This window comes from Rhizobium sp. BR 314, assembly GCF_047445805.1.
GTDB classification, from domain to species: domain Bacteria; phylum Pseudomonadota; class Alphaproteobacteria; order Rhizobiales; family Rhizobiaceae; genus Rhizobium; species Rhizobium lusitanum_B.
The window spans coordinates 55,735-112,948 of the sequence record NZ_JARWLA010000010.1 but is presented as its reverse complement, the minus strand read 5'-3'; the positions used below and the strand labels follow the sequence as shown (position 1 = coordinate 112,948).

The following is a 57,214-nucleotide window of genomic DNA, read 5'->3' as shown; positions in this document are numbered from 1 at the left end:
GAAGCGATGCGCGCCTTCGACACCGGCTTCGGACCAGATGACATCGCGGTCGGGCGGCGAATCGGAGAGTACGAAGAAGCGGGCAGTGTCGGCGCCGTAAGAGGCGATGATATCGTCGGGATCGACGACGTTCTTCTTCGACTTCGACATCTTTTCGATGGCGCCGATGGTGATATCTTCACCGGTCGAAAGCAGCGTGGCGCGGCGTTGGCCGTCCAGTTCCTCGATGTTGATATCTGCGGGTGACACCCATTCGCGCGTCAGGCCATTGCCACGGCTGTAGGTCTCGTGCACGACCATGCCCTGGGTGAACAGGCCCTTGAAGGGTTCCTTCACGTCGAGATGGCCGGTTTCACGCATGGCGCGGGTGAAGAAGCGCGAATAAAGCAAGTGCAGGATCGCGTGCTCGATGCCGCCGATGTACTGATCGACGGGCAGCCAATGGTTGGCCGCCTTCTGATCCGTCGGCTGATTTTCCCAAGGAGCGGTGAAGCGTGCGAAATACCAGCTCGAATCGACGAAGGTATCCATCGTATCTGTTTCGCGACGCGCATCCTTGCCGCATTGCGGGCATGCGACATGTCGCCATGTGGCATGTCGATCGAGCGGGTTGCCGGGCTGATCGAAGGTGACGTCGTCGGGCAGCCTGACCGGCAGGTCCTGCTTCGGCACAGGCAGTACGCCGCAGTCATCACAATGGATGACCGGGATCGGGCAGCCCCAATAACGCTGACGGGAAATACCCCAGTCGCGCAGGCGGAAGTTCACCTTGCGCTCTGCCTGCGGCGCATTGCCGATGCTCGTTTCGGAGAGCTTCGTCGCCACGGTTTCAAAGGCTTGGTCGGTGCTCATGCCGTCCAGGAAGCGTGAGTTGATCATCACGCCGCCACCGTCATAGGCGACATCGCCGACGTTGAAGCTTGCGGCATCGCCGTCTGCGGGCATAACCACAGGCACAACGGGCAGGCCATATTTGCGGGCGAAATCCAGGTCGCGCTGATCGCCCGAGGGGCAGCCGAAGATGGCGCCAGTACCGTAGTCCATCAGCACGAAGTTGGCGATGTAGACGGGCAGTTCCCAGGATGGATCGAAGGGATGACGGACCCGGATACCGGTGTCCATGCCCTTCTTTTCGGCGGTTTCCAGTGCGGCCAGCGAGGTGCCGGCGCGGCGGCACTCTTCGCAGAAGGCTTCGATCGCCGCGTCCTTGGCTGCAGCTTCCTTGGCCAGCGGATGATCAGCTGAGATTGCCAGGAAGGAAGCGCCGAACAGCGTATCCGGGCGGGTCGTGTAAACCGTGATCTCGCGATCGCTATTGGGTGCGGTCTCCGGGACGATCTCCCAGCGAATGGCCAGGCCTTCGGAGCGGCCGATCCAGTTCTTCTGCATCAGACGCACTTTTTCCGGCCAATGGTCGAGCGTATCCAGTGCATCCAGGAGATCCTGGCTGAATTCGGTGATCTTGAAGAACCACTGTGTCAGCTCGCGCTGCTCGACGAGAGCGCCCGAACGCCAACCGCGGCCATCGATAACCTGTTCATTGGCGAGAACGGTGTTGTCGACCGGGTCCCAATTGACCTTGGACTTCTTACGGTAGACGAGGCCCTTCTCCATCATGTCGATGAAGAGCATCTGCTGGCGATGATAATAATCGACGTCACAAGTCGCGAATTCACGGCTCCAGTCCAGCGACAGGCCCATGGCCTTCAGCTGGGTGCGCATCGAGGCGATGTTCTGGTAAGTCCATTCCTTCGGATGCACCTTGTTGTCGCGTGCGGCGTTTTCCGCCGGCATGCCAAAGGCGTCCCAGCCCATCGGATGCAGCACGTTGTAGCCGCGGGCGCGCTTGTAGCGAGCAACGACATCACCCATGGCGTAGTTGCGCACATGGCCCATATGGATCCGGCCCGACGGATACGGGAACATTTCTAGAACGTAGTACTTCTCGCGCGGATCGGCGTTGTCGGTAACGAAGACTTCTTCTTCGTTCCATTTCTGCTGCCAGCGGGGCTCGGCGTCGCGCGGATTATAACGTTCGATAGACATCTGTTCTTGTATTCCGAAAAATCATGGGGAGTAAGGCGAGACCTTCACCACGAAACCACCCAAGCGTCAAGTTTAGCAGGTGCAGCAAGTGCCTTATCTTGCAAAGCAAAGCCGGATTCGGGCGCTTTCGCCCTTGGCAAAGCCTGCCTGCCTCATTACTGCAGGGATTGAGAAGCAGGCGAAATATCGAGGCGAAAAGATGGAACTTCAAGAGCGTCTGAACGAAGTCCGTTCCCATATTACAGTGGCTGAACGCCAGGCTGGACGAAAAGCCGGTTCCGTGCAGCTCGTTGCCGTTTCCAAGACGTTCGACGCCGATCAGATCCGCCCAGCGATTGCGGCCGGCCAGCGAGTCTTCGGTGAGAATCGTGTGCAGGAAAGCCAAGGCAAGTGGCCAGAGTTGAAGACCAAAACTCCAGGGATCGAGCTGCACTTGATCGGGCCGCTGCAATCGAACAAGGCCGCGGATGCTGTCGCACTATTCGACGTTATCGAAACCGTCGACCGCGAAAAGATCGCGCGCGCTCTCGCCGACGAAATGAAACGGCAGGGCAAGGCTGTAAAGCTATTTGTCCAGGTCAATACCGGGCTGGAGCCGCAGAAAGCAGGGATTGCGCCTGACGATACGGTCGCGTTCGTCGATTTGTGCCGCAAGGAGCTTGGTCTGTCGATCGAGGGCCTGATGTGCATTCCGCCGGCGGAGGAAAATCCGGGACCGCATTTTGCCCTGCTCGCAAAGCTTGCCAAGCAGGCCGGCGTTGAAAGGCTCTCCATGGGGATGTCGAGCGATTATGAAATCGCCGTCGCCTTCGGCGCAACAAGCGTTCGCGTTGGTTCGGCGATCTTCGGGGCGCGATAACGCCGGCTTGCACCCTTCAAAGGGTCATGTAGGCGATGGCGGCACAACACGAGCTGCCCAACTTCCCCACCCGTAACCGAATACATTTCCTATTGTCGCGCCAATGAACGACAAGGCGATGATACCGGTAACTTCCTCCCAGGAGATGGTGAAGGCGTAAGCTAGAAACGCGAATGCCAAAACGAGGAATGGCGCAAAAACCATCAGCATGACCAGCGTCAGTGCTGAGAATATGATGATGATGCCCATGACGATAAGTTTGTCGACTTCGACAAGCGAGTAGATGGTGATGCCGACGATTACGAAGACGATCGGCAGCATGATATGCTCGAATATCGCGAATTTCCCAAAAGGCCCCCGAAGTACTCGCCGCCGCGTCCGCAGTGCTGAAACCACGGCAAAGATCAATCCGCACGCATAACTGTAATATCCGATGGCCAGGACCGACATGGCTGATGCAACTCTCGCAGGGTCGTTTCGCTAAAAGCTACACAATATCCTTATGATTGTCCTGCTGCATATTGACACAACAAGAGGTTACACCCATCAAGGATGAGACGCCAAAAAAACCCCGGTCGAGGACCGGGGCTTTGCAAAACGTCGGGTATGTCTGATCTTAGAACTGATCGTCGTCTTCTTCGTCGCGGCTCGTCGACTTGAGCGACTTGAGCTTGGCGAAAACGGCGTCGGCGTCGATTTCCTTTTCCTTCTCGTCATCGCGGTCATAGCTGAAGCCGAGCTTCTCGGTCTCCTGGGCGGGCTGCAGCGTTGCGCCGAGTTCGGCGGCGGTCGGCAGCGGTCGACCCTTGGCGGCCTTTTCAACTTCCATATCGAGGTCGATCTGGCTGCAGAGGCCGAGTGTGACCGGGTCCATCGGTGCCAGGTTGGCCGAGTTCCAGTGCGTACGATCGCGGATCTGCTCGATAGTCGACTTCGTGGTGCCGACGAGGCGGGAAATCTGCGCATCCTTCAGTTCCGGATGGTTGCGCACCAGCCACAGGATGGCGTTCGGACGATCCTGGCGCTTGGAAACCGGGGTGTAGCGCGGGCCTCGGCGCTTCGATTCCGGCACGCGAACCTTCGGCTCGGAGAGTTTCAGCTTGTGGTTCGGGTTGCTCTCGGCGCGGGCGATTTCGTCGCGCGTCAGCTGGCCGGTCGAGATCGGGTCGAGGCCCTTGATGCCCTGTGCGGCTTCGCCATCGGCAATCGCCTTTACTTCGAGCGGATGCAGCTTGCAGAATTGCGCGATCTGGTCGAATGACAAGGCCGTATTGTCGACAAGCCAGATGGCAGTTGCCTTCGGCATGAGCAATTGTTGAGCCATGGATATAGTCCTTCTGTCAGTCCGCGCCGGTGTCGCGGTCCGGGGTGTAACACCACAATGTCCGGGAAATACGGCCCTATATAGCGATAGTGTCGCGTAATTGCAATTCTTTGCGGATGAAATGCACTTTGTCCAATTGCTGTCGTAGTTTGACCTGCTATTGATTGCACGCAAAGCGCCCCTTAATTGCAGGTCGGGGTGTCAGGGTTCAAGGAGGAGACTATGTCGGAAAAGATTCATCCGGTGACGAAATCGGTCAAGGAACACGCTTTGATCGATGAAGCGAAGTACCAGAAATGGTATCAGCAGAGCGTCGAGGATCCCGACAAATTTTGGGGCAAGCACGGCAAGCGTATCGACTGGTTCAAGCCCTATACGAAGGTGAAGAACACGTCGTTTACCGGCAAGGTTTCGATTAAATGGTTCGAGGACGGCGTCACCAACGTCTCCTACAATTGCATCGACCGTCATCTGAAGAAGCACGGCGATCGTGTTGCCTTCATCTGGGAAGGCGACAATCCCTATATCGATAGGAAAGTCACCTATAACGAACTTTACGATCAGGTTTGCCGGCTGGCGAATGTCCTGAAGAAGCACGGCGTCAAGAAGGGCGACCGCGTCACCATCTACATGCCGATGATCCCCGAGGCGGCCTATGCCATGCTCGCCTGCGCCCGTATCGGCGCCGTGCATTCCGTCGTCTTCGGCGGCTTCTCGCCTGAAGCGCTTGGTGGCCGCATCGTCGATTGCGAGTCCACCTTCGTCATCACCTGCGATGAAGGCGTTCGCGGCGGCAAGTCCATTCCACTGAAGGACAATACCGATACGGCGATCCAGATCGCCGCCAAGCAGAACGTCGCCGTCAAGAATGTTCTGGTCGTGCGCCGTACCGGCGGCAAGATCGCCTGGCAAGCGGGCCGCGACCTCTGGTACCACGAGGAAACCGCCAAGGCGAAGCCGGATTGTCCGCCGGCGAAGATGAAGGCCGAAGATCCGCTCTTCATCCTCTACACCTCGGGTTCCACCGGCAAGCCGAAGGGTGTTCTGCACACGACGGGCGGCTATCTCGTCTATGCGGCGATGACGCATGAATATACGTTCGACTATCATCCCGGTGATATCTACTGGTGCACGGCCGATGTCGGCTGGGTGACCGGCCATTCCTACATCGTCTATGGGCCGCTCGCCAATGCCGCGACCTCGCTGATGTTCGAAGGCGTGCCGAACTATCCGGATCAGGGCCGCTTCTGGGATGTTATCGACAAGCACAAGGTCAATATCTTCTACACGGCACCGACGGCGATCCGTTCGCTGATGGGTGCCGGCGATCACTTCGTCAAGCGTGCCTCGCGCTCCAGCCTGCGTCTGCTCGGCACGGTCGGCGAGCCGATCAATCCTGAGGCATGGGAATGGTATTACAAGGTTGTCGGCGATAGCCGTTGCCCGATCGTCGATACCTGGTGGCAGACGGAGACAGGCGGTCACATGATCACGCCGCTCCCAGGGGCGACCGACCTGAAGCCCGGCTCGGCCACCCTGCCCTTCTTCGGCGTCCAACCGCAGCTGGTGGACGGCGAAGGCAACGTGCTGGAAGGCGCCACGGACGGCAATCTCGTCATCGCCGATAGCTGGCCGGGCCAGATGCGCACGGTCTACGGCGACCACGAGCGCTTCATCCAGACCTACTTCTCCACCTACAAGGGCAAGTATTTCACGGGTGACGGTTGCCGCCGCGACGAGGACGGCTATTACTGGATCACCGGTCGCGTCGACGACGTTCTGAACGTCTCGGGCCATCGTCTCGGTACGGCGGAAGTGGAATCGGCGCTGGTGTCGCACAGCCACGTGTCGGAAGCCGCTGTCGTCGGCTACCCACACTCGATCAAGGGTCAGGGTATCTATTGCTACGTGACGCTGATGGTCGGCCTGGAAGGCTCTGATGCGCTGCGGCAGGAACTGGTGAAGCACGTTCGCACCGAAATCGGCCCGATCGCCTCGCCGGATAAGATCCAGTTCACGCCTGGCCTGCCGAAGACCCGCTCCGGCAAAATCATGCGGCGCATCCTGCGCAAGATCGCCGAAGATGATTTCGGCGCGCTTGGCGATACTTCGACGCTTGCCGATCCGGCCGTCGTCGACGACCTGATCGCAAACCGCCAGAACAAGGCGGATGCTGCTTAAGGCCTGAATTTAAAGGCGCTGTACCGAAGGGTACGGCGCCTTTTCAAAAGGTACTTCGAAAGTTTGAGCGCTTGTCGCTTGCTCTGAAGAGCTCCGGGCTTGAGCTATCTCAGCCGCTATCCCTTAAAAATCGATCGCCCGACCGTTGATTTCCCAGTCGCCGAAGCGCGCGGGGTCGGAGCCGCCGCGGCCGCCGATTTCCGGGGGCGGCTCAGCGCTGGCCTGCGCCTGGCGGCGCTCCTCGGCTTCGGCAAGGGCGCGCTTGGCGGCGGGTGAGAGCGGCTTGCGTATGGTTTCACCGGCTTCAATGTCGATTTTATTGTCGTTATCTGCGGATTGCATGGTCTCGAGCGACCTCCGAAATATTGAAATGAGGGGAGGAATAGCCAAATCATAGAGCATGATGCCGAAAAGTGTGAACGGTTTTCGGGTGACATCATGCTCTGTTTTTTATTTCGGAGCGGATTCAGATGTCAGGCCGAAGAGACCTGAAATCATCCGTCTCCAATGCGTCCGGCCGCAAAGAAAAAGGTTTGGGCGTCAGATCTGTTGGAGACTTTTTGATGAATCTCATGCGTACCGCCATGCTGCTTGCCTTCATGACCGCCCTTTTCATGGGCGTTGGCTATCTCATCGGCGGTCAATCGGGCATGTTGATCGCATTTGTCGTCGCTGCCGGCATGAATTTCTTTTCCTACTGGAATTCGGACCGTATGGTGCTTTCTACCTACGGTGCGCAGGAAGTGGATGAGCGCAGCGCGCCGGAATTCTACCGCATCGTTCGCGATCTCGCTCGCAATGCCGGCCTGCCGATGCCTAGGGTTTATCTCTACGACAGCCCGCAGCCGAACGCCTTTGCCACGGGCCGCAACCCCGAGAACGCCGCCGTTGCCGCCTCAACAGGCTTGCTGCACGCGTTGACGCCGGAGGAAGTGGCTGGCGTGATGGCGCATGAGCTGGCGCATGTGCAGAATCGCGACACGCTGACCATGACGATTACGGCGACGCTTGCCGGCGCCATTTCCATGCTCGGCAACTTTGCCTTCTTCTTCGGCGGCCGCCGCGACAACAACAATCCGCTCGGCATGGTCGGCGTTCTCGCCGCGATGATCGTTGCGCCTCTGGCCGCAATGTTGGTGCAGATGGCGATCAGCCGCACGCGCGAATATTCCGCCGACCGCCGCGGCGCGGAGATCTGCGGCAATCCGCTCTGGCTTGCCTCGGCGCTCGGCAAGATCGCCCGCGGTGCCTCGCATATTCCGAATGAGGAAGCCGAAGGACATCCGGCAACGGCGCATATGTTCATCATCAACCCGCTGTCGGGCGAACGCATGGACAATCTGTTCTCGACCCATCCGAATACGGAAAACCGCATCGCGGCACTGCACGAAATGGCGCGCTATGGCGGCGGCGGTGCCTCGCCGATGGCGTCGTCTTCAGGCCCATCTGCGGGCTTTGGCTCGACGGGACCTGTCTTGACTGCTAATCCGGAGCGGAAATCGCGCTCCGTGCCGAATACGGGTCGCGGTGGTTCACAACCGCCAAAGGGTCCCTGGTCTTGAGTTCTGACACGAAAAACAAAGCTTTCAACAAAGACGGAAGAAGATCCGGCAAGGGCTCGGACAAGACCAAGCCACATGATTCGGCGCCGGCGAAGCCCGGCTTTGCAGCGCGTGCCGCGGCAACGAAGATCCTGGCCGCCGTCATCGATCGCAAGACACCGCTTGACGGAATGCTGGATGCCGAGGGCGGCAATCCCGCCTATAAGGCACTCGGCGAAAGCGACCGGGCGTTGGTGCGCGCCATCCTGAACAGTGCGCTGCGGCATCTGCCGCGCATCGAGGCGACGATTTCTTCGCTGCTCGATTCACCGCTGCCGGAAGGCGCCCGCGCTCTGCACCACGTCCTCGTGGTTGGTGCGACGCAGATGCTCTATCTGGATGTGCCGGATCATTCAGCCGTCGACCTTGCCGTCGAACAGGCCAACCGTGACCCGCGCAATCGCCGCTTTGCCAAGCTGGTCAACGCCATTCTTCGCCGCATCGGCCGGGAAAAGCAGGACATTCTCGAAAATGTCGCAGGCGTGCCCGCCATGCCGGCCTGGTTCCTCTCCCGCCTGGAAGCGGCTTACGGGGTAGCGGCAGCACTCAGAATTTCCGAAACCCAGCTCGAGCCGGCCGCCATCGATCTCACGGTCAAATCCGATGCCGAAGGCTGGGCGAAACGTCTCAACGGCGTGGTCCTGCCGACCGGTGGCGTGCGTCTCGCTGCTTTCGAGGGATCCATTCCCTCGCTTGAAGGCTTCAATGAGGGCGAATGGTGGGTTCAGGACGCCGCCGCCAGCATTCCGGCGAAGCTGTTCGGCCCGCTCGCCGGCAAGCGGGTCGTCGATCTCTGCGCGGCTCCTGGCGGCAAGACGGCGCAGCTTATACTCGCAGGTGCCAAGGTCACGGCTCTCGATCAGTCCGCCAATCGGCTGAAGAGATTGTCGGGCAATCTCGCGCGTCTCGGTTTTGAGGCCGAAACCGTCGGTGCCGATATGAGCAAATATCAGCCCGACGAACTTTTCGATGCGGCCCTTCTCGACGCGCCCTGCTCTTCGACCGGAACGACACGCCGCCATCCCGATGTGCTCTGGACCAAGGGACCGGAGGATATCGCCAAGCTCGCTGCGCTGCAGGAACGTCTGCTGCGTCATGCCTTGACGCTGGTCAAACCCGGCGGCATCGTCGTTTTCTCCAATTGCTCGCTCGATCCCGAAGAGGGCGAAGATCTCGTCGCACGCCTTCTCGCCGATAGCGGCAATGTCGAGCGGGTTGCGATTGCAGCAAGCGACTGGCCGGGCCTCGAAGCGGCGATTTCTCCGCTCGGTGCCTTCCGCACGACGCCAGACATGTTGCCGCTTACCGATGGTTTCGCCTCCGGCCTCGATGGCTTCTATGCGGCCGTGCTTCGGCGCGTGCGATAGAGCATGACGCCGATAAGTGTGAGCGGTTTTCGGTCGACATCATGCTCTACGTCTTTGATTCTGGAGCGGAATCAGACTTCAGGTCGAGCGGACCTAAAATCATCCGGCTCTGGGCGTGGTTTCCACAGGCTTTCGAAAGTGGTTCAAAAGTCAGTAACCTGTTCTTAATTGGTATATTTGTAACCTCTTTTTAACCACGGGTAATGAGAGTAAGCAGAAGCAAATATGCAGGTCTGCGGCAGGGTTTTGTGAGTTCATACGTGCGGGAAGCATGGCGGCGGATGTCTCGCCGCGCGGCGTTGACGCGATTGCGTCTCACCCGCCACACGATGCGTGTGCCGGAACGCCTCATCGTGGCTCCGACGGATCTGCGCAGCGTCGATCCTTTTTTCGTCGAGGAGCTTCTGAACGGCCGCATCCTGCTGGCCGGCAGGGTTCTCGAAACACAAGGCGCTTCCCCTTTCTCGCTGGAGCTACCGTCCAAGGCTTTTGCAGCGCGGTTGCATAATTTCCGCTGGCTGCGGCATTTGCGGGCCGAGAAGAGCGACCAGTCCTCGGCCATGGCGCGCTCCATTCTCACCGACTGGATTGCCGTTCACGGCCGCCGTCTGCATGGGCTTGCCTGGGCGCCCGATATCGCCGCACAACGACTCATCGCGCTCCTGTCGCACTCCCCGGTGCTTCTGCACGGCACGGATAGCGGCTTTTATCGCCGCTTCATGCGCGTGCTTGTGCTGCATGTTCGCTTTTTGCGCCGCATGGCGCCATCGGCGCGGGATGGAACGACCCGTTTTCGCGTGCGCATTGCGCTTGCCATGTCGTCCGTCGCCATGCCCAACGGCGCGCTGGCGGTAAAGCGGGCGGGCCAGGCGCTCGATCGCGAAATCGACCGACAGATCCTGGCAGACGGCGGCCATATCTCCCGCAATCCGCGGGTGTCGCTGGAGCTTCTGCTCGATCTGCTGCCCTTGCGGCAGACCTATGTCAATCTCGGCCATGACGTGCCCATCCGGCTCATTCCCGGCATCGATCGCATGTATCCCGCGCTGCGCTTCTTCCGCCATCAGGATGGCGATCTGGCGCTGTTCAATGGTGCGACCTCGACGCTTGCCAACGAGCTCATGTCGGTGCTGCGTTACGACGAGACGGCGGGACAGGCCTTCAAGGCGTTGCCGCATACGAAATATCACCGCTTGGCCGCCGGCCAGGCCGTCGTCATCATCGATGCAGGCGCTCCCGCTTCGACCGATCTCAGCCGCACGGCGCATGCCGGCTGCCTCTCCTTTGAGATGTCATCGGGCAAGACACGCTTCATCATTAATTCCGGATCGCCGGAATTTGCCGGCGACCGCTATATTCAGGCCGCACGGGTGACGGCCGCGCATTCGGCCGTCACGCTCAACGACACCTCGTCGTCGCAGTTCTCCAAGTCGAAATCCCTTGGACCGATCATGGTCGGAGGCGTGAAGAAGGTCATCGTCGAGCGATCCGAGACGGAGGATGGGCGCGACTACGTCCGCGCCGCACATGACGGCTATCTCTCGCCTTTCGGCTATGTTCACGAGCGCGAGCTGAGCCTTAATGCCAAAGGCACGATCCTGGCCGGCCGGGATCGCTTTTTCGTGCCGGAGGGCAGGAAAAAGCCGCCGAAAGGCGAAGGCATCGCCTCGGCGCGTTTCCATGTCCACCCGTCGATCAGCCTGCTGCAGACCGAGACGGACTCCGCCTTGCTGATCGCGCCCGACGGCGAGACCTGGGTCTTCTCTTCGCCCGGCAACGACGTGCTTGTCGCGGAGGACATTTTTTTCGCAGATCCCTCTGGCATGCGCTCTTCCGACCAGCTCGAGATCGTCTTCAGGATCACTGAAAAGCCGGAAATCCGCTGGTTTTTATCCCATCGGCCATAGGCTAACCGCGTCAGCTATGCTAACGGGGCGGCATTGTCGTCCCGCGCCTTTCCGCCGGACATCTCCTCATGCCAGAGCGTTTTTCGCTCTGTTTTTGTAATCTCGCAATTCCAGACGGAAAACCGCCCTGCTCTTTTCCTGGAATTGCTTCAGACCGGAGAAAGCCCATGGCCGTCGTTTCCAAGAAAATTCCTGCTCCCGACAAGGTGAAGGTGAAAACCGCGCTTCTGTCCGTCTTCGACAAGACCGGCATCGTCGAGCTGGCGCGTGCGCTCAGCGAACAGGGCGTGCGTCTGTTGTCGACCGGCGGTACACACAAGGCGATTGCCGCGGCCGGCCTTGCCGTCACCGACGTGTCCGAAGTGACGGATTTTCCCGAGATCATGGACGGCCGCGTCAAGACGCTGCATCCGAAGGTGCATGGCGGCCTGCTCGCCATCCGTGACGATGCCGAGCATCAGGCTGCAATGAAGCAACACGGCATCGAAGGCATCGATCTTGCCGTCATCAACCTCTACCCCTTCGAAGACGTTCGCAAGGCGGGCGGCGACTATCCGACGACGGTGGAAAATATCGACATCGGCGGCCCGGCGATGATCCGCGCTTCAGCCAAGAACCATGCCTATGTGACGACGCTGACCGATCCCGCCGATTATTCCGAGCTGCTGGCCCAGCTCTCCGCCGATGCCGGCCAGACGACCTATGATTTCCGCAAGCGCATGGCTGCCAAGGCCTTTGCCCGCACCGCGGCCTATGACGCGATGATCTCCAACTGGTTTGCCGAAGCGCTGGATATCGCGACGCCACGCCACCGGGTCATCGGCGGCGTTCTGCGCGAGGAGATGCGCTATGGCGAAAACCCGCACCAGAAGGCAGCTTTCTATCTGACCGGCGAAAACCGCCCCGGCGTTTCCACGGCAACGCTCATTCAGGGCAAGCAGCTTTCCTACAACAACATCAACGATACCGACGCAGCCTATGAACTCGTTGCCGAGTTCCTGCCGGAAAACGGCCCGGCCTGCGCGATCATCAAGCATGCCAACCCCTGCGGCGTCGCCACCGGCCCGAGCCTCGTGGAAGCCTACAAGCGCGCGCTGGCCTGCGATTCCACCTCGGCCTTCGGCGGTATCATCGCACTGAACAGCCTGCTCGACGCCGAAACAGCCGAAGAGATCGTCAAGCTCTTCACCGAAGTCATCATCGCGCCTGACGTCACTGAGGAAGCCAAGGCGATCATCGCCCGCAAACCGAACCTCCGCCTGCTCTCGGTTGGCGCTCTGCCCGATCCGCGTGCTGCCGGCCTGACCGCAAAAACCGTCTCCGGCGGATTGCTGGTGCAAAACCGTGACAACGCGTTGGTCGAGGATATGGAGCTTAAGGTCGTCACCAAGCGTGCGCCGACGGCTCAGGAGCTTGAGGACATGAAGTTCGCCTTCCGCGTCGCCAAGCATGTGAAGTCGAATGCCGTCGTTTACGCCAAGGATGGCCAGACAGCCGGTATCGGCGCCGGGCAGATGAGCCGCGTCGATTCCGCCCGCATCGCAGCCATCAAGGCCGAGGAAGCCGCCAAGGCCATGGGTCTGGCCGAGCCGCTGACGCGCGGCTCTGCGGTCGCCTCCGAAGCCTTCCTGCCGTTTGCGGACGGCCTGTTGTCGGCGATCGCGGCGGGCGCCACGGCCCTCATCCAGCCCGGCGGTTCGATGCGCGACCAGGAAGTGATCGACGCGGCCAACGAGCACAATGTCGCGATGGTCTTCACCGGCGTGCGCCATTTTCGCCATTGATCAGCGGATATACCTGATTACAAAAAGTTATATCCCGGCTGGTTCGCCAGTCGGGATTTTCTTTGCCTACTTCGCTGTCTTGTCGGCCGGATAGGGCGTTGGCAGCAAAAGCAGCAACCCGCCGGCGAGGAAGATGACGAGAGTCGCCATGCCGAGGCGGGCAGAACCACTGAAATGGGTTACCAGCGAAAAGAACAACGTTGCCATGAAGCTGGTGGCGCGGCCTGACAGCGCATAGATGCCGAAATAGCGACCGGCTTCCGAGAGGCTGACGCTGCGAGCAAGATAGGAGCGTGAGGAGGCCTGCACGGGGCCAAAGGCAATGCCGATCAACAGGCCGTAACCGATATAAGCCTTTTCCGCTGCCGTGCCGAACAGGCTGCCGGTGCTGACCGTGGAGAGCGGAATGAGGCCGAAAAGCGTGAAGCCGGGGCCTGTGGAGATGATGCCGAAGGTGGCGACCAGGAGCAGCGTCAGACTGATGACGACAGTCGTTTTCGAGCCCAGCCAGCGGTCGACATAGCCGGCCGCAAAGCAGCCGAAGATGGCGATGACGTTGAGGATGATGCCGTAGATACCGATCTCGATCGTCGCCCAGCCGAACATGCCGGCTGCGAAGGTGCCGCCAAGAATGAGCAGGCCGTTGACGCCGTCCTGATAGACCATACGGGCAAGAAGAAACAGGCTGATGCCGCGCCGCCGCTTCAATTCGCCCAGGGTTGCGGATAGCTCGTGCAAGCCCGTGCGAACGGCCGCGCGAAGCGGCAGGCCGCGAGCAGCATCCGGCGTGAAGAGAAACATCGGCAGGATGAAGACGAGATACCAGACGGCGGAAATCGGCCCGGTGATGCGTGCATCCTCGCCGAGCGTGGCGTCGAGGCCGAAGAGCGGCGTCAGGCCGAGAATGGTCTTGCCGGTCTGCGGGTTACCGGCGAGCAGCGCGACGACAGTGATCAGCACGATCATGCCGCCGAGATAGCCAAGCCCCCAGGCAGCGTTCGACAGCCTGCCGACATCGTCCTTGGCGACCAGCCGGGGCATCATCGAATCGTTGAAGACGATCGAGAATTCGGCCGAGATCGAAGCCAGGATCATGAAAATGACGGGATAGATGACAGGCGATCCTGGCGCTGCGCCCCAGAGGCACGCAAGGCTAACGATCTTGATGACGGCGAAGAAGGCGATCCACGGTTTGCGGGCGCCGGATTGATCGGCGATCGAGCCGAGCACCGGGGAGAGAATGGCGATGATCACCGAGGAGATCGTCGCCATGTTGCTCCATGTCGTCTGGGCGGAGACGGGATCGGCGGTCAGCCGCGCCACGAAATAGGGGCCGAAAATGAAGGTGGTGACGACGGTGAAGAACGGCTGAGCCGCCCAGTCGAAGAACATCCAGCCCCAAATGCCTCGTGCCGGCACTTTTGCCGGCACGTCGTTGTCAATCTCGGTCGTCACCAAATCCAGCCCCTTGCTCCCTCACCCGTTACCGGGTCGGGGCGGACTGTGTCACCTTGCCCGGCCGTTCGCAAGGTCGCTGAGCAGGCCAGCGGCAACGGTAATCCGGGCGAGATTGGGATCGCCGCTTTCGCTGAGGCCGCCGAGCTCTTCGGCGATGCGATTGATGCGGATACGGTCTTCCGCATGCCATGCCTGGACCGGCTGCTTGTCCTTCGGATGGTTGGACAAGGCGGAAATCACGATATCGCGGCGGGCACCGGCGATCTGGTCGAGGCTGCGCGCAAGCGCGAGGCTCTCATAGTGATCGCCGGTGACGATCCGGTTGCCGGCTAGCAGCAGGCGGCCGACGCGGAAGGTCTGCGAAACGGTGAAGTAGCTTTCCGCCGCCCGGTTCAGCGTATCGCCGGTGCGCTCGGCGATCTGCATGATTTCCGGAACGAGGACGAGCGCGTAGATCGTGGCGATCTCCGAAGCCAGCTTCTCGGGCAGGCCCGCTGCCAGATATTCCGCTTCGCGTGCTGTGATCTCTGCTGCGAAATCCGTCGGGATGTGGGTGAGGAAGACGGGCCGCAGCTTCTTCAGCGCTGCTCGAAGCCGGCTAACCGTCTCTTCGATATCACCCTTGGCTGCACCGGTTTTCAGGAGCAGGCGAGTCAGCACCGTGTAGACCTCGGTAATCTCGCCATAGACGCGGTTCTGCATCTGGCCGCCGACTTTGCCGTCAAGCGCATCCGTCTCGTTCCAGAGCCGGTCGAGATCGAAGCCGTCGCGGGCGACCACAGCCGCCTTGACCACCTCGGCAGCCGATGCCGCCGTCGCGTCCATCATGCTGACCGCAAATCCCGGACCGCCGCGATTGATCGCTTCGTTGGCAAGCCCCGTTGCGATAATCTCGCGACGCAGGCGATGCGTCTCGATATCGGCGGCGTTCGAACGCTGCATCTTGGCCGGGAAATAACGACTGAGCGTTGCGGCGAAGTAGGGATCGTCGGGCAGGTCGCTGGCGACCAGCGCGTCGAAGAGGACGATCTTGGCGTAGGAGAGCAGAACGCCGATTTCCGGGCGCGTCAACGGCCGGCCGTTGGCGTAGCGTTCGGCGAAGGTCTGGTCGTCGGGCAGGGTCTCGACCTTGCGGTTGAGCTGCTTTGCCGCTTCCAGCACGCTCATGAAGCGGCTGAGTTCCAGGCCGTTGCCGGTGCCCTTGCGCTCCGTCAGCGAGATTGCCAGAGATTGCAGGTAGTTGTTGCGCAAGACAAGCACGGCCACTTCGTCGGTCATGGAGGCGAGCAGCGTGTCGCGCTTGGCGCGCGTCAGCCGGTCGTCGAACATGGCGGAAGCCAGCGCGATCTTGATGTTGACCTCGACGTCCGAGGTGTTGACGCCGGCGGAATTGTCGATGGCGTCAGAGTTGCAGCGACCGCCCTTGAGACCATAAGCGATACGGCCCTTCTGCGTGACACCGAGGTTGGCGCCTTCGCCGATCACCTTGGCGCGAACTTCGTCGGCCGCGACGCGGATCGGATCGTTGGCACGATCGCCGACTTCCGAATCCGTTTCGGACGGCGCCTTGACATAGGTGCCGATGCCGCCGAACCACAGCAGATCGACCGGAGCCTTGAGGATCGCCGTCATGATCTCGAAGGGCGTTGCGACCGATTTGTCGATGCCGATGGCGGCAACCGCTTCCGGCGTTAGCGTCACAGACTTCGCCGAGCGGGAAATGATCATCGCGCCCTTCGACAGGACGGACTTGTCGAAATCCTGCCAGCTCGAGCGCGGCAGGTTGAAGAGGCGCTGCCGTTCGGCCAGCGTCTTTTCCATATCCGGATCGGGATCGATGAAGATGTCGCGATGGTCGAAGGCAGCGAGCAGACGGATCTTCGGAGACAGCAGCATACCGTTGCCGAAGACGTCGCCGGACATGTCGCCAACGCCGACGACGTTGAATGGCGTCGTCTGGATGTCGATGTCCATTTCGCGGAAATGTCGCTTGACCGTTTCCCAGGCACCGCGAGCGGTGATGCCCATCCTCTTGTGGTCGTAGCCGGCCGAGCCGCCCGAGGCGAAGGCATCGTCCAGCCAGAAGCCGGCTTCCTGCGCCAGTGCGTTGGCGGTGTCGGAGAAGGTAGCGGTGCCCTTGTCGGCTGCGACGACGAAGTAGGGGTCGTCACCGTCAAGCCGCACGGTGTCGGCCGGCGGGATGATGTCGGCGCCGGAGATGTTGTCGGTGATCGACAGCAGCGTGCGGATATAGGTCTTGTAGGCCTCGCGGCCGGTGTTGAAGATCTCGTCGCGGCTGCCGCCAACCGGAAGCTTCTTCGGATAGAAGCCGCCCTTGGCGCCGACCGGCACGATGACGGCATTCTTGACCTGCTGCGCCTTCACCAGGCCAAGCACTTCGGTACGATAATCCTCGGCACGGTCCGACCAGCGCAGACCGCCGCGCGCCACCTTGCCGAAGCGCAGGTGCACGCCCTCGACCTCGACGCCGTAGACGAAGACTTCGCGGAAGGGCCGCGGCTCGGGCAGGCCGTCCAGCAGCTTCGGATCGAGCTTGAAGGCAAGCATAGCCTTCGGCATGCCGTCCGAGTTCCTCTGGAAATAGTTGGTGCGCAGTGTCGCGTCGATGGCGTTGACGTAGCGCCGCAGGATGCGGTCGTCGTCCAGGCTCGGCACGTTCGCAAGCTCGCTTTCGATAGCCTCATGCAGCTCGGAAAGCTTCTTCGTGCGGTTCTTGTCGCTGAGCTTCGGGTCGAGCGTGTCGCTGAACAGGCGGAAGAGCGAGGCAGCGATGCGTGGATATTTGTCGAGCGTCGCAGCGATGTAATCCTGCGAATAGGCGATGCCGGCCTGGCGCAGATAACGGGCATAGGCGCGCAGGACGTTGGTTTCGCGGGCGGAGAGATCGGCGGAGACGATCAGCCTGTTGAACGCATCGTTGTCGATCGTGCCGCCAAAGGCGGCGAGGAAGGCTTCTTCCAATGCTGCGCCGTGACGGGCGAGATCGATCGTCAGGCCGCTGCGGGCTTCGAGTTCCATGTCGTGAAGCACGACATGACCGGTCGAACCGTCCTTGGCCGTGACGTAGATATCGAAGGTGCGCTCGCTGATGACGTTGAAGCCGAGGTTTTCCAGGAGCGGCACGCGGCGCGACAGCGCCAGGTTGCCCTGTCCATGGAATATCTTCAGCGAGAGAATGTCGCCGGCCTCGTCCTTGCGGATATAGAAGCCGATGCGGATCGGTTCGTCGCCGGCCGTGGCAATGATGTCGGGAAGATCGGCAAAGGCATCTTCCGGCGAGAAGGCTTCCTGGAAGGCCTGGCTGACGGAGACGCCCGGCGCTTTCGGGCCTGCCAGCATGACGAAGCGCTCGTCCCAGCGGGCGGTAATGGCGCGGATCGCCTCTTCGAGATCGGCCTGCGAAACATGCGGCGTCTTGCCGGCACTGCGGCCGATGATGAAATGCACGCGCGCCACACCGCCTTCCGGGAAAGCCGGGTAATAGGCGGAGACGCGGCCGTCATAGACCGTTTTCAGATAGTTGCCAATTTTCTCGCGGACGACGGAATCGTATTCCTCACGCGGGACATAGACGATCACCGAAACGAAGCGGTCGAAATGGTCGATGCGCGGCAGCGCACGCACGCGCGGCCGGTCGGTCAGATCGTTGATCTGTTCGGCAAAGTTTGCGAGCAGCGTCGTATCGATCTGGAAGAGATCGTCGCGCGGGTAGGATTCCAGCGTGTTGTCGAGCATGCGGCCGGAATGGCTTGTCGGGTCGAAGCCGAAGTGATCCTTGACCTTCTGCACCTTCGAGCGCAGCAGCGGCACTTCTGCGGCGGCGCTGGTGTATGCGGTCGAGGTGAAGAGGCCGACGATGCGCAGCTCGCCGGTGACGTTGCCTTCCGAATCGAAGCGCTTGATGCCGACATAATCCATATAGGCGCGGCGATGCACGATCGACTTGACGTTAGCCTTGGTGACGATCAGGAAATCCGGACCGTTGAGGAAGGCGAGGATTTCCGGCGTCGTGGTGACGGCGTCCTTGCCCTGCCGCAGCACGCGGACATCGGGATTGGAGAGAATGCCGAGGCCGGCGCCGCGGTCGCGCTCGATCGTGGCGTTGGCGCCTTTGCCCGAATAGACATATTCGCGCATGCCGAGGAAGGTGAAGTTGCCATCGCGCAACCAGGCAAGGAAGGCAAGCGCCTCGTCGCGGTCGCTCTTGCGGCGTCCTGCTGCCTCATAGGTGGAAAGCTCGGAAATGACGGCATCGAGGCGCGACAGCATCGGCTTCCAGCCGGAAACGACGAGATGCGTCTGATCGAGGACCGTTTGTACCCGCTTGACCAGGTCTGTCGCCTGCGCTGCCGTCAGCGGCGACAGGTGAAGCTGGATGTGGCTGACCCGATGGGCCGGATCGCTCGCCTGATCGGCGGAATAGAGGCTTGCCGGTTTGCTGTCTTCCATGACGAGGATCGGATGCACGGCCATATAGAGATCGCGGTAGCTGCTGCTGACCTCTCCCATGACTGATTCGTAGAGGAAGGGCATGTTGTGGTCGGTGATCGAGAGGATCGATACGGCGACGCCATCGGGCTCGATATTGGCCACCTGCTCGATGCTGACACGCGGAGCGGTCTTGCTCCAGGCTGCAAGCTCCTTGGCCGCATGCGCGGCGGCAAGAGCCAGCATTTCCGGGCTGTAACGCCCCATGTCATCGTTGCTTGCCCGGCCGAACAGGATTTCAGGATCGAGGTAAACCCCGCCTGCCGCTGCGGCAATTTTCTGTGCCGCTTCGATCTGTTTTTCCCGTTTCGGATTGGTCTTGGGCGCCATGGAATTCCTCCCGATTTTCGAATTTTGACCACAATATCAGAACGTTTAGCGAAAAAACTGGCAAAAAGATTGCGAATTTGGATGGTTTCGGACTGATTTTGGGCCGTTTTTTTAAAAAACTTGCCGGAATGCGTGATCCCGGCAAAAAGCGGATATTGTCGACGAGAAATTGATGGAATCAGTTCGTCAACAGAGGCTTTCATGACTCTGTGAAGCGCCGTTGACAGAATGCCGTCAAAGGGATCATCAACAGCCTGATTGCAGTTGAAGCCCTGAACTTGAAAGCAAGCATCATGTCGCAAGTGTCGGCCGGCGCCGTTATCGTCATCTCCAGTCATGTCGTTCGTGGATCCGTCGGCAATCGCGCCGCGGTCTTTGCACTTGAAACGCTCGGCCACCCCGTCTGGGCGCTGCCGACCATCGTTCTGCCATGGCACCCAGGTCATGGCCGCTCGACGCGGCTGACGTTCAACGAGGTGGATTTCGATCATGCGATCGACGATCTCATCGCCGCTCCCTGGCTGTCCGAGGTCAAAGCCGTGCTATCGGGATATTTCGGCAATGCCGCTCAGGCGCATTCCGTCGCCAAGCTGGTGAAAGCCCTGCGCGAGAAAAATCCGGAGGTTCTTTATGCCTGTGATCCGGTGATCGGCGATGCCGGCGGGCTGTATGTGCCGGTTGCCACGGCAGAGGCGATCCGCGACCATCTTATTCCACTCGCCTCGCTGGCGACGCCGAACCGATACGAGCTTGCCTGGCTCGCCGGTGCGCCGCTTGAGGACAACAATGCCATCATGGAGGCGGCGCTCGCGCTGGGGCCTTCGCGCATGCTGGTGACGTCGGCGGTGCCGATGATGGCCGGCGGCATCGGAAACCTCTATCTCAGCGGTCGAAACGCGCTGCTTGCCGAACATCGCAGTATAGAAAGTGCGCCAAATGGGCTCGGTGATCTGCTGTGTGCCTTGTTCCTGTCGCGTCTCCTGTCCGGCATGGATGAAGAACGGGCATTGCAACTGACGACCGCAAGCGTCTATGAAGTGTTGGCGCGCGCCGTCAAACGCGGCAGCAACGAACTGACGCTTGCGGTCGATTCAGCGAGCCTTTCGACGCCGATGGCAATGGTACAGTTGCGTCATCTCATGCACCCGGCGCAGCGACGAAAAAATTAGGTTTCGCAACGGTTAACGCTTTTTGCAGCGCAGCAGTTGCCATCTGACCCAGTGCGCTGTAATTCCATATCATGCAAAGGTTTCCCGACACCCTTCTGAACGGCTATCGCAACTTCATGAGCGGGCGTTACGTCGATGAGCGTGAGCGCTATCGCAATCTAGCGGAGCTCGGTCAAAATCCGTCTACGCTCGTGATTGCCTGTAGTGACTCCCGCTCGGCGCCGGAGATCATCTTCGATGCGGGACCGGGAGAGCTGTTCGTCATCCGAAACGTCGCCAATATGGTGCCGCCCTATGAGCCGGACAGCAATTTCCATGCGACCTCGGCAGCGCTCGAATTCGCGGTTTTGTCGCTGAAGGTCTCCGACATAGTCGTAATGGGGCACGGTCGCTGCGGCGGTATCCGCGCCGCCCTCGACCCCAATGCCGAACCGCTGTCGCCGGGCGACTTCATCGGCCGGTGGATGGCGCTGCTGAAGCCTGCCGCCGAGCAGATCCAGAGCAACGACATCATGACGCAGACCGAACGTCAGACGGCACTGGAGCGCATTTCGATCCGCAATTCGCTGAACAATCTTCGCAGCTTCCCGGAAATCAAGGCGCGCGAGGAAGAGGGCAAGTTGAACTTGCACGGTGCATGGTTCGATATTTCAACCGGCGAACTATGGATCATGGACCAGAATACCAGGGATTTCATCCGACCGGAGATTTAAGGTCGCCTCCACGTCCCATGGATGGAGTTGGGTCAAAAGAAAAGGCGCTGCAGACCATCCGGTCGCAGCGCCTTTTCGATTCATGCGTTGAGCTTACCTGCCGTCGATCTGCTGACCGATATAGGCGATCGCCTGCTGATAGACCCTGGCGTCGTTCCAGCCGGCAATGGCTGAGAAATTCGGTTCTCCGGGCTGATAGCCGGCGCCTGGTTGCCACCCGTGACCGCGCAGGAAGTTCGCCGTCGAGGCAAGCGCGTCTGCGCGCGATCCTACAAGATCGACCCGGCCGTTTCCGTCTTCATCGACGCCGTAAAGCACGACGTTTTTGGGCATGAACTGCGTCTGGCCGATTTCGCCGTGCGCCGCGCCGCGCGCCGACGGGCTGAGATAGCCTTCGCCCACGAGCTTCAGGGCAGCATAGAGCTGTTCGGTAAAGAATGCGGAGCGGCGGCAGTCATACGCAAGGGTGGAGACCGCAGAAAGCGTATGCTGGTCGCCCATGTAGCTGCCGAAGCCGGTTTCCATGCCCCAGATCGCGATGATCGGGCCGGCGGGGACGCCGAAGCGCTTCTCGATCTTGGCAAACAGCGCGGCATTGGCCTGTTTCATGCCCTTGCCGCGATTGATGATCGTCTGGCCGCCGCGCTTCTTCATGAATTCCTCGAAGGAAAGCTTGAAGCTCTTCTGGCCGCGATCGGCGCGGATGGTGGGCTGGTTGTAATGAACGTTGGCGAAGGCCTTGTCGAGGACGGAGGGGCTGACGCCCTGTCCCTGCGCTTCGCGCTTGAATTCCTGCACCCAATTCTCGAAACCGGCAGATGTGTTGCCGCAGGATGCAGCGTTTGCCGTAATCGGCATGGCGAGCAGCAGCCCGCCCGCGACGAGAGCTGCCATTCCAGACTTTGTGATGCGCATTCAGTGTCCCCGAATTCTCACCGCGGTGCGAACGCGGTAACCGTTTTTGGAAGGCGCACAAACCCGCCAATCTTCAGGCTCATGCGCGGCCTAGTCATCACTGGACCATGCCAGCATCCGACCGTCATGTCATTAATACATTTTAGCGATCAGTATTTTTGCTTCACGTGAAACAGATCGCCAAATGTATTTGTAAAAAAGCCCCGCCTTTCGGTCCGAAATGGCGAGGCTTCCATATAGTCTTGCTTAGCTAAATAAGGTTTATAAACCGTAAATTGGTTTAGAAATGCTTATGCAGCCTGCTTGCGCGGCTTGATCAGGCCGCGATTGACGAGCAGCTCGGCGATCTGGATGGCGTTGAGAGCGGCGCCCTTGCGCAGATTGTCGGAGACGACCCACATGTTGAGACCGTTTTCGACGGTCGCGTCTTCACGGATACGCGAAATATAGGTCGCATCTTCACCGGCGGATTCGTAAGGCGTGATGTAGCCACCGTTCTCGCGCTTGTCGATGACAAGGCAGCCTGGTGCTTCGCGCAGGATATCGCGAGCCTGGTCGGCGGTGATCTCGTTTTCGAATTCGATGTTGACCGATTCCGAATGGCCGATGAAGACCGGTACGCGCACGGCCGTGCAGGTGACCTTGATCTTCGGGTCGAGCATCTTCTTGGTTTCAGCCAGGACCTTCCACTCTTCCTTGGTGTAGCCGTCTTCCATGAAGCTATCGATGTGCGGGATGACGTTGAAGGCGATGCGCTTGGTGAACTTCTTGTTTTCGATCGGATCAGCGACGAAGACGGCGCGGGTCTGATTGAACAGTTCGTCCATACCGTCCTTGCCGGCGCCGGAGACCGACTGGTAGGTCGAGACAACGACGCGCTTGATCTTGGCGAAGTCATGCAGCGGCTTCAGCGCGACGACGAGCTGTGCGGTCGAGCAATTCGGGTTGGCGATGATGTTGCGCTTGGTGAACTGCGTGATGGCATCCGGGTTCACTTCCGGTACGATCAGCGGCACGTCGGCGTCGTAGCGCCAGGCAGAGGAATTGTCGATGACGACGCAGCCCTGGGCGCCGATCTTCGGCGAGAACTTCTTCGAGACTTCGCCGCCGGCCGACATCAGGCAGATGTCGGTGCTGGAGAAATCGTAATTCTCGAGGTTGGCAACCTTCAGCGTCCGGTCGCCGAAGGACACTTCGGTTCCCTGCGAGCGGGCGGATGCGAGCGCTACGACCTCGTCGGCCGGAAAGCCGCGTTCAGACAGGATATTGAGCATTTCGCGGCCGACATTTCCGGTCGCGCCCGCTACTGCAACTTTGAAACCCATTTCTCAAGCTCTCTTTCTCTTCTCTCCTCTTGGGCGAAGGGGGGAACCGTAGCCATCACGACCGGTTCCTGTCCCCAGCCGAGCCGGGGAGAGAGCGGCAGGCCAGAGACGTCAGACGGTTTTCGTCGTCGTTTTGGCCATGGTTTTGGAAGAAACCGGAAAATAGACATCCTGCCCAGCATAACTAGCCAGGTGACTGAAGCTGTCGATCTGTTCGAAGCGAACCATGGAAGTCTTCCTTTTCCGTCGCCGGTTCTAAGATGTTTTCCACAGGAGTCAAGGATTTCCTCGCTTTTGCCGGGGTGGGTGCGAGGAAACCAAAGGCACTGCGCGCCGCCTTCAACTTATCGTGTTCGAAGGCGGCGGCTTTCTCATATCAACGGTTGGACTTGCGTGTGATCTCGTACAGGAACCAGGTGCGGCGTTCGGTTTCGTCCAGCCAGTTTTCAAGCAGACTGGCCGTGGCGACATCGCCATATTCGTCGCAGACGTCGTGAACGGCACGCATTTCGGCCGAGAGCTTGAGATTGTCATCCGCCAGTTCGGCGAGCATGTCCTGCGGATCCACATATTCGGCGTCATTGTCCGGGATGCGCTGGAGCTTGGCGATCTGGCCGATCGACCGCAGCGTGTTTCCGCCGATCTTGCGGGCGCGCTCGGCCATGGGATCGGTCATTGCGAAAATCTGATCGCCATGCTCGTCGAGGAGCAGGTGATAATCGCGGAAGTGCGGGCCGCTCATGTGCCAATGAAAATTCTTGGTCTTCAGGTAGAGGGCAAAGACATCGGCCAGAAGCGCAGTCAGCGCCGCGGAAATATCGCGTGTCGCGTCTTCGCTGAGATTGGTGCGGGTGCCCAATTTCGATTTGGTATTGGCGGTGTTCATAAAGGCGTCCTCCGTTTGTTGTTCACGACAGCGATCGCCGGCGGATCTTAAGGGAGTTCGATGACATCAGCTGCTGCGTGGGATCGCATTGAAGACAGGGTCTGTTTATCTATGTCGCAGAGGAAATGCTCTTCGCGGCATGGTCGACTGCGTTGTTACGCGGAAAACCCGAGCAGCTTTACTAAATAGGGAAATGAGCCGGTTTGGCAATCGTCCGCTAACATACGGGCGCGGCGTATGGTTATGCCGCGCCGGAGACACCGCCCCTTGTCGGGGCGGCGCTGTGAATACTGGCTACTTCAGGCCGCCACCGACATAGATGGTTTCGCCGGTCACCCAGGCGGCGTCCTGCGAAGCGAGGAAGACGGCAACCGGGGCGATATCGGTCGGCTGGCCCAGGCGGCCAAGAGGCGTCTGTGAGACGAGATGTTTTTCAAAATCGCTGCCGATGACGCCCGCGGCGACGACGCCTTCAGTCTCGATGCCGCCGGGCGCCAGGTTGTTGACGCGGATATTGCGCGCACCGAGCTCCTTGGCGAGGATCTTGGTGATGGAATCCACGGCCGCCTTGGTTGCGGTGTAAACGGACGCAGTCGGCAGGTTCATGCTGACGGCGTTGGAGCCGATATTGATGATATTGCCACCTTCCGGGCCGAAATATTTGACGGCTTCCCGGCTGGTCAGCAGGGTGCCGAGTACGTTGATATTGAATTCACGATGGAATTCTTCCTCGGTGAACTCCTCGATCGGCGCGAACTGGTAGACGCCGGCATTGTTGACGAGGATGTCGACACGGCCAAAGGCCTGCTTGGTTTCGGCAAAGAGGCGCTTGACGTCTTCAGATTTGGAAACGTCGCCATGGACGGCGAGCGCCTTGCCGCCCTTGGCGGCGATTTCAGCCACCACCTTGTCGGCGCCTTCGCGGCTCGATGCGTAGTTGACGACAACGGCTGCTCCAGCCTCGCCCATCGCCTTGGCAATGCCCGCGCCGATGCCCTTGGATGCTCCGGTCACGATTGCGACCTTGCCTGTCAGCTTGCTCATGTCATTTTCCTTTGGAAATTGTTAGACAATTTTATAATTATCGAATCATTTGGCGGATGTGACCCGAAAACCGATCGCACCGTCGCTTTGATATTTAGATAATCATCTAATTGATACAAGAGCCACGACGAGAAATGCCGATGGCAGGAAGGACCGTCAGATCTTGGAAAGTTCGAGCATATAGGCGTTCAGCGTATCGCGGCGCAGCACGAGACTTGCGAATTTGCCTTCGCGCTGGATCTCGATGAGCCCGGCGTTCTCAAGTTCCTTGATATGGTGCGACATGGTTGCGGCGCTGACGGCATGGCACTCGTTCAGAACGCTGCAAGGCGTGGGCTGGGTGCGGCTGCCGATTTCCTTGAGCATCTGCACGCGGCGCGGCTCGGCAAGTGCTCGGGAAATCAATCCAAGCTGCCTTTCGCTCAAATGTATCGGAGCTGCATCCATGGGATCATCATAGCGGAAATGAAAACGGGTTGGCCGGCTCTTATGGCCTGCACGACGTCAGATATATGAACGCGCGGTGACCTTGGCAACCTTTGCGATGGGGCGGCAGGTGAAGATTGCGGTGCGGTGGACCGAGGGAATTGTCGGGTCCGATCGCGCGTGTGGCGTCATTTCGTGATTGGATTGAGCTCTCTCACGCGGCGCGGCAGGCGCAGGCCCTGGAACATTCCGCGCTTTAGCAGCGGCCATCTCGGGGTCGGCTGGCCGGCAGCGTTGATGCGGAAGAGGATACCATAGCGGGAATAGACGATGGCGGTCATGAAGGAGAACCATCCGCCTAGCGCAAGGCCGGCGATGACGTCGCTCGGATAGTGTGCACCAACCATGACGCGGGTAATCCCTAGCCACAAGGCACAGGCAGCGAAGATGTAGCGATAGCGCGGAAAGAGCAAGGCAAGCGCCACGAACAGGGCGCCGATGGTCGTGGCATGGCCCGACGGGAAGCTTTCGAAGCTGGCGCGGCCATTGAAGGGCGAGAAGCCAAAAGGTCCCCAATCGGCGAAATGTGTCGGGCGCGCGCGACCGATGGCGCGTTTCAGCATGTTGGCGAGAAGGCCTGAAAGCATGATCGTCGTCAGCAGGTAACCGCCGATCTGACAGATCCGCAGCGCCCGGCCGCGACAGCGCGGCGAGCGCAGCAAACGGCTGGCAGCCCAGCCTTCGAAGAACAGGAAGGCGCTTACGATGATGATCCAGCCGGAATCGCCGAAATCGGTCAGCATTCCCCCGAAAAATCGAATGGTGGGAGAGAAGCTCTTCAGGGCAGCGCCGACCGGCCAATCGAACAGGAGCGCAGAGAGCAGCACAATATTGGCTGTCAGAAACAGGCAGGTCTTCCAATGGCATGGAGCAAGCGCCGCATCGCTGCGTCGCCAACGCCGATCGAGAGATGCCAAGATCCCTTGCATACCCACCGCCTGATTTTATGTCCAATCAGAGATGACGCTTAACAGCGACTTGTTACAACTCTTCTAAAAAATTGTGACAGTGAGGCAGATGATCGCTCATGACGCAAATTTGAGCAACTCCAGCAAAAGTATGAAGCGGTCTTGCGTCAGGAATTGCATGAAAACAAAGAGATAGCGCGCTTTCATGGCTCCGCCTGGAACGGAAATGCTCCGGTCTAGCTCGCCACAACGGAAAGCCCCGCTCTTCGGCTGAAGGGCGGGGCGCATGTTTCACGTGAAATATAGCAGGCGATTTATGCCGGAGATTATGCTGACAGGGCCTTGAACTCGGCGAGGATGGCGTCGCCCATTTCGGCGGTGCCGACCTGGCGGCTGCCAGCCGACATGATGTCGCCGGTACGGATGCCGCTGTCGAGCACGTTGGCGATTGCCTTTTCCAGCGCATCGGCTTCGGCAACCATGCCGAAGGAGTAGCGCAGGCACATGGCAAAGGAGGCGATCATGGCGATCGGGTTGGCGATGCCCTTGCCGGCGATATCAGGTGCCGAGCCATGCACGGGCTCATAGAGTGCCTTGCGCTTGCCGGTCTTGGCGTCGGGCGCGCCGAGCGAAGCCGATGGCAGCATGCCGAGCGAGCCGGTGAGCATGGCCGCAACGTCGGACAGCATGTCGCCGAAGAGGTTGTCCGTGACGATGACGTCGAACTGCTTAGGCTGGCGCACGAGCTGCATGCCGCCGGCGTCAGCGAGCATGTGCTCAAGCTGCACGTCGGCATATTTTTCCTTATGCGTGGCGGTGACGACCTGGTTCCAGAGCACGCCAGACTTCATGACGTTGCGCTTCTCCATCGAGCAGACGCGGTTGTTGCGGGTGCGCGCCAGTTCGAAGGCGACGCCGGCAATGCGCTCGATTTCGTAGGTGTCGTAGACCTGGGTGTCGATGCCGCGCTTCTGGCCGTTGCCGAGGTCGATGATTTCCTTCGGCTCGCCGAAGTAGACGCCGCCGGTGAGTTCGCGGATGATGAGGATGTCGAGGCCGTCGACCAGTTCCGGCTTCAGCGAGGAGGCGGACGCGAGTGCCGGATAGCAGATGGCCGGGCGCAGGTTGGCGAACAGCTTGAGATCCTTGCGCAGGCGTAGCAGGCCGGCTTCCGGGCGCACTTCATAAGGAACTGCATCCCACTTCGGACCGCCGACGGCGCCGAAGAGTACGGCGTCGGCCGCAAGCGCCTTGCCCATGTCTTCTTCGGAGATGGCGACGCCATGCGCATCATAGGCGCAACCGCCGACCAAGCCTTCATCCGTAACGAAGCCGGTATTCTTAGCCTCGTTCATATAGGCGATGATCTTGCGGACTTCGCCCATGGCCTCGGGGCCGATACCGTCGCCCGGCAGAAGGAAGAGATTGCGCACTGTCATGGGAAGCCTCCGCAAAAGAAAAAGTTGCGGGGTTTTTAGACCTGCAAATGCGGCTTTTCAAGCGAGGAAGGGGCCGAAACGGTACGGTTTTCGGGCTTTTGGCGGCAGCCGGCCGACCCTCGTGGTTCGAAGCGGTCCTGCAAGCCGCCTCACCACGAGGGCAGGTCGTTGGTCCGCTTACTCGGCCAGTCCGAGCGAAGCGAGGTAGGCAGCCGATGCCGGGATCTTCGACTTGTCCTTGATCTCGATGATCAGACGCGGGTTGCTGTCGAGCTTGGCAAGGGCGGCAAAGACGGCACGCCAATGGATGTTGCCTTCGCCGAGGCTCCAGTGACGGTCGGCATAGCCGTCCGCATCCTGCAGATGGATATGCTGCAAGCGGTTGCCGGCGGCGTGGACGTAATAGTCGACCGGCGGAGCGCCTGTATAGCCATGGGCATAATGGGCATGGCCCGTGTCGATCGAAACCGCGACGGCAGGTGAATTGAAGCTGTCGGCGAGGCCGACGCGGATATGGGGATCCTTGTCCTCGATATTCTCGATGACCATGGTGAGCCCGATGTCTTCGGCACGTTTGACGGCTTCCTTCAGCGTCTGATGCGTATATTCGATGATCCTCTCGCGCTCGCCCTTGTTGTTGTCGAGGTTGTTGTAGGACCACGAGGTATAGGGGCTATGGATGACCATCTGCGTGGCGCCGATATTGGCGCAGACGTCGAGTGCCTGCAGCAGGCGCTTGGAAACGACGGCGCGGATGTCGGGATCCTGCGAGGCGATGATGAAGCCCCAGAACGGGCCGTGGATGCCGAGGCGTCCCTGATGGCCGTCGAGCAGCTTGCCGGCACGCTCGGCAAGCGGAGCCCAGTCGCCGTTGAGGATTTCGGCTTCGACGAAGTTCTGCAGCTCCAGATCGCGCGGCTTTTCGAGCAGCCAGTTGCGATGGGTTTCGACGTCGTCAAGCGTCATGGCGGCGCCGACAATAGGAAGGGAGGTCATGGAAAGGCTCCATTGCGTGGAGAGGAATTAGGATGGGAGAGAGGCCCGAAGGCCTCGGCAGGCCTATATGGACCTGCTTCTTGTCGAACATATTACAGCGGGTGAAAAGGTGCGTCTTTTCAAAAGACTAAAAACAAAAAAGCCGGGCAGCAAGGCCCGGCTTTGAAACGCAAAAGATAGTGATAAACCGATCAGGCGGCCCAGGGGCGCGATGCGGCATTCGTCTTTTCGAAATCATTGATCGCGGAGGATTTTTCCAGCGTCAGGCCGATATCGTCGAGGCCGTTCAGCAGGCAGTGACGCTTGAACTCGTCGAGTTCGAACTTCAGCGAGCCGCCGTCCGGGCCGGTGATTTCGAGGTTTTCCAGATCGATCGTCAGGATGGCATTGGAGCCGCGCGAGGCATCGTCCATCAGCTTGTCGAGATCTTCCTGACTGACCTTGATCGGCAGAATGCCGTTCTTGAAGCAGTTGTTGTAGAAGATGTCGGCGAAGCTTGTGGATATGACGCAACGGATGCCGAAATCGAGCAGCGCCCACGGAGCATGCTCGCGCGAGGAGCCGCAGCCGAAATTGTCGCCGGCGACGAGGATCTTGGCGTTCTGATAGGCCGGCTTGTTCAGCACGAAATCTTCGTTCGGCGAACCATCTTCGTTGTAGCGGGCTTCAGCGAAGAGCCCTTTGCCGAGGCCAGTGCGCTTGATGGTCTTCAGATAATCCTTCGGGATGATCATGTCGGTATCGACATTGACGACCGGGAGGGGCGCTGCGACGCCGGTCAACTTCACGAACTTGTCCATTGGGTCCTGCCTTCATTCTCGTCTAAGCACGAATTATCCTGCCAATAGAGCAAATCCGGCCCGAAATGAAGGAGAATCTTGGATGTGCTCTAAAACGTGACGCTTTGGCCGCGCCAACCCGGCAGGACAGGCCTTAATCGGGCAAACAGGTTCGGCGGCAGGCATAACAGGCCGCTCTGCCCTGTCTTCGACCTCAGAGATCGATGATCGTGCCGCGACCGTCGTTCCAGATGCGCATTTCGCGCTGGCTGTTCGTCTTCGACTTGGCATGCACCGGTGCCGGCTTCATGCGTAGCGAAATCGCGCGGGCGGCCATGAGCACGGTCAGGATACCACCGACAGCGAGCGTCAGCGAAACAGTGAACAGCGCCATAGCGGCGAAGACGGTGATACCGGCAAGCGCGATGAACACGGAACGGATATTTTGCATGGTCGAGACCTCTCTACTCACAGCAATGTGGTCCTCATCTCTGTCATCTGCAAGAGGAGCATGGCTTTTTGTTGACTTGCCTGCCGATTAAAAGCGCGGCAAAACGGCACTATGAGCGAATTTTCCCCTTCCCGTCCTGCCCGCCTGCGCCGTTCGGTCTTGAGCGTTCCCGCCATCAATCGGCGCGCGCTGGACAAGCTTTCGAGCCTCGATTGCGATGCCGTCATCTTCGATCTTGAGGATTCCGTCTCGCCGGAAAAGAAGGCGGAGGCGCGTGAGAACTTGCGGGCCTTTTTCGCTGCGACACCGCTGCCGGCCAGGGAGCGGATCATCCGCATCAATGCGCTTTCCTCCAATTTCGGTGCTGACGACCTGGCGCTGGTCGTGGAGCTGGAGCCGGATGCGGTGCTGCTGCCGAAGGTGGACGAGCCGCAGGACGTGACCGGCGTCAGCGACCGGCTTGCGGAAGCCGATGCGCCGGAAGATTTACGCATATGGGCGATGATCGAGACGCCGCGCGGCATCCTGAATGCGGCCGCGATCGCCGAGGCAGGGCGCACGGCCGGCAGCCGGCTTGATTGTTTCGTCGTCGGCCTGAACGACCTCAGGAAGGAAACGGGCGTCCTGCCGCAACCCGGGCGCAGCTATCTTGTGCCCTGGCTGATGCAGGTAGTGCTGGCCGTCAGCGCCTATGGGCTCGAGGTTATCGACAGCGTTTTCAATGACTTCAAGAATGCCGGGGAATTCGAGGCCGAATGCGGCCAGGGCCGCGGCATGGGCTTTGCCGGCAAGATGCTGATCCATCCGAACCAGATCGAAGCGGCCAACCGGTATTTCGGCCCCGATGAAGCCGCCATTGCCGAGGCCGAGGCCATCATATCAGCCTTTGCCGAACCGGGTGCCGAAACTCTCAACGTCGTGAACCTCGGCGGGCGGATGGTGGAGCGGCTGCACCTTGTCCAGGCGGAGAGACTCGTCCATAAAGCTCGCCTGATCGAACAGCGCCTCGCACCGACGTCTGACTGAAAAACAAGAAAGATGCCTTGATGAAACTCTACCGCTTCCTCACCGGCCCCGACGACGCTTCCTTCTGCCATAAGGTAACCGCGGCGTTGAACAAGGGCTGGGAGCTGTCAGGCTCGCCGACCTATGCCTTCAATGCCGCGTCGGGCCAGATGCAGTGCGGTCAGGCTGTCGTTAAGGAAGTTGCCGGTAAGGATTACGAGCCGGAGATGAAGCTTTCCGAGCAATGATCCGGAAGTGATTGCTTTATCGAAGGTTTGATGCCTTTCCCTGACCGTCTTGCGGTCAGGGCCGATATTACCGATCCGTCGCTTCCTCGGCGCTCTCCTCGATGCGCTCCATGTCCTCGTCGCTGAGGCCGAAATGGTGGCCGATTTCGTGGATCAGGACATGGGTGATGATGTCGCCGAGGGTTTCCTCGTTTTCAGCCCAGTAATCGATGATCGGCCGGCGGTAGAGGCGGATCTTGTTCGGCATATCCCCGGTCTGGGCGGTGAAACGCTCTGAGATGCCGCGGCCCTCGAAAAGGCCGAGTAGGTCGAAGGGGGTTTCCAGCGCCATATCCTCGAAGACCTCGTCATCGGGAAAATCCTCGATGAGAATGATGAGGTTGCCGGTGAGCGAGCGAAATTCGTCCGGTAGGTGGCTGTAAGCCTCCATAGCCAGAGATTCGAATGTGCTGATTGAGGGCGCGTGGCGGTCCCGCCAATCCTCGCCCTGGTCAATGCGAGCCATGAATGCTTCCTTCCTTGGCTGGTCATATAGAGACTTTGCGCAGCTTTTACGAGAGCGGATTACGGCAAAGGAATATTTTCTTATGAAATGGTGTTGACTCTTTTACCAAGCTCTGGAATCCATAAGAACATAACAGGAACATTACCGATATGGAGTGAACGTCATGGCCGAGGCTGCCGTGGCGCGGGAAACGCTTTTTGCCCTGCGTGAAACCATTGCCAGACTGGAAGGCAGGCCGATCCCGGCGCTGGCTGCGGCGGCGCATGAAAGGCTGGCGGACAAGCCGGCTACACGGTCGACAGGTCTTGCGAAGCCCCTGCCCGAGCTACCGGTTCTTGCGACCGGGGTCGAGGATCTCGACGCTGCGATGCAGGGTGGCCTGCCGCTTGATGCGCTGACGGAAATCCGCTCGCTCGGCCTGCGCGATGCCGGGCCGGCCAGCGGCTTTACCCTTGCGCTCGCCGCGCGGCTGCATGCGCAGGCGCCAAGCGCAGACGCGGCCATCTCTCCGATCCTGTGGATCGGCGACACGGTCGCCACGATGGAAGCGGGCTTGCCCTATGCCATCGGTCTCAGAGATTTCGGGTTGGAGCCGGCGGCCTTCCTGCAGGCTTCACCACGCAAGCTGGAGGAAGCGCTCTGGCTGGCGGAGGCGGCCCTTGGCAGTGCGGCCTTTGCCGTCGTCATTCTTGAAGTGCGCGGCAATCCGGCCCGTTTCGGTCTGACCGAGAGCCGGCGGCTGGCGCTAAGGGCCAAGGCGGCGGGGCGGCCCTTGTTTCTGTTACGACAGGGAGGCGAGGAGGAGGCGAGCAGTGCCCTCTTCCGCTTTTCCGTCGACCCCGCGCCGGCGCAGGCGCGGCCCCTGCCGGATGGATCGGTGCTTGGCGGCAGCATCGGTCACCCGGTTTTTCGTCTGACCTTGGAAAAGAGCCGCAACCCGGCGCCTCTTTCCATAACTCTGGAGTGGAATGCCCATGACCGCCGCTTTGCCCCTGTCTCCGACGTTCAGCACCCTGCCTTTCCCGGCGAACACGCAGCGCATTCTGGCGCTGACCTTTCCGCATCTGCCGACCGATCGCATCGCGCGCAAGCGCTGGGGTCTGTCCTGGCGTTCGACAGGCAGGCTTGAAACACCGCCGCTGGTCTGTGCCGGCAAGCTCAATAATGCCATGCGGCTGACCGCGCTCAATGAGCGGGCGGAGATGATCGGTCTGAAGCCGGGCCAGGGCGTGGCTGAGGCGAGAGCGATCTGCCCTACCCTCGATGTCGTCGAGGAAGATCCGATGGCGGATCGCAAGCTTTTGGAAGCGATCGCCGACTGGTGCGACCGCTATACGCCGCTGGTGGCGATCGATGGCAAGGATGGCCTGTTTCTCGATATTACCGGCTGTGCTCATCTTTTCGGCGGCGAAGAGGCGCTGCTCGAAGATGTCCTGATCCGGATTTCCCGTTTGGGGCTCGACGTGCGCGGCGCGATTTCCTCTGCGCCGGGCCTGTCCTGGGCAGTGGCTCGCTTCGACGACAGCCGTGTCGTTCCTCCCGAAGCCATGGAGGAGGCCCTGGCGCCGCTGCCGGTGGCTTCCTTAAGGCTCGGCGAAGAAACTATTGCCGCGTTGCAGAAGATGGGCCTGAAACAGACGGGCGATCTCTTGGCTGCGCCGCGTGCGCCGCTTGCCCGCCGCTTCGGCGCGCAGTTGCTGTTGCGGCTCGATCAGGCCGTCGGTCTCGTCGAAGAGCCGATCTCGCCGCGTCGCCCGGTCGCGCAATTGTCGGCCGAGCGCCGGCTGGCCGAGCCGGTGCAGGCGGAAGCGGATCTTCTGGAGCTTGCCCGGCAGCTTGCCGAAGCACTGAAACCGGGGCTTGAGGCGCGCGGCGTCGGCGGCCGTTCCTTCGAGCTTCTGCTCTTCCGGGTCGATGGCGCAGTCTTCCGCATTGCCGCCGGCGCATCGCAGCCGCTGCGGGAGCCACGGCGGATCGCCAGCCTGTTCACGGAGCGCTTCACTGCTATTCATGACGATCTTGATGTCGGCTATGGCTTCGAAATCGTCCGTCTCAACGTGCTGCAGCATGCGGCCTTCGATGCAACGCAGGGCGATTTCGTCGGCGAAGGCCGGCAGGATAGCTCGCTTGCCGCCTTTGTCGATCGGGTGGCCGCCCGGCTGGGACCGGATTGCATCCAGGGGTTCGAGCTAAGGCAGAGCCATGTTCCCGAGCGGGCCTCCCGGCTGGTGCCGGCCATTCATGTGCTTGCCGCTCATAGACGGACGGGCAGCGATCATGCCGGCCACGGCTTTTCTCGCGGCGAGCGGCCGTTGCGGCTATTTCGCACACCGGAACTGGTCGAAACCGTCGCTGCCGAAGTGCCTGACGGCCCTCCCCGGCAATTCCGTTGGCGGCGCGTCATGCACCGGGTGCAGCGGGCGGAGGGGCCGGAACGGCTCTCGGCGGAATGGTGGCTTGAGGAAAAAGAGGAGCCCGCCCGCGACTATTTCCAGATCGAGGATGAAGAAGGTCATCGCTTCTGGCTGTTCCGCAAGGGGCTTTATGGCCGGGGCGGAACGGCGCCGGATTGGTATATGCATGGGGTCTTTGCATGAACGCGCGCCCGAGCTTTCATGAACCCGTGCCCTTCTGCGAGATCGGGGTGAGAACGAACTTCTCCTTTCTCGAGGGGGCCTCGCATCCTGAAGAGATAGTGGTACAGGCCGCCTTCTTGAAACTGCCCGGCTTTGGAATTGCCGACCGCAATTCGGTTGCGGGCGTGGTCAAGGCGCATGCGCATACCAAGCTTCTCCAGGCGAAATATGAAGACGCCATTAAGGAAAATCTTCTGCTTCGAGCCCGAGGGAAGCCGGAAGAGCCGTTCCTGAAGCCGGTTCGTTTCCAGCCTGGCGCCCGCCTGGTGTTTTCGGACGGCACGCCCGATATTCTTGCCTATCCGCAGAACCGCAAGGGTTGGGCACATCTCTGCCGGTTGCTGAGCGCCGGTAATCTGCGCGGCGAGAAAGGCACCTGCATTCTCCATGAAAGCGACCTCGTGCAATGGGGTGACGAGATGATGCTGGCGCTCGTTCCCGATGCGGAGAGCGTCGAGACGCCGGAAGGACAGGCAAAGCTGGAACAGTGCCTGGCGCGATTGTGGGCCCGTTTCGGCCGCAAGCTCCATATGGTCCTGTCGCCGGCCTATGACGGCCGGGATCGGCTGGTCTTCGCCACGCTCTCCATCATCGCATTGCGCAACGGCGTGCGGCTGATTGCCAGCAACCAGCCGCTCTATCACGCCACTGAGCGCAAGCCGCTTGCCGATATCGTCGTGTCGATCCGCGGACATGTGCCGATTGCAGAGGCTGGTTTCAAACTGGCGACCAATGCTGAACGCTATATGAAAGATGCTGCGGAGATGGCGCGGTTGTTCCGGGATTATCCGAAGGCGATAGCTAATACGCAGAAGTTTTTTAGCCGGCTGTCTTTCTCGCTGGATGAGCTCAAACATAACTATCCCGATGAAAGCACCAAAGGCGAAACCGCTTCGGAAACGCTGGAGCGACTGACATGGGAGGGCGCCAGGTCACGTTTTCCGGATGAGATTCCCGAAAAGATCATCACGCAGATCAATGATGAACTCGCTCTTATCCGCGAAAAGCAATATGAGCCCTATTTCCTGACGGTGCGTCGCATCATGGAATATGCTCGCAGCAGAAATATCCTGTGTCAGGGGCGCGGTTCCGCTGCGAACTCCCTGGTCTGCTATTGCCTCAAGATCACGGAGGTCAATCCGAAAATCACGTCGCTTTTGTTCGAGCGTTTCATCTCGACGGAGCGCGAGGAGCCGCCAGATATTGATGTCGATTTCGAACATGAGAAGCGCGAAGAGGTCATCCAGTTTATCTATGACCACTACCATATCGAACATGCAGGGCTGACAGCGGCCGTCACCAGTTATCGGGCGCGCTCGGCCGGGCGCGAAGTGGCCAAGGCCTTTGGCCTGTCGGAAGATGTGCAGTCGGCTCTTGCAAGCGGTGTCTGGGGTTGGTCGACAGAGGACCTGTCCGAGCGCGAGGCGAAGATTGCCGGCCTCGATCTCACCGACAAGACAACCAAGAACGTGCTGTCCTATGCCTCGACATTGATGGGATTTCCGCGGCATCTGACCCAGCATGTCGGCGGCTTCGTCATCACCCGGGATCGGCTGGATGAGGTCGTGCCGATCATGCACACGGCATTGGATGGCCGCTATATGATCGAGTGGAACAAGGACGATCTCGACAATCTCAACATATTGAAGATCGATGTTCTGGCACTTGGTATGCTGACCTGTCTCGCCAAGGCTTTCGACCTGCTGCTGCTGCATTACGATGTGAAGAAGGAGCTCGCCGATCTTGGCTATGCCAACTATCCCGACGGCAAGCCGGTCTATGACATGATCTGTCGTGCCGATACGATTGGCGTCTTCCAGATCGAAAGCCGGGCACAGATGAGCATGCTGCCGCGTCTGCGGCCCCGCGAATTCTACGACCTAGTCATCGAGGTGGCGATCGTCCGGCCCGGTCCGATCCAGGGCAATATGGTGCATCCCTATCTCAAACGGCGGGAGGCCAAGCGAGCGGGAAAGGAGCTCGATTATCCGAGCGATGAGCTGAAGGAAGTGCTGAAGCGAACGCTGGGCGTTCCCTTGTTTCAGGAACAGGCCATGCAAATCGCCATTACGGCAGCAGGGTTTACGCCTGCAGAGGCTGACAAGTTGCGCCGGGCGATGGCGACCTTCAAGCGGACCGGGACCATTCACACTTTCGAGGAGAAGATGGTCGAGGGCATGGTTGCGAAAGGCTATGACCGCGAGTTCGCCAGGAACTGTTTCGAGCAGATCAAGGGCTTCGGCGAATATGGCTTTCCTGAAAGCCATGCGGCTTCGTTCGCGCTGCTCGTTTACGCCTCTTCCTGGCTCAAGACTTACTATCCCGACGTCTTCTGTGCGGCGATCCTCAATGCCCAGCCGATGGGCTTTTATGCGCCGGCGCAGCTTGTGCGCGATGCGCGCGAGCATGGCGTCGAGGTGCGGCCGGTGGATGTCAATCGTTCGAGCTGGGATTGCCTGCTGGAGAAGGCGCGTTTCGATCCGGGCGCGATCGAGCGGCGCCATGCGTCGATGCGCGACGATATCAAGACGCAATGTGCCGTCCGTCTCGGCTTCCGGCAGGTCAAAGGTCTGTCGGATAAGGAGATAGAACTTCTCGTCACGCGCCGCGGCGATGGCTATCGGTCCGTGCGTGATCTCTGGCTGCGCTCCGGGCTTGCCAAGGCGCAGATCGAGCGTCTGGCTGATGCGGATGCGTTCGGCTCCATCGGGCTTACCCGGCGCGCCGCGTTATGGGCGGTGCGGGCACTCGATGCCGGCAGTGCTGCCGAAAAGCTTCCCCTCTTCGATCTCAGCAATCATACGGAGCTGCAGATCGAGCCGGCGGTTACGCTGCCTGAAATGCTGCCCGGCGAGCAGGTCATCGAGGATTACCGCTATCTGTCGCTGTCGCTGAAGGCGCATCCCGTTTCCTTCCTGCGTGGCGATTTCGCGCGGCAGGGCATCGCGCAAAACTGGGATCTGTCCAATATCGCCAGTGGCCGGATGGTGACTGTTGCCGGGCTGGTGCTGGTGCGCCAGCGGCCGGGCTCGGCCAATGGGGTGATCTTCATGACGCTGGAAGACGAAACCGGCGTCGCCAATGCGATCGTCTGGCCGAAGAAGTTCGAGAAATACCGTGCCATCGTCATGGGCGCGCGGCTGGTGAAGATCCGCGGACGTCTGCAGAGCGAAAGCGGCGTCATCCATGTGGTGGCCGATCACATCGAGGACATGACGCCGGCGCTCGGCATTCTCCAACGTGAGGCAAGGCGCTTCGGTGTCAGCGACCGCGCGGATGAAGCGCTGCGTCCGACCATGGATCACAGGCAGAAGCAGAAACCTGTCTTATTGCCGCCTGTGCCCGGTGCTACGGCAGAGGCGGAAGGCCGCAGCAATGGTATGGAAACCGCAAGAGTCATGCCGCGGGGTCGCAATTTTCATTAGGAATCCGCCTTTCGTCTCTCAGGGGCGGAAGGCAGGTTGCCCCTGGGTGGGGTCAAAACGAATCGTTTCTTTCTTGACAAAGGGCGTCTTCTTTAGCAGATAACAAGACAGCGGATGTCATGTTTGACGGGCTGACGAAGAATGCTGGTTTGCAGTTGTAATTACATCACCGACAAGGAAATCCGGGAGGTCATCACCGAACTCCTCGATCAGGACTGTTGGCAGCTCATCGTCCCGGCAAAAGTCTATCACGCCATGTCGAAGCGCGGCCGCTGCTGCGGCTGTTTCCCGAATGTGGTTGATATCATTATTAAGACAACCGAGGATTATCACGCCCGTCGCCACTCGACGGAAGCCGAAATATTTGATTTCATGTCCCGCCTGAAGAAATTCCACGAAGAAAACAGGAGAGCGGACATTGAAAGGCGACAAAAAAGTCATCGAGCGGCTTAACGAAGCGCTGTTCCTTGAGCTTGGCGCAGTCAACCAATATTGGGTTCACTACCGGCTCCTTGAGGACTGGGGCTACACCAAGCTCGCCAAGAAAGAGCGTGCCGAATCCATCGAAGAGATGCAGCACGCCGACCGTCTCGTTGCACGCATCATCTTCCTCGAAGGCCATCCGAACCTGCAGACGCTGGCGCCATTGCGCATTGGCCAGAACGTCAAGGAAGTGCTGGAAGCCGATCTCGCCGGCGAATACGATGCCCGTACCGCCTACAAGAAGTCACGCGATATCTGTCACGATGCCGGCGACTATATCTCGATGAAGCTGTTCGAAGAACTCCTGGCAGACGAGGAAGGCCATATCGACTTCCTGGAAACCCAGCTTGAGCTTCTCGGAAAGATCGGCGAGGCCAAGTACGGCCAGCTCAACGCCGACTCCGCGGATTCCGCCGAATAATAGTTGCCATCACAGATCCGGCCGCCCTTCCCGGCGGCCGGTCTTTTTCGTCAGTCTTCGGCCTTCAAGCCCGCCAGATGCTGGAACTCGGCAACGACCTTGTCGTAGACCGAGCGCTTGAAGGGAACGATCAGCCCTGGCAGCGTTGCCATCGGCTTCCACTCCCAGGCATCGAATTCGGGTTCATGGCTGCCCGGCGGCGGGTTGATGGCGATTTCGCTTTCGTCGCCATCGAAGCGGAAGGCAAACCAGCGCTGGGTCTGGCCGCGATATTTCCCTCTGAGGCCGATACCAATCAGCTGCGGTGGCAGATCGTAATTGATCCACTCCTTCGCTTCCGCCAGCAGCGTCACCGTCTTCATGCCGGTTTCTTCATAGAGTTCGCGGTAGGCCGCCTTTAGCGGGTCTTCGCCATCGTCTATGCCGCCCTGCGGCATCTGCCAGAGCTGCGGCGAGCCGTCATATTCGGAATTGCCGTCCGGGATGCGTCGGCCGGCCCAGACCAGGCCGTCCTGGTTCAGGATCATGATGCCGACGCAGGGGCGATAGGGCAGGTCTTCGGCTCTTACGGACGCTTGGGCGGGCGTTTGCGGCTTGCTCATCTATATCTCCAATGAATCAGGGGCGTTTCGGGTCGTTGGCAAGCGCCGAAACCGCGACGATTTCAATGCCGCGCATGGCGGCCTCTTCACTCCACTTGCTGATGGAGTCGACGCTCTCGTCGAAAGCCGAAGCGACGCCGATCGCCGAGCCGTTGCGACGAGCAATGCGCTCAAGCTCATCGAGCTTCCTCATGATCGCGTCCTGCTGCAATTCACCATCGAGCTGGACGTCGGCAAAGGCGTGCGGCACCTCCAGCGTCTTGGCGAGCGTTCCGGACTTGGACTGCGCCGACGAGCCGTCGTCGAGGAACAGCAGGCCGCGTTTGCCGATGTCGCGCAGCACCGGCTCCATCGCGCCGGGGTTGGCGAGGAAACGACCGCCGAGATAGTTCATAATACCGGTATAGTTCGTAGTCTTGCCCATCGCCTTGTGCAGGTTATCGACATTCTTCGTAGCAGACAGCGATGTCAGCAACGTGTCCGGTCCCGGATTGTTGCCGGGATAATCGAAGGGCTCGAAGGGAACCTGGATGAGGATTTCATGGCCGCCGCGCCGTGCGTCCTGCATCCAGCGCTGTAGGCTGTTACCGCTGACGGCGAAGGCGAGCGTGATTTCTTCCGGCAGTTTTTCGATGGCGCGCTGCGTTCCCGTCTGGCTGAGACCGAGGCCGCTGACGACGATGGCGACGCGCGTACCGCGGGCACCGGACCAGGGTCGGGCATATTGATCCATCGCTCTCAAGCCGCTTGGACCTACGATCGGCAGCTTGCCGAAGGGGGAATCCTCCAGCAGGCTGTCGTTCGGTGTCGCCGCCATGCGGGGATCCTGGCCGACCTGATTGGCGTTGATCAGGACCGGTCCATTGCCGTCACGATTGCTCGGGCTGAACATGGTGACGACCGAGCCGTCATCGTTGACGACACGTGTTGTATTCGCTCCCGATTGCGGGTCTACCTGTGTCAGGCTGCTCGTGCCGTTGGTGGCCGGCTTGGCGTCGGCCGGCGGAGCTGCATCTTCCTTTTTGGCCGTCTCGATCGGCTGGGTTTTCTTGAGATCGTCGCGCATCAGGGCTGAGTAAAGTGAGAAACCGGCAATCGTGATCAGACAGACGCCGCCGAGAATGCGCCCGAAGGGCGGGGGTCTCCGCTGACGGCCGGGGCCGCGGTTCTGTCCCAGCGGTGCATGCAAATCCGTTCCCAAAGTCCGTATCCACCCCAAAGCGGGAATTTGTTCCGGCTCCGAGCATTCCGTTTTCCAGCGGTTACCGCAATGGAAAATCCTGGCCCAGGCTCAAACTATCAAAACATCATCGAAACAATTTTAGAACAAGCCGCGCTTGTTCGATCAAGGAGAGCGGAACGATACGCGGGTTCCGCTCTCCCCATAGTGAAAGCGCCGGGTCTGTTTCCAGCCCGGCGCCTATCCTTACTTGGAGGAAACCGCCTTTTCCGGATTCGGCGGGAAGGCCGGATCGGTCTTGTTGCCGCGCAGCAGGTCGAGCGCGTAGTTGAGCTGGATGTCGTCCTTCGGGTCCGGCGGTATGTAGGCCGAAGAGCCGGAGCCCTTGTCCGTTTCGCTCTGGCCCTTGATGTGGCCCGGCAGGCTGGATTCGCCTTCGGACGTCAGCTTGCCCTTCAGGTCGTCCGGCAGCGGCTGGTCGACCTTGATGTCGGGGGTGATGCCGGTGCCCTGGATCGAGCGGCCCGACGGCGTGTAGTAGAGCGCCGTCGTCAGACGAAGCGCGCCGTTGCCGTCGCCGAGCGGGATGATCGTCTGGACCGAGCCCTTGCCGAAGGACTGCGTGCCGAGCACGGTGGCGCGACGCAGATCCTGAAGCGCGCCGGCAACGATTTCCGAAGCCGAGGCCGAACCGCCGTTGATCAGCACGATCATCGGCTTGCCGTCCGTCAGATCGCCGGGAGTTGCGTTGAAGCGGCGGGTTTCGTCCGGGTTGCGGCCGCGAGTCGAAACGATCTCGCCACGCTCCAGCACGTCGTCGGCGACATTGATTGCCTGGTCGAGCAGACCGCCGGGGTTGAGGCGCAGGTCGAGGACATAGCCCTTGAGCTTGTCGGCCGGGATATCCTTCTTGATCTTGGCGATAGCGGCTTCGAGATCCGGTGTCGTCTTTTCCGTGAAGGAGATGATGCGGATATAGCCGACATTGCCGCCTTCCTCGCGCGACTTGACGGCAGCAATGGCGATCACGTCACGAACGATGGTGAGCTCGATCGGTTTATCGACGTCCTTGCGCATCAAGGTCAACTTGACGGGGGTTTTGACCGCACCCTTCATCTTGTTGACGGCATCTTCCAGCTTCAGGCCGCGGACCGACTGGCCGTCGATGGCGGTGATGTAGTCGCCAGCAAGGACGCCGGCCTTGGCGGCGGGCGTATCGTCGATCGGGGTGATGACCTTGACGAGATCGTTGTCCATCGTGACTTCGATGCCGAGACCGCCGAATTCACCCTTGGTCTGGGTGCGCATGTCCTCGGCATCCTTGGCGTTCATGTAGCTGGAATGCGGGTCGAGCGACGTCAGCATGCCATTGATGGCGGCTTCGATCAGCTTGTCTTCCTGGGGCGGCGTCACATACTGGGCGCGAACGCGTTCAAAGACGTCGCCGAAAATCGACAATTCCTTGTAGGTGGACGTTCCCGCGGCTTCGGCCGGCGCCACCGCCGTGTAGATAACGCCCATCGCCGTCGCACCCATCAATGCGCCGACGAGAACAAGAGAAGCCCTACGTATCATTGCGTGCCTTTCCAGTGTCTTTGGAGGTCCACCACGGTCGAGAATCGACCGGCTTCCCATCTTTTCGGAATTCAATGTAAAGCGTTGGCCGGTCCGTTTCCAGCGCCAATGCGGTCGCACTCGCGACTCTTTTCTGGCCCATCGCCGCGAGCGGCTCGCCGGCGAAGACAAATCTGCCGGGGCGTGTCTTGATCGCGTCCATGCCCGACAGCACCATGTGATAGCCGTCGCCCGTATCCAGGATGATCATCTGGCCGTAGCTGCGAAACGCGCCGGCATAGACGACCGTACCATCGGCGGGAGCGGTGACGAGCGCATTAGGGCCTGTCGCGATGGTCAATCCCATCGCCGTGTGGCCCGTGCCGTCGTCGTCGCCGAACTGGCGGAGAGTATCGCCCGCCACGGGCAGCTCCAACTTCTTCTTAAGGTCGGTGAAGGCATATGCGGGGGTAATGCGGTTTTTATCGGGCACGCCGCTCTCGGCCAGTGCCTTTGCCTGCTCCCGTTGCTGATCCGTCAGCAGTGCCCGCCGCGCTTCCTCCGCGCGGGCGGCGGCGGCGGCATCGCGAACCGAGCCGATCTGGCTTTCGAGCGAGGCGACGAGGCCCTCCAGGCTTGTCGCCTGGCCTGCCAGCTCCTCCGCCCGCTTGCGCTCGGCCTCGAGCTGGGCTGAATTTTCCCTGCTGTGCTTGTCGTTCTCTGCGATCAGCAGGTCCATGCGCCGCTCCTCCTCCAGACCGTTGGTCATGGTGATGGTAAGGCCGGCCTTTTCGGCTGCAGTGTCGGCATGCAACTTGCTCAGGCTCGTGAGGTCGGCAATCAGCTGGTCCGTCTCCTTGCGCATTCCGGGCACGACGGCTCCGAGCAGGATGGCGCTGCGCACTGAGGCGAGTGCATCGTCCGGCGTCACCAGCAGCGCCGGCGGCGGATTGCGGCCCATGCGCTCCAGCGCCCCCAGAACTTCGGCGAGCAACGCGCGGCGCTCGTGCAGAGAGGCGCGGATCTTGTCTTCCTTGATTGCCAGGTCCGTCAGCGTCTTTTCGCTTTGCTGGATCTTGCGATCCAGGTCCTTGCGGCGGGCAGCGCTGTCGATCAGCGCCTGACGAAGGCTTGCCGTGCTCTTGTCGAGCGAAGCAATGCTGTCTTCCAGTTCCTTGGTCTTGTCGGAGGACAGATTGATCGTCTTTGACAATTGCTCGAGCTGTGAGCGCGTCTCATCCCGCTTGCGGGCAAGCTCGGCTGCAGGGTCGGGAGCTGGTTGCGCAGGCGTCGATGCTCCGGTCAAAGGGCGGTCGTCGGGTGCTTGTGCCGCCCCGCTGCCGGCTTCCTGCGCGAGGGCCATGTCCCGGAGAGATAGTGGCCCCGCGACATAGATGCCCGCGCCCAGGCATGCCGCCAGGGTAGGCAGCAGAAAGCGGGGGAGCATGGGCAGAGCTTTTCTCATCCAGTCGGTTCGGCCTGGTCCCTTCGGATCGCGCGAAAATAAGCTCATTTGCCGCGATCATCCAGGAAGCATCGTCACTTTTGAGGCGGGAATCAAAACACGCCTGTGTGAGCGTTTCGTTAACGCAAAAAGCCCGAAAGCCAAACTGTTTTCGACGTTGAGTTTGGCAGTCACACCCGGTGGTAGGGATGGCCGGAGAGGATGGTCACGGCGCGGTAGAGCTGTTCGGCAATAAGAATGCGCACAAGCTGATGCGGCCAGGTGAGCTTGCCGAGGCATATGGTCATGTCGGCTTTGTCGTAAAGGGAGGGGGCGAGACCGTCGGCGCCGCCGATCGCGATCGTCAGATCGCGCTTGCCCTGATCGCGGAACGTGCCGAGCATGGCGGCGAAGGCTTCGCTGTCCAAAGCCTTGCCGCGTTCATCGAGGAGGATAAGGACGCCGCCTTCCGGATGCGCCTTTTGCAGCAGGCCCGCCTCTTCGCGCTTGCGGGTCTCGCTATTGGAAGCACGGCTTTCGGTAACCTCGGTCATGCGCGCCATTTCCAGGCCGATGGCCGGCCCGGCTTTGGCGAAACGGTCGAGATAGCGAGCCGCAAGATCCTTTTCAGGGCCGGCTTTCAGCCGTCCCACCGCAAAAAGACCTATCCGCATTCCCGCTCCCAAGCATATCCGTCATTATGGCGGCACAAAACAAAACTCTTGCCGGGCGATCATGTCCGGCTATCTAAAGCTGCCAACCGGGGCCGGGAAAGGACCGTAAGGTTGTTAGTGCAGCGTGCCTTCATCGAGATCGGGTGCTGCCCACATCTTTTCGATGTTGTAGAACTCGCGAATCTCGGGACGGAAGACATGAATGATGATGTCGCCGGTGTCGATCAACACCCAGTCACCGCCATCCAGACCCTCCACGCGGGCATTGCCGAAGCCCTCGTCTTTGAGATCGGTCATAAGATGGTCGGCAATCGCCAGGACATGGCGGCTCGAGCGACCGGAGACGACGACCATGTAGTCTCCAAGTGCGGATTTGCCAGCAATGTCGATGGTGACGATATTTTCGGCCTTGGAGTCCTCGAGGCTTACGAGGACGGCTTGCAGGGCGCGGGCAGCGGCATCGGCGCCACGTTCCGGGCTCTTCGGGACAACGACGGGCGTTCTTCCCTTGGCGTGTACTGTTGTCAGTGCTCTTCCTTCCTTGAGTAACAGAACATGCACATACGCGATCTGAGTCGATCACGCTACAAAGATAGGCATCATTGTATAAAGGTTTCAAGACGCAAGTCGTGGTCTTGAGGGGGCTAAGACAAGGATTTGTGGCCGACTTGGGCAGTTTTGCACCAGATGTAGGTGAATATCTGCGCCGAAGGCCGAATTCAGCCTTGCTGGCCCACCCCGTCGACCAGAATAAGGTTGCGGCTAAGTGCCCGATCGCGCGCTTCCAGAGCATGCGTGTATTCCGACGAACGATACCAGGCTCTGGCACGTTCCAGATCCGGAAACTCCACGATCACAATCGCCCGCGGCGACCAATCGCCTTCCAATTGTTCGATCGAGTCGCCGCGAACGACATAGCGTCCGTCATGTCGGGCGATGGAAGCGGCCGCGCGGGTCCGGTAGGTCTGGAAGGCTTCGGTATCCCTGATCGTGACATCGGAGATGATATAGGCCGGCATCGCCTCTCCAATCCTGCAAGGTGAAGGTTCGCGCATTCCTTGCCCGTGCGCGAAACGCTTTTGCATCGAAGTTCAGATAGGCCGCAGCTTTCGCTTGTCCATTTCCCGTCAGCATGTACAGCCGGACGAAGCACGCGTATAGAATATTCAGACCAACTCACCGTAGATGCCATGACAGATGCCCCACAGCCATCGTTGAAGCCCATCCTCCGCATCAGCTTTTCGGGGCAAGACCGGCTTGGGCGCGGCAAAATGGAACTTTTGGAACATATTCAGAAGACCGGCTCGATTTCGGCTGCCGGTCGCGCCATGGATATGTCCTATCGGCGGGCCTGGATGCTCATCAGCGAACTAAACCACATGTTCCGGGAGCCCGTCGTAGAATCGCAACGCGGCGGCCAGAAGGGCGGCGGCGCTGCTTTGACGCCGTTCGGGGAGGAATTGCTTCGGCGTTTTCGCAGCATGGAAACGATGTTGCGTACTGCCATCGCCGACGATCTGGACTGGCTTGAGGCCAATCGTAGCGCAGCGAAGGCGCTGCCTGACAAGGCTTGAGCCGTCCTAGTGCTCCAGCGCCACCGTCTTGATAACGGCATGGATCGGCAGGCCGGTCTTCAATCCCAACCGCTCGGCCGAAAACTGCGTGATGCGGGCCGTTACGATATCGCCGCCGCAATCGACCTTGACCTCCGCAGTTCCATCGGCGGCGATGCCGATGTCACACACCGTGCCATCGAGAATGTTGAGCGCGCTCAGGCCCTCCGGCCGTGTTGTCGCCAGCATGACGTCACGGGCGGGAATATGGACGCGCACCGTCTTGCCGACAGTCGCCGCCTGGCTCGGGACGAAGAGTTTTGCCGTCTTCAACGTAACGATTGTCAGGTGATGTCGCTCGTCCATCGATTCCACGCGGCCTTCCAACAGGACGCCTGCTTCGCGACGGTCGGCGGCCAGCGGTCCCGATAGCTGGCTGAAGACATCGACGGCGGCGCCGATCGTCTCGACCTTGCCGTCGCGCATGACGACGACGCGGTTGGCCAGGCGCGCCACTTCGGCGATCGAGTGGCTGACATAGATGATCGGGATCTTGGTCTCGTCGCGCAACCGCTCGAGATAGGGAAGGATTTCCGCCTTTCGTGCTTCGTCCAGTGCGGCAAGCGGTTCATCCATCAGTAGGAGGCGGGGAGAGGAAAGCAGGGCGCGGCCGATCGCGACTCGCTGCTTCTCACCGCCGGAGAGTTTTGCCGGGCGTCGATCGAGTAGCGCGGCAATGCCGAGGAGATCCACTACGCCGTCAAAGCTCTCGTTTCGTTCGCCTTTTGGGGCAAACCAGCGGCCGTAATTGAGGTTCTGGCGCACCGAGAGGTGCGGGAATAGCCGTGCCTCTTGAAAGACGTAGCCGAAGCGGCGGCGGTGACGGGGGATGAAGATCTGCTTCTCAGAATCGGCAAGCACCGTGTCATTTAGGCTGACGCAGCCGTAATCAGGCCGGGTGAGGCCGGCAATGATGCGAACAATTGATGTCTTGCCGGAGCCAGAGCGTCCGAAAAGGGCCGTCACGCCGCCATCGGAGGTAAAGGAGGCCTGCAGCGAGAATGCCCCGAGGCGGTGGCGGATATCGACCGTGAGCGTCATTCGAAATCCACCCTCCGGCCGGCGAGATAGGCCAGGAACTCCGAGGCGAGCAGGGCCGCCATGGAAATGATGACGGCGACGATGGTGAGCCGCATGGCGCCGGCATCACCGCCAGGAACCTGGGTGAAGGTGTAGATAGCGGACGACAAGGTTTGTGTCTCGCCGGGAATATTGGAGACGAAGGTGATGGTGGCGCCGAACTCGCCCATGGCCTTGGCGAAGGAGAGGATCATGCCGGCGATGATGCCGGGCAGGATCAGCGGCAATGTCACAGTCACGAAGGTCCAGAGGGGACTGGCGCCCAGCGTACCCGCGGCTTCCTCCAGCTTGCGATCGACGGCCTCGATAGACAGACGGATGCTTCTCACCATCAGTGGAAAGCCCATCACACCGCAGGCAAGTGCGGCTCCTGTCCAGCGAAACGAGAAAACGAGGCCTAGATATTGTTCGAATAGCGCGCCGATCGGTCCCTTACGGCCGAAGAGAACGAGAAGAACGAAGCCGGTGACGACGGGCGGCAGGATCAGCGGCAGGTGAATGAAGCCGTTGAGAATCGATTTGCCCCAGAAGCGGCCACGCGCGAGCAGATATGCCGCGCCAATTCCGAAGGGCAGGCTCACCAGCATGGCGACGACAGAAACGCGCAGGCTCAGCTCAATGGCCGTCCATTCGTCGCTGCTCAAACCTAATGCGTCCAAATCCTGCCTCTTGAAACAAATCAGGCTCGCCATGAACCGGCGAGCCTGGGTTCTTTCCCTATCCCGGATGCCTGGAGCGATTCCAGGAAAAGTGCATAGCAGTTTTTCGCCCGGAATTGCGTAAATGCGAAAAGATCTCCAGCGATGATATTTATCGCTTCAGGACCGTGAAACCCTCATGCTCGAAGAAGGGAACAGCCTTAGCCGATTTCAGATAATCGAAATAGGCTTGCACGTCCGGGTTCTTGCTGCTGGCAGTGATGGCGACCGGATAGACGATCGGCGGATGGCTGTCTGCTGGGAAGGTGCCGACGACCGCAACGCCCGGATCGGCGGAGACGTCGGTCTGGTAGACGATGCCATAAGGCGCTTCGCCGCGCGAAACCAGCGCGAGTGCGGCGCGCACGCTTTCGGCGCCGGCGACCTTCTTTTCAACAGACGGCCAGATGCCGAGCTTTTCCAGCGCGGTCTTGCCGTATTTGCCGGCCGGAACCGATTCCGGCTGGCCGATCGCCAGGCGGCCATCGCCGAGCAGGGCGGCCAGATCGAGGCCATGCTTGATCTCGACCGGCTTGGCCTTGTCCTTGGCGGCAACGAGAACGAGCTTGTTGCCGAGAAGATTGACGCGGCTGTCGTCCTTGATCAGCTTCTTGCCGGCGACATAATCCATCCAGTTGGTGTCGGCGGAAATGAAGATGTCGGCCGGTGCGCCATTTTCAAGCTGCTTGGCGAGCGGACCGCTTGCGGCATAGGAGACGGTGACTTCCTTGCCGGTTTCCTTGGTGAAGGCGGCATCGGCATTGTCGAGCGCGTTCTTCATGCTTGCAGCGGCGAAGACCACGATCTTGTCGGCGGCAAAGGTCGGTGTGACCGAAAGCCCGAGCCACGCGGCTGACAGTGCGGCGGTTGCAAGCTTGATCCATTGGCGTCGGCTGGTAGCCATCTTATTTCTCCCCAAAGATGTCGACATGTTTCGAGAGATATAACGACGCGCGAAGCTTGGCTAGGGATGTGTTTGGAAAAATATATCGCTTGATCGTCGCCCAACCCCACGAAATTTATGGGTTCTCTATTTTGCGACGCATATAAATCCGATCGGGCATTGCGAAAATGCATGGCTTTATTCGCCCATAAGTTTGGCGAACGCTCACGAAATGAGATGTAACGTTATAAATCGCGGATTCTAGGACTTTCTCGTCAGGCGCATGGTGTCACTATCGAAGCTCAGATGGCATGCAGCTGGTAAAAGAAGCGAATTTTGGGCAAGTATGTTTTCAAGGCATGCGTCTTTCGCATTGCTGCATTGCGCAATCAATCATTTATCAATCGGTAAAATCTGCTAAAACATAAGCATCGAAACGGCGATCTCCTCCTCCCAATGCCGTTCGATATGGATCGGCAACTCTCCTCCTCCCAGTTGCTGATCAGGTTTAAAGCCCGACGCATCCTCCTCCCGCGTCGGGCTTTTTATTTTTCCGATCTTTCCGAAAAATCAGTCAGACAGTGCTTTGCCTCGAAGCGCAGAAAAACTCTGCCTTCTTGTTTTTGCGCATTCCGGACGGAAAATCGCCGCGCATTTTTCCTGAGAATGCTTTATTGCGCCGCGCGCAAGGCTGTCGAGCTGAGCGCCGAGCGCGGCCCGTGAATGAAGGTCCAGGCTGGTGCGCGCTTCTTCCAGAGCACGCGGGCGTCGTCTTCGTCGACGCGGGCATAGTGGAAGGTTTTGGCCATCTTGGCCGAGAGATAGGAGAGTGTCGATCCTGGCCGGTCGATGACGGCGATCGGGAAGGTGCGGGCGATTTCCTGCCACTTCTGCCAGCGATGGAATGTGTTCAGGCTGTCGGCGCCCATGATCCAGATGAAATGCACATGCTTGTTGCGCGCCTTCACATGCGCGAGCGTATTGGCCGTATAGCTCATGCCCAGCCTCTGCTCGAAGGCCGTCACCTTGATGCGCGGATCGTGAAGCATCTGTTCGCTGAGCGCGATACGCTCGGCAAGCGGCGCCAGATGATTGCGGCTCTTCAGCGGGTTGCCTGGCGTCACCATCCACCAGAGCTGGTCGAGGCCGAGCCGGCGCAAAGCGATCTCGGCCACGAGCGCATGGCCGCGATGCGGCGGGTTAAAGGAGCCGCCGAAAAGACCGACCACCATGCCGCGCTCGGCATGGGGCATGCGCAGATAGCGTTGATCGACCTCTTCCGTCAGCACGTCAGGGCCGTATCTGTCCGGTGCCGCGCACGCGATATTTGAAAGAGGTGAGTTGTTCAACGCCAACAGGCCCGCGGGCATGCATCTTGCCGGTGGCGATGCCGATTTCCGCGCCCATGCCGAATTCGCCGCCATCGGCAAATTGCGTCGAGGCATTGTGCAGCAGAATTGCCGAATCAATCTCGGTAAAGAAGCGTTCGACGACGGCCGGATCCTCGGCAATCACGGCTTCGGTATGGTTCGACGAATATTTGCCGATATGGGCGATTGCACCTGAAATGCCGTCCACCAGCGCGACCGAGATGATCGGCGCCAGATATTCCGTCGACCAGTCCTCTTCCGTTGCCGCCTTTGCATTGGGTTCAAGCTTGAGGACCTCGGCGGAGCCGCGGATTTCGCAGCCTGCGGCGGCAAGTCCGTCAAGCAGCGGCTTCAGATGGGTGGAGGCGACCTTGGAATCGACCAGCAGCGTTTCGGCGGCACCGCATATGCCCGTGCGGCGCATCTTGGCGTTGACGACGATGGATTTCGCCATGTCGAGATCGGCCGAGGCATCGATATAGAGGTGGCAAAGGCCTTCCAGGTGGGCAAAGACCGGTACGCGCGCCTCGGTCTGCACGCGACCGACGAGGCTCTTGCCGCCGCGCGGCACGATGACGTCGATGTTGCCTTCAAGGCCACGCAGCATGGCGCCTACGGCGGCGCGATCGCTGACGGGCACGAGCTGGATTGAATGCTCCGGCAGGCCGGCAGTCTTCAGCCCTTCGACAAGGCACTCATGGATCGCCTGCGAGGAGCGGCGGGAATCGCTGCCGCAGCGCAGGATCACAGCATTGCCGGCCTTCAGGCACAGCGCACCGGCATCGGCCGTTACGTTCGGGCGGCTTTCGAAGATGACACCGATGACGCCGAGCGGCGTGCGGATGCGCTCGATCTTCAACCCGTTCGGTCGATCCCAGGTGGCGATGACTTCGCCCACCGGATCGTTGAGCGCGGCAATGGCGCGAATGCCTTCGGCCATTTCGGCAATGCGCTTATCGTTCAGCGTCAGACGATCGACGAAGGAGGCGAGCATATCCGTGCCCTCGACATCCTTCAGATCCCTAGCGTTTTCAGAGAGGATATGATCCTCATGAGCAAGAATAGCATCCGCCATGGCGTTCAACGCCTTGTTCTTGCTTTCCGTCGAAGCAAAGGCCAACGGTCGCGACGCAGCCCGGGCCTTGCGGCCGATGTCATTCATCAGCGCATCGATGTCGGGGCTTTGTGCGACAGTATCAAGCATGAGCTTCATCCTTCTTCGACTTCTCGGCCTTCGCCTTGACGGACGCGGTCATGACGAGGTCGTCGCGATGCACCATGGCGGCGCGGCCGGCATAGCCGAGGATCGCCTCGATGTCAGCCGATTTGCGGCCGGTGATCTGGCGGGCCTCTTCGGCATCGTAGCCGGCAAGGCCCCGGGCGATTTCGCGGCCGGAGGGTCCGATGACGGCGACTGTATCGCCGCGGCTGAATTGGCCGACGACGCTGCGCACACCGGCAGGCAGCAGGCTCTTGCCGGCACCAAGCGCGGTGACGGCACCGTCGTCGACATGCAATTCGCCGGCCGGTTGCAGCTGCCCGGCAATCCAGGTCTTGCGGGCGGTGACGGGCGTGCCTGACGGTGCAAACCAGGAGGAGCGGGCGCCGCTTTCGATCGCGTTCAGCGGCCGGTCGGTCTTGCCCGAAGCGATGATCATGGCGCAGCCGGCACCGGTTGCGATCTTGCCGGCGTCGATCTTCGTGCGCATGCCGCCGCGCGACAGCTCGGAGGCGGCGCCGCCGGCCATGGCTTCGATTTCGGGCGTGATATCTGGGATCGTATCGAGGAACTTCGCCTGCGGATCGAGGTGCGGCGGGGCGGTATAAAGGCCGTCGATGTCCGACAGCAGTACCAGAAGGTCGGCGCCGGTCATGGTGGCGACGCGCGCGGCGAGGCGATCATTGTCGCCATAGCGGATTTCGCTGGTCGCGACCGTATCGTTCTCGTTGATGATCGGCACCGCACCGATCTTCAGAAGCTGGTTGATGGTAGCGCGGGCGTTCAGGTAGCGGCGGCGCTCTTCGGTGTCGCCGAGCGTAAGCAGGATCTGCCCGGCAACGATATCGTCATACGACAGGCTCTCCGACCAGGCGCGGGCAAGCGAAATCTGGCCCACAGCCGCTGCCGCCTGGCTTTCCTCCAGCTTCAGCGCGCCGGAAGGCAGGTCGAGCACGGAGCGGCCGAGCGCGATGGCGCCCGAGGAAACGACTAGGACATCGATGCCCTTGGCCTTCAATGCGGCGATGTCGGCACACATGCCGTCGAGCCAGGATTTCTTCAAGCCGGTCTTGCGATCGACCAGGAGAGCAGAGCCGATTTTGATGACGATACGGCGGTAACGGTCGAGCGGCTTGCGGGCAGTCATCCCTGCTGGTCCTCGTCTTCATCCTCACCGGTATCGTCGGAGAGATGCATGTCACGGTGCCGCACCTTGGGTGCCTTGGCCGGCTTGTCCGCCTCGCCTGAATTGGCTTCGACGATGACGTCGCGCAGCGCGCGCAGCACTTCGGTCATGCCGCGCCCCGTGATGGCGGAAATCTGGAAGGGCGTCCGGCCGCAGGCGCGGGCCAGCTCGCGCGTCTTCTTCTTCAGCGTTTCCTCGTCGACGACATCGATCTGCGACAGTGCGACGATTTCCGGCTTGTCTGGGATCTCGTTGCCGTAAGCCTCAAGCTCGTGCTTGACGGTCTTGTAGGCCTTACCGACCTTCTCTTCCTGGGCAGAGACCAGATGCAGCAGCACGCGGGTGCGCTCTACATGGCCGAGGAAACGGTCGCCGATGCCGACGCCTTCATGCGCGCCTTCGATCAGACCCGGAATGTCGGCCAGCACGAATTCCTGGCCGTCGATGGTGGCGACGCCGAGATTGGGGTGCAGAGTTGTGAACGGATAATTGGCGATCTTCGGCCGCGCGCGGCTGACAGCGGCAAGGAAGGTCGACTTTCCGGCATTCGGCAGGCCGACGAGGCCGGCATCTGCGATCAGCTTCAGCCGCAGCCAGAGGGTCTTTTCCTCGCCTGGCAGACCGGGATTGGCCCAGTCCGGGGCCTGGTTGACCGAGGATTTGAAATAGGCGTTGCCGAAGCCGCCATTGCCGCCCGGCGCCAGGCGAAAGCGCTGGCCTTCCTGTGTGATATCGCAGATCAGGGTTTCGCCGTCTTCCTCAAAGATCTGCGTGCCGACTGGAACCTTCAGCGTCACGTCGGCACCCTTGGCACCGGCGCGGTTCTTGCCCATGCCGTGCATGCCGATCGTGGCCTTGAAATGCTGCTGATAACGAAAGTCGATCAGCGTGTTGAGGCCGTTGACGGCCTCGACCCACACATCGCCGCCGCGGCCGCCATCGCCGCCGTCCGGGCCGCCGAATTCGATGAATTTCTCGCGCCGGAAGGAGACGCTGCCTGCGCCGCCATCGCCTGAGCGAATATAGACTTTTGCTTCATCGAGAAATTTCATCTTACGTCCGTCACCCGGTGTCGGCGCATATCCCTTCGGATCGAATGGGAGTCGGAAAAGCCTATGCGCTCTTTATCGATTTCCGCCGTCCTTTGTGCATCCGTGAATGCACATCGGCCGGCTGTTTACCCGTCATGTCGCCTTCGATATAGGCGCTTCGGGCTTAGGTCAAAGAATATCGTGCGGTCTTCGTGCCAGAACATGAAGAACAGCGCGATTGATGCTGTGCTATCGCCGGCGAGGCCGGCGATAGCAGGTTTCAAGATGTCATGCCGCCTGCGAGAGCCGCAGCGCACCAGGCTTCAACACGGTTTCGATGTGCGGAACCATGGTGTTGCGGGCAAAGCTGTAGATCTCCGAGCAACCGGTGATTTCGAAGCCGAGCTTCTGCTGCAGCTTGAGGGACGCCGGATTGTCGGCGAAGACGCCGGAATGGATGGCGACTTCGGGCATGCGGCGGGCAAAGCGTTCGAGCGCGGCCTTGACCGCCTCGCTCATGATGCCGTGCCGCCAGTAGAAGCGGTTCAGCCAGTAGCCGAGATGCCAGCGGCCTTGGCGGAGTTCAATGCCGACGCAGCCGATATGGGCATCATCCTGTTCGGTGATGGCCAGTTCCCAATCGATGCCGAGGCTCGAGGTGTGCTCCACCAGCCAGTCCAGCGCATCCTGCCGGTCATAGGGTGCGGGCACCCTCGCCAGCATGCGGGTAACAGCGAAATCGGAAAGCGATTCCGCGATCATGTCGGCGTCGCTCAGCCGGTGCGGGCGCAACGTCAGCCGTCCGGTCTGGATAACCGGCGTCGGGCCTGGCATTAGCATCCTGTCATTGCGGCGGTTGAGGGCGAGCGCGTTCATCTCATGCCTCCCCAGCTGCGCAAGGATATCCAGGTCTTGCGGTCGAGCCTGTACCATTCGACCGGAACGGTGCTGCCGAGCGCGAGCGACGCGGCAAGGCCGGACCCCTGGAACTGGAAGCCGCACTTCTGCACGACCCGTCGCGAGGCAACGTTCATGACCCTGCAGCGGGCATCGATCTGGGCAACGTTCTCACGGGTACGGAAGACCATGTCGACGAGCGCATGGGCGGCTTCCGTCGTATAGCCCTGGTTCCAGTAGGGTTCGCCCAGCCAATAACCGATCTCGACCGTATCCGGATCGGCCGTCGGCTCGACGCCGCAACATCCTAGAAAGGCGCCGTTGTCGGCTTTCGTAATCGCATAGACGCACTTGCCAATCTCGCCAAGCTTCGTGCGTCGCACGAAATCGGCGGCATCATTGGTCGTATACGGGTGCGGCATACGCGATACCATAGTAGCGACATTGGCGTTGTTGGCGAGATGGGCAAGGGCGTCAATGTCTTCTTCGTGGGGCGCGCGCAGAACGAGCCTTTCCGACAGTAAGACAGGGCAATCGGTCCTTAACCGTTCCGGCCTCAGCCGCTCTTCGGGAGACCTCGATTGGCCTTCCCTTAACAATTCGCCTTGCATGGTTCAGTCCTCCTTGGTTGAGGGTAAAGAAAAAGGGGAGATGGCGTCCCATCTCCCCTGTTTTCTGGACTGAACCTGATGCGCTCAGCCGGGTCGATGAGACGCCGGCTGTTTTAGAGCGCTACCGGCTTATTCCGCTGCTTCCGCTTTCGGCATTACAGATACGTACACTCGGCCATTGGCCTTCGTACGGTAGTTCACGTTGCCCGCCGTAAGCGCAAAAATCGTGTGATCCTTGCCGAGGCCAACGTTGGAACCCGGGTGCCACTGCGTGCCGCGCTGACGCACGATAATGTTGCCTGCGATGACGGCTTCGCCGCCGAACTTCTTCACGCCAAGGCGCTTGGATTCGGAATCGCGACCGTTGCGCGAGGAACCGCCAGCTTTTTTGTGTGCCATTGGAGTTCTCCTTTAAACCTTGATCCCGTTACTTACTTGGCAGCCACGATGTCCGTGATGCGGACAACCGTGTGATGCTGGCGATGGCCGCGCGAACGCTTCGAGTTCTGACGACGGCGCTTCTTGAAGGCGATGACCTTCTTGCCGCGGTTGTGCTCGACCACTTCGGCCTTGACGGAAGCGCCCTTGACGAAGGGAGCACCAATCGCAGCGTCGGCGCCTTCGCCGATAACGAGGACTTCGGTGAATTCTACGGTGCCGCCAGCGGTGACTTCGAGCTTCTCGATGGTCAGCACGTCGTTTGCTGCCACTCGGTACTGCTTACCGCCGGTCTTGATGACTGCGAACATTTTTTATCCTTTCATGTTCGTTCCGGCTCTCTCGCCATCGGGGCGAGCGGCCGTCTTTTTATCAGTCGAAATTTAGCAGGGATCCCGGAGGCTTATGCCTTCAAAAAATATCTGCCGGTGAAGCCCTGCGAGAAGCAGGGCAGCAAGGCGCGGACTTATCCACACCTATTGCGCCGCACGGATATATAAGCGTCCCTGATCTGTCAAGGCGAAAGGATGAAAAGCTTTCACATTCGCCCTTGCCATCCTCTCCGACTGTCGCTATGAGACAGCCCGCGCTGAGACACGCGCCGACCAGCATAACCGGAGAGGTGGCAGAGTGGTCGAATGCACCGCACTCGAAATGCGGCATACCTGCAAGGGTATCGTGGGTTCAAATCCCACCCTCTCCGCCATTCTTTAGGCCCTCATTGCCTGAATTGCCAAGCCATTTGCTGCTGAAAGCGGCCGAAGCGCCTTAATTCTCCGGAAAGCGATAGACCACGTCCGCAAATGATCCTGTCGGGAAGACGTAGAAGAATTTCAGATTGGCGGATGATTCGTTGCGGATGCCGTGTTCGGCGTTGCCGGGGATGAAGACTGTCGTGCCTGATTTGACCGTGGTTTCCTGGCCGTCGATCCGGACGATGCCGGTTCCCTCGAAGATGAAATAGATTTCCGATGGGTCGTGCCGATGCGGCTTCAGTTCGCCGCCGGGGGAAAGTTCGGCGATGCCGGCGCTCATGCTGTCGGTGGGGGTGATGTCACTGCTCAAGAGCGTGTGCCAGGAGATGGCACCATGAACGGGATCGTTCCAGCCGTCGCGCTGGCGTTCCTCGGCGGTGGTGATAACTGCTTGCGATCGTTTTGTCATTTTGCCTCAAAACGGTAGGTCAGCAACCGTGCGGAACGGTGTCACAATCGCAGAGAATGTCAATCGGATCTACATCGGGTGATCGAGTGGGCTGCATTTGAAATGCGGCGCATCCGCAAGATATCATCGCTTCAAAACGCGCCTTCCGGCAGTCCGGTAGAGAGGTTGGCACGCGCAATCGTCGATTTTCCATGGCGATCGAAGGGTCAGCGTGCGAGGCCGAACTGAATTTCGACCCTTTGGTAAGAAGCGCCGGGGCCGTTCCAGCCATGATAGACTTCCCGGCTCTCGCCCGAAAAGATGTGACGGGACATTTCGATTTCGGCGACCAAGGGGGCATAGCCCTGGGTAAAGAGGGTCCGCAGCGACC

General features: G+C 60.2%; 52 protein-coding genes, 1 tRNA gene and 1 pseudogene (2 of these 54 running past the window's edge). 17 read left to right on the top strand and 37 right to left on the bottom strand.

Going from position 1 to position 57,214, the window contains the following annotated elements; translation table 11 throughout:
* On the bottom strand, positions 1-2,046 hold the 5' portion of the coding sequence (gene leuS, locus QD461_RS15610; RefSeq protein WP_414088530.1) for a leucine--tRNA ligase. Its footprint begins 585 nt before the window's first position; 2,046 of the gene's 2,631 nt are visible here — the first part of the coding sequence; its start codon is at positions 2,044-2,046; its stop codon lies beyond the left edge, outside the window.
* 199 nt (positions 2,047-2,245) lie between these two features.
* Here leuS and QD461_RS15605 point away from each other — a divergent pair, with 199 nt between their 5' ends.
* Positions 2,246-2,905: a YggS family pyridoxal phosphate-dependent enzyme gene (locus QD461_RS15605; RefSeq protein ID WP_414088529.1), complete on the top strand. Its 660-nt coding sequence runs from the start codon at positions 2,246-2,248 to the stop codon at positions 2,903-2,905.
* A 24-nt stretch (positions 2,906-2,929) separates the two neighbouring features.
* Here the strand turns inward: QD461_RS15605 and QD461_RS15600 are convergent, their stop codons facing one another.
* The gene (locus tag QD461_RS15600) at positions 2,930-3,226 is read right to left on the bottom strand and encodes a hypothetical protein (protein WP_414088528.1); all 297 of its coding nucleotides are present in this window, start codon (positions 3,224-3,226) and stop codon (positions 2,930-2,932) included.
* Positions 3,227-3,521: 295 nt separating this feature from the next.
* Positions 3,522-4,229 carry a DUF1013 domain-containing protein gene (locus QD461_RS15595; protein ID WP_414088527.1) on the bottom strand — a complete coding sequence of 236 codons (708 nt, stop codon included), beginning with the start codon at positions 4,227-4,229 and terminating at the stop codon, positions 3,522-3,524.
* A 222-nt stretch (positions 4,230-4,451) separates the two neighbouring features.
* On the opposite strand from QD461_RS15595, the gene acs reads away from it, so the two are divergent.
* Positions 4,452-6,410 carry an acetate--CoA ligase gene (gene acs, locus QD461_RS15590; RefSeq protein WP_414088526.1) on the top strand — a complete coding sequence of 653 codons (1,959 nt, stop codon included), beginning with the start codon at positions 4,452-4,454 and terminating at the stop codon, positions 6,408-6,410.
* Between the two features lie 123 nt (positions 6,411-6,533).
* Here acs and QD461_RS15585 read toward each other — a convergent pair whose 3' ends face one another.
* On the bottom strand, positions 6,534-6,752 hold the full coding sequence (locus tag QD461_RS15585) for a DUF1674 domain-containing protein (protein ID WP_199087014.1): 219 nt from the start codon (positions 6,750-6,752) through the stop codon (positions 6,534-6,536).
* Between the two features lie 221 nt (positions 6,753-6,973).
* Between QD461_RS15585 and htpX the strand changes: the two genes are divergently transcribed.
* The 4 genes from htpX (at position 6,974) to purH (ending at position 13,069) form a co-directional block, all read left to right on the top strand.
* Positions 6,974-7,972 (top strand): zinc metalloprotease HtpX, encoded by a 999-nt coding sequence (gene htpX / locus QD461_RS15580; RefSeq protein WP_414088525.1) that lies wholly within the window; start codon positions 6,974-6,976, stop codon positions 7,970-7,972.
* Complete coding sequence (locus QD461_RS15575) at positions 7,969-9,378, top strand: RsmB/NOP family class I SAM-dependent RNA methyltransferase (protein WP_414088524.1); 1,410 nt, start codon at positions 7,969-7,971, stop codon at positions 9,376-9,378. The genes htpX and QD461_RS15575 overlap by 4 nt, the downstream gene beginning before the upstream one ends.
* Before the next feature lie 203 nt (positions 9,379-9,581).
* Positions 9,582-11,285: a heparinase II/III family protein gene (locus QD461_RS15570; protein WP_414088523.1), complete on the top strand. Its 1,704-nt coding sequence runs from the start codon at positions 9,582-9,584 to the stop codon at positions 11,283-11,285.
* A 167-nt stretch (positions 11,286-11,452) separates the two neighbouring features.
* Positions 11,453-13,069, top strand: coding sequence for a bifunctional phosphoribosylaminoimidazolecarboxamide formyltransferase/IMP cyclohydrolase (gene purH / locus QD461_RS15565; RefSeq protein WP_414088522.1), 1,617 nt, complete (start codon positions 11,453-11,455; stop codon positions 13,067-13,069).
* 66 nt (positions 13,070-13,135) lie between these two features.
* Here the strand turns inward: purH and QD461_RS15560 are convergent, their stop codons facing one another.
* Together QD461_RS15560 and QD461_RS15555 are read right to left on the bottom strand one after the other, a co-directional pair.
* A complete protein-coding gene (locus QD461_RS15560) occupies positions 13,136-14,527 on the bottom strand; it encodes an MFS transporter (protein ID WP_414088521.1) in 1,392 nt (463 codons plus the stop codon).
* 48 nt (positions 14,528-14,575) lie between these two features.
* Positions 14,576-19,366: an NAD-glutamate dehydrogenase gene (locus QD461_RS15555; RefSeq protein WP_414088520.1), complete on the bottom strand. Its 4,791-nt coding sequence runs from the start codon at positions 19,364-19,366 to the stop codon at positions 14,576-14,578.
* Positions 19,367-19,659: 293 nt separating this feature from the next.
* Between QD461_RS15555 and pdxY the strand changes: the two genes are divergently transcribed.
* Together pdxY and QD461_RS15545 are read left to right on the top strand one after the other, a co-directional pair.
* Positions 19,660-20,535, top strand: coding sequence for a pyridoxal kinase PdxY (gene pdxY / locus QD461_RS15550; RefSeq protein WP_414088519.1), 876 nt, complete (start codon positions 19,660-19,662; stop codon positions 20,533-20,535).
* A 71-nt stretch (positions 20,536-20,606) separates the two neighbouring features.
* A complete protein-coding gene (locus QD461_RS15545) occupies positions 20,607-21,248 on the top strand; it encodes a carbonic anhydrase (RefSeq protein ID WP_184704871.1) in 642 nt (213 codons plus the stop codon).
* 93 nt (positions 21,249-21,341) lie between these two features.
* On the opposite strand, the gene QD461_RS15540 is transcribed toward QD461_RS15545, so the two are convergent.
* The 10 genes from QD461_RS15540 to QD461_RS15495 form a co-directional block, all read right to left on the bottom strand.
* Complete coding sequence (locus tag QD461_RS15540) at positions 21,342-22,163, bottom strand: lytic murein transglycosylase (RefSeq protein ID WP_414088518.1); 822 nt, start codon at positions 22,161-22,163, stop codon at positions 21,342-21,344.
* A 290-nt stretch (positions 22,164-22,453) separates the two neighbouring features.
* The gene (locus QD461_RS15535) at positions 22,454-23,488 is read right to left on the bottom strand and encodes an aspartate-semialdehyde dehydrogenase (RefSeq protein ID WP_414088517.1); all 1,035 of its coding nucleotides are present in this window, start codon (positions 23,486-23,488) and stop codon (positions 22,454-22,456) included.
* Positions 23,489-23,864: 376 nt separating this feature from the next.
* Positions 23,865-24,374 carry a Dps family protein gene (locus QD461_RS15530; RefSeq protein ID WP_414088516.1) on the bottom strand — a complete coding sequence of 170 codons (510 nt, stop codon included), beginning with the start codon at positions 24,372-24,374 and terminating at the stop codon, positions 23,865-23,867.
* Between the two features lie 294 nt (positions 24,375-24,668).
* Positions 24,669-25,418: an SDR family NAD(P)-dependent oxidoreductase gene (locus tag QD461_RS15525; RefSeq protein ID WP_414088515.1), complete on the bottom strand. Its 750-nt coding sequence runs from the start codon at positions 25,416-25,418 to the stop codon at positions 24,669-24,671.
* 156 nt (positions 25,419-25,574) lie between these two features.
* Positions 25,575-25,865: a winged helix-turn-helix domain-containing protein gene (locus QD461_RS15520; protein WP_414088514.1), complete on the bottom strand. Its 291-nt coding sequence runs from the start codon at positions 25,863-25,865 to the stop codon at positions 25,575-25,577.
* Positions 25,866-26,032: 167 nt separating this feature from the next.
* Entirely contained in the window at positions 26,033-26,833 is an 801-nt protein-coding gene (gene lpxE / locus QD461_RS15515; protein WP_414088513.1) for a lipid A 1-phosphatase LpxE, read from the bottom strand.
* Positions 26,834-27,138: 305 nt separating this feature from the next.
* Entirely contained in the window at positions 27,139-28,251 is a 1,113-nt protein-coding gene (gene leuB / locus QD461_RS15510) for a 3-isopropylmalate dehydrogenase (RefSeq protein WP_414088512.1), read from the bottom strand.
* A gap of 177 nt (positions 28,252-28,428) precedes the next feature.
* The gene (locus tag QD461_RS15505; protein WP_414088511.1) at positions 28,429-29,247 is read right to left on the bottom strand and encodes a sugar phosphate isomerase/epimerase family protein; all 819 of its coding nucleotides are present in this window, start codon (positions 29,245-29,247) and stop codon (positions 28,429-28,431) included.
* A 191-nt stretch (positions 29,248-29,438) separates the two neighbouring features.
* Entirely contained in the window at positions 29,439-30,047 is a 609-nt protein-coding gene (gene leuD, locus QD461_RS15500) for a 3-isopropylmalate dehydratase small subunit (protein ID WP_400671119.1), read from the bottom strand.
* 193 nt (positions 30,048-30,240) lie between these two features.
* Positions 30,241-30,477 carry a hypothetical protein gene (locus QD461_RS15495; RefSeq protein ID WP_414088510.1) on the bottom strand — a complete coding sequence of 79 codons (237 nt, stop codon included), beginning with the start codon at positions 30,475-30,477 and terminating at the stop codon, positions 30,241-30,243.
* Positions 30,478-30,588: 111 nt separating this feature from the next.
* Between QD461_RS15495 and QD461_RS15490 the strand changes: the two genes are divergently transcribed.
* Positions 30,589-31,503, top strand: a complete 915-nt coding sequence (locus tag QD461_RS15490) for an HpcH/HpaI aldolase/citrate lyase family protein (protein WP_414088509.1) — start codon at positions 30,589-30,591, stop codon at positions 31,501-31,503.
* Between the two features lie 20 nt (positions 31,504-31,523).
* A complete protein-coding gene (locus tag QD461_RS15485) occupies positions 31,524-31,730 on the top strand; it encodes a DUF1737 domain-containing protein (RefSeq protein ID WP_199149547.1) in 207 nt (68 codons plus the stop codon).
* Between the two features lie 67 nt (positions 31,731-31,797).
* Here QD461_RS15485 and QD461_RS15480 read toward each other — a convergent pair whose 3' ends face one another.
* Positions 31,798-32,235: a metallopeptidase family protein gene (locus QD461_RS15480; protein ID WP_414088508.1), complete on the bottom strand. Its 438-nt coding sequence runs from the start codon at positions 32,233-32,235 to the stop codon at positions 31,798-31,800.
* 163 nt (positions 32,236-32,398) lie between these two features.
* Between QD461_RS15480 and QD461_RS15475 the strand changes: the two genes are divergently transcribed.
* The 5 genes from QD461_RS15475 to bfr all read left to right on the top strand — a co-directional run bounded on the left by QD461_RS15475 (position 32,399) and on the right by bfr (position 39,200).
* Positions 32,399-33,364, top strand: coding sequence for an ImuA family protein (locus tag QD461_RS15475; RefSeq protein WP_414088507.1), 966 nt, complete (start codon positions 32,399-32,401; stop codon positions 33,362-33,364).
* Between the two features lie 40 nt (positions 33,365-33,404).
* Positions 33,405-34,832: a Y-family DNA polymerase gene (locus QD461_RS15470; RefSeq protein WP_414088591.1), complete on the top strand. Its 1,428-nt coding sequence runs from the start codon at positions 33,405-33,407 to the stop codon at positions 34,830-34,832.
* On the top strand, positions 34,829-38,296 hold the full coding sequence (locus QD461_RS15465) for an error-prone DNA polymerase (protein WP_414088506.1): 3,468 nt from the start codon (positions 34,829-34,831) through the stop codon (positions 38,294-38,296). The genes QD461_RS15470 and QD461_RS15465 overlap by 4 nt, the downstream gene beginning before the upstream one ends.
* A 141-nt stretch (positions 38,297-38,437) precedes the next feature.
* Positions 38,438-38,749 carry a bacterioferritin-associated ferredoxin gene (locus tag QD461_RS15460; RefSeq protein WP_184704838.1) on the top strand — a complete coding sequence of 104 codons (312 nt, stop codon included), beginning with the start codon at positions 38,438-38,440 and terminating at the stop codon, positions 38,747-38,749.
* Complete coding sequence (gene bfr, locus QD461_RS15455) at positions 38,715-39,200, top strand: bacterioferritin (RefSeq protein WP_414088505.1); 486 nt, start codon at positions 38,715-38,717, stop codon at positions 39,198-39,200. The genes QD461_RS15460 and bfr overlap by 35 nt, the downstream gene beginning before the upstream one ends.
* A 50-nt stretch (positions 39,201-39,250) precedes the next feature.
* On the opposite strand, the gene QD461_RS15450 is transcribed toward bfr, so the two are convergent.
* The 7 genes and pseudogenes from QD461_RS15450 to QD461_RS15420 all read right to left on the bottom strand — a co-directional run bounded on the left by QD461_RS15450 (position 39,251) and on the right by QD461_RS15420 (position 45,673).
* Positions 39,251-39,802, bottom strand: coding sequence for an RNA pyrophosphohydrolase (locus tag QD461_RS15450; protein ID WP_414088504.1), 552 nt, complete (start codon positions 39,800-39,802; stop codon positions 39,251-39,253).
* 16 nt (positions 39,803-39,818) lie between these two features.
* Positions 39,819-41,003 (bottom strand): divergent polysaccharide deacetylase family protein, encoded by a 1,185-nt coding sequence (locus QD461_RS15445; protein ID WP_414088503.1) that lies wholly within the window; start codon positions 41,001-41,003, stop codon positions 39,819-39,821.
* 225 nt (positions 41,004-41,228) lie between these two features.
* On the bottom strand, positions 41,229-42,557 hold the full coding sequence (locus QD461_RS15440) for a S41 family peptidase (protein ID WP_414088502.1): 1,329 nt from the start codon (positions 42,555-42,557) through the stop codon (positions 41,229-41,231).
* Positions 42,547-43,983, bottom strand: coding sequence for a murein hydrolase activator EnvC family protein (locus tag QD461_RS15435; RefSeq protein ID WP_414088501.1), 1,437 nt, complete (start codon positions 43,981-43,983; stop codon positions 42,547-42,549). The genes QD461_RS15440 and QD461_RS15435 overlap by 11 nt, the downstream gene beginning before the upstream one ends.
* A 188-nt stretch (positions 43,984-44,171) precedes the next feature.
* A complete protein-coding gene (rlmH, locus tag QD461_RS15430; RefSeq protein ID WP_414088500.1) occupies positions 44,172-44,654 on the bottom strand; it encodes a 23S rRNA (pseudouridine(1915)-N(3))-methyltransferase RlmH in 483 nt (160 codons plus the stop codon).
* A gap of 114 nt (positions 44,655-44,768) precedes the next feature.
* Positions 44,769-45,211, bottom strand: a pseudogene (gene rsfS / locus QD461_RS15425) (ribosome silencing factor).
* A 162-nt stretch (positions 45,212-45,373) separates the two neighbouring features.
* Positions 45,374-45,673, bottom strand: coding sequence for a DUF1330 domain-containing protein (locus tag QD461_RS15420; protein ID WP_414088499.1), 300 nt, complete (start codon positions 45,671-45,673; stop codon positions 45,374-45,376).
* A gap of 171 nt (positions 45,674-45,844) precedes the next feature.
* Here QD461_RS15420 and QD461_RS15415 point away from each other — a divergent pair, with 171 nt between their 5' ends.
* Complete coding sequence (locus QD461_RS15415; protein ID WP_414088498.1) at positions 45,845-46,228, top strand: winged helix-turn-helix domain-containing protein; 384 nt, start codon at positions 45,845-45,847, stop codon at positions 46,226-46,228.
* A 6-nt stretch (positions 46,229-46,234) separates the two neighbouring features.
* Here the strand turns inward: QD461_RS15415 and modC are convergent, their stop codons facing one another.
* The 11 genes from modC to rplU all read right to left on the bottom strand — a co-directional run bounded on the left by modC (position 46,235) and on the right by rplU (position 55,991).
* Positions 46,235-47,308: a molybdenum ABC transporter ATP-binding protein gene (gene modC / locus QD461_RS15410; protein WP_414088497.1), complete on the bottom strand. Its 1,074-nt coding sequence runs from the start codon at positions 47,306-47,308 to the stop codon at positions 46,235-46,237.
* Entirely contained in the window at positions 47,305-48,006 is a 702-nt protein-coding gene (gene modB / locus QD461_RS15405; RefSeq protein WP_414088496.1) for a molybdate ABC transporter permease subunit, read from the bottom strand. Before modB ends, modC begins: the two co-directional genes overlap by 4 nt.
* 151 nt (positions 48,007-48,157) lie before the next feature.
* On the bottom strand, positions 48,158-48,949 hold the full coding sequence (gene modA, locus QD461_RS15400) for a molybdate ABC transporter substrate-binding protein (RefSeq protein ID WP_414088495.1): 792 nt from the start codon (positions 48,947-48,949) through the stop codon (positions 48,158-48,160).
* Positions 48,950-49,599: 650 nt separating this feature from the next.
* The gene (locus QD461_RS15395) at positions 49,600-50,181 is read right to left on the bottom strand and encodes a nicotinate-nucleotide adenylyltransferase (RefSeq protein ID WP_246806311.1); all 582 of its coding nucleotides are present in this window, start codon (positions 50,179-50,181) and stop codon (positions 49,600-49,602) included.
* 37 nt (positions 50,182-50,218) lie between these two features.
* Positions 50,219-51,502: a glutamate-5-semialdehyde dehydrogenase gene (locus QD461_RS15390; protein ID WP_414088494.1), complete on the bottom strand. Its 1,284-nt coding sequence runs from the start codon at positions 51,500-51,502 to the stop codon at positions 50,219-50,221.
* The gene (proB, locus tag QD461_RS15385) at positions 51,495-52,664 is read right to left on the bottom strand and encodes a glutamate 5-kinase (protein WP_414088493.1); all 1,170 of its coding nucleotides are present in this window, start codon (positions 52,662-52,664) and stop codon (positions 51,495-51,497) included. Before proB ends, QD461_RS15390 begins: the two co-directional genes overlap by 8 nt.
* Complete coding sequence (gene obgE, locus QD461_RS15380; RefSeq protein ID WP_414088492.1) at positions 52,661-53,755, bottom strand: GTPase ObgE; 1,095 nt, start codon at positions 53,753-53,755, stop codon at positions 52,661-52,663. Before obgE ends, proB begins: the two co-directional genes overlap by 4 nt.
* A 267-nt stretch (positions 53,756-54,022) precedes the next feature.
* Positions 54,023-54,610, bottom strand: coding sequence for a GNAT family N-acetyltransferase (locus QD461_RS15375; RefSeq protein WP_414088491.1), 588 nt, complete (start codon positions 54,608-54,610; stop codon positions 54,023-54,025).
* Positions 54,607-55,242, bottom strand: a complete 636-nt coding sequence (locus QD461_RS15370) for a GNAT family N-acetyltransferase (RefSeq protein ID WP_184704804.1) — start codon at positions 55,240-55,242, stop codon at positions 54,607-54,609. Before QD461_RS15370 ends, QD461_RS15375 begins: the two co-directional genes overlap by 4 nt.
* Before the next feature lie 129 nt (positions 55,243-55,371).
* Positions 55,372-55,641 carry a 50S ribosomal protein L27 gene (gene rpmA / locus QD461_RS15365; RefSeq protein WP_004127267.1) on the bottom strand — a complete coding sequence of 90 codons (270 nt, stop codon included), beginning with the start codon at positions 55,639-55,641 and terminating at the stop codon, positions 55,372-55,374.
* A gap of 32 nt (positions 55,642-55,673) precedes the next feature.
* Entirely contained in the window at positions 55,674-55,991 is a 318-nt protein-coding gene (gene rplU / locus QD461_RS15360; protein WP_004127263.1) for a 50S ribosomal protein L21, read from the bottom strand.
* A 305-nt stretch (positions 55,992-56,296) separates the two neighbouring features.
* On the opposite strand from rplU, the gene QD461_RS15355 reads away from it, so the two are divergent.
* Positions 56,297-56,386 (top strand) — tRNA-Ser (locus QD461_RS15355).
* Between the two features lie 62 nt (positions 56,387-56,448).
* Here QD461_RS15355 and QD461_RS15350 read toward each other — a convergent pair.
* Together QD461_RS15350 and QD461_RS15345 are read right to left on the bottom strand one after the other, a co-directional pair.
* Positions 56,449-56,844 (bottom strand): cupin domain-containing protein, encoded by a 396-nt coding sequence (locus QD461_RS15350; RefSeq protein ID WP_414088489.1) that lies wholly within the window; start codon positions 56,842-56,844, stop codon positions 56,449-56,451.
* A gap of 206 nt (positions 56,845-57,050) precedes the next feature.
* Positions 57,051-57,214 carry the 3' portion of a hypothetical protein gene (locus QD461_RS15345; protein ID WP_414088488.1) on the bottom strand. Its footprint extends 295 nt past the window's final position, so 164 of the gene's 459 nt are visible here — the last part of the coding sequence; its start codon lies beyond the right edge, outside the window; it ends in the stop codon at positions 57,051-57,053.

Coding starts and splice junctions, on each gene's coding strand:
- QD461_RS15480 (WP_414088508.1), bottom strand. CDS start 32,235: ATGGCTCGCATTGACCAGGGCGAGGATTGGCGGGACCGCCACGCGCCC.
- htpX (WP_414088525.1), top strand. CDS start 6,974: ATGAATCTCATGCGTACCGCCATGCTGCTTGCCTTCATGACCGCCCTT.
- QD461_RS15460 (WP_184704838.1), top strand. CDS start 38,438: ATGCTGGTTTGCAGTTGTAATTACATCACCGACAAGGAAATCCGGGAG.
- QD461_RS15600 (WP_414088528.1), bottom strand. CDS start 3,226: ATGCTGCCGATCGTCTTCGTAATCGTCGGCATCACCATCTACTCGCTT.
- QD461_RS15520 (WP_414088514.1), bottom strand. CDS start 25,865: ATGGATGCAGCTCCGATACATTTGAGCGAAAGGCAGCTTGGATTGATT.
- proB (WP_414088493.1), bottom strand. CDS start 52,664: ATGACTGCCCGCAAGCCGCTCGACCGTTACCGCCGTATCGTCATCAAA.
- QD461_RS15475 (WP_414088507.1), top strand. CDS start 32,399: ATGGCCGAGGCTGCCGTGGCGCGGGAAACGCTTTTTGCCCTGCGTGAA.
- QD461_RS15350 (WP_414088489.1), bottom strand. CDS start 56,844: ATGACAAAACGATCGCAAGCAGTTATCACCACCGCCGAGGAACGCCAG.
- QD461_RS15470 (WP_414088591.1), top strand. CDS start 33,405: ATGCGGCTGACCGCGCTCAATGAGCGGGCGGAGATGATCGGTCTGAAG.
- rplU (WP_004127263.1), bottom strand. CDS start 55,991: ATGTTCGCAGTCATCAAGACCGGCGGTAAGCAGTACCGAGTGGCAGCA.
- QD461_RS15390 (WP_414088494.1), bottom strand. CDS start 51,502: ATGCTTGATACTGTCGCACAAAGCCCCGACATCGATGCGCTGATGAAT.
- QD461_RS15370 (WP_184704804.1), bottom strand. CDS start 55,242: ATGCAAGGCGAATTGTTAAGGGAAGGCCAATCGAGGTCTCCCGAAGAG.
- QD461_RS15420 (WP_414088499.1), bottom strand. CDS start 45,673: ATGCCGGCCTATATCATCTCCGATGTCACGATCAGGGATACCGAAGCC.
- QD461_RS15395 (WP_246806311.1), bottom strand. CDS start 50,181: ATGCCCCATGCCGAGCGCGGCATGGTGGTCGGTCTTTTCGGCGGCTCC.
- QD461_RS15555 (WP_414088520.1), bottom strand. CDS start 19,366: ATGGCGCCCAAGACCAATCCGAAACGGGAAAAACAGATCGAAGCGGCA.
- QD461_RS15435 (WP_414088501.1), bottom strand. CDS start 43,983: ATGCTCCCCCGCTTTCTGCTGCCTACCCTGGCGGCATGCCTGGGCGCG.
- lpxE (WP_414088513.1), bottom strand. CDS start 26,833: ATGCAAGGGATCTTGGCATCTCTCGATCGGCGTTGGCGACGCAGCGAT.
- QD461_RS15540 (WP_414088518.1), bottom strand. CDS start 22,163: ATGCGCATCACAAAGTCTGGAATGGCAGCTCTCGTCGCGGGCGGGCTG.
- QD461_RS15605 (WP_414088529.1), top strand. CDS start 2,246: ATGGAACTTCAAGAGCGTCTGAACGAAGTCCGTTCCCATATTACAGTG.
- QD461_RS15595 (WP_414088527.1), bottom strand. CDS start 4,229: ATGGCTCAACAATTGCTCATGCCGAAGGCAACTGCCATCTGGCTTGTC.
- purH (WP_414088522.1), top strand. CDS start 11,453: ATGGCCGTCGTTTCCAAGAAAATTCCTGCTCCCGACAAGGTGAAGGTG.
- modC (WP_414088497.1), bottom strand. CDS start 47,308: ATGACGCTCACGGTCGATATCCGCCACCGCCTCGGGGCATTCTCGCTG.
- QD461_RS15415 (WP_414088498.1), top strand. CDS start 45,845: ATGACAGATGCCCCACAGCCATCGTTGAAGCCCATCCTCCGCATCAGC.
- QD461_RS15585 (WP_199087014.1), bottom strand. CDS start 6,752: ATGCAATCCGCAGATAACGACAATAAAATCGACATTGAAGCCGGTGAA.
- QD461_RS15440 (WP_414088502.1), bottom strand. CDS start 42,557: ATGATACGTAGGGCTTCTCTTGTTCTCGTCGGCGCATTGATGGGTGCG.
- pdxY (WP_414088519.1), top strand. CDS start 19,660: ATGTCGCAAGTGTCGGCCGGCGCCGTTATCGTCATCTCCAGTCATGTC.
- rlmH (WP_414088500.1), bottom strand. CDS start 44,654: ATGCGGATAGGTCTTTTTGCGGTGGGACGGCTGAAAGCCGGCCCTGAA.
- QD461_RS15375 (WP_414088491.1), bottom strand. CDS start 54,610: ATGAACGCGCTCGCCCTCAACCGCCGCAATGACAGGATGCTAATGCCA.
- QD461_RS15525 (WP_414088515.1), bottom strand. CDS start 25,418: ATGAGCAAGCTGACAGGCAAGGTCGCAATCGTGACCGGAGCATCCAAG.
- QD461_RS15465 (WP_414088506.1), top strand. CDS start 34,829: ATGAACGCGCGCCCGAGCTTTCATGAACCCGTGCCCTTCTGCGAGATC.
- leuD (WP_400671119.1), bottom strand. CDS start 30,047: ATGGACAAGTTCGTGAAGTTGACCGGCGTCGCAGCGCCCCTCCCGGTC.
- QD461_RS15535 (WP_414088517.1), bottom strand. CDS start 23,488: ATGGGTTTCAAAGTTGCAGTAGCGGGCGCGACCGGAAATGTCGGCCGC.
- QD461_RS15485 (WP_199149547.1), top strand. CDS start 31,524: ATGAAACTCTACCGCTTCCTCACCGGCCCCGACGACGCTTCCTTCTGC.
- QD461_RS15505 (WP_414088511.1), bottom strand. CDS start 29,247: ATGACCTCCCTTCCTATTGTCGGCGCCGCCATGACGCTTGACGACGTC.
- QD461_RS15545 (WP_184704871.1), top strand. CDS start 20,607: ATGCAAAGGTTTCCCGACACCCTTCTGAACGGCTATCGCAACTTCATG.
- QD461_RS15495 (WP_414088510.1), bottom strand. CDS start 30,477: ATGCAAAATATCCGTTCCGTGTTCATCGCGCTTGCCGGTATCACCGTC.
- obgE (WP_414088492.1), bottom strand. CDS start 53,755: ATGAAATTTCTCGATGAAGCAAAAGTCTATATTCGCTCAGGCGATGGC.
- modA (WP_414088495.1), bottom strand. CDS start 48,949: ATGGCTACCAGCCGACGCCAATGGATCAAGCTTGCAACCGCCGCACTG.
- QD461_RS15570 (WP_414088523.1), top strand. CDS start 9,582: ATGAGAGTAAGCAGAAGCAAATATGCAGGTCTGCGGCAGGGTTTTGTG.
- leuB (WP_414088512.1), bottom strand. CDS start 28,251: ATGACAGTGCGCAATCTCTTCCTTCTGCCGGGCGACGGTATCGGCCCC.
- rpmA (WP_004127267.1), bottom strand. CDS start 55,641: ATGGCACACAAAAAAGCTGGCGGTTCCTCGCGCAACGGTCGCGATTCC.
- QD461_RS15450 (WP_414088504.1), bottom strand. CDS start 39,802: ATGAGCAAGCCGCAAACGCCCGCCCAAGCGTCCGTAAGAGCCGAAGAC.
- acs (WP_414088526.1), top strand. CDS start 4,452: ATGTCGGAAAAGATTCATCCGGTGACGAAATCGGTCAAGGAACACGCT.
- QD461_RS15490 (WP_414088509.1), top strand. CDS start 30,589: ATGAGCGAATTTTCCCCTTCCCGTCCTGCCCGCCTGCGCCGTTCGGTC.
- QD461_RS15530 (WP_414088516.1), bottom strand. CDS start 24,374: ATGAACACCGCCAATACCAAATCGAAATTGGGCACCCGCACCAATCTC.